We start from the raw sequence: 54,165 nt of genomic DNA, 5'->3' as shown, positions 1-54,165 counted from the left end.
CTTCGAGCCCGCGAACGGCGGCGCGGCGTAATCGACGCTGAAACCGCCGAGGTCGAACTTCTGCAGGCCGGCCAGCGCGCTGCGCAATTTGGCGCGCGTCACGTCGCGGCCGGCACGTTCCAGGCCCTCTGCCATCACCTGGGTGTTGATGTAGCTCTCCAGGCTGCCAAGCGAAAACTCCTGCTGGCCGATGGCGCGCATCGCGGCCTGGTAGTCGCGCACCACTTGCAGCTTGGCGCGGTAAGGGTCGGGGAACACCATGGTCAGCGCCAGGCCGGAGCCGGCGGCGCCCAGTGCCTTGATGCCGTCGCCCGCCAGCGTGACACTCAGGCCGGCGATGGGCAGCATGGGCGAGGCTTTCTTGAGCGCGGTGATCAGGCCGACGGATGCCGACCCGGCGGTGCCCAGCAGCACGGCGCCGGGTTTGCCCGCGACGATCTTGTCCACCACCTCATTGAGGTTCTTGCCGTCAACGGCCAGCGCCGCCTGCGCCGCCGCTTTCGCGCCCTGCGACTGCAGCGCGCGGTTGACGTCGGCCAGCACTTCCTTGCCGTAGTCGTTGTCCAGGTAGACGACGGCCAGGTCCTTGATGCCCATGCTCACGATGCGTTGCACCAAACGCTGGGTTTCGTCGGTGAAACTGGCGCGCACGTGGAACACGTTGCGCATGCCGGGCTTGCGCAGAGAGGATGCGCCCGAGCGCGGCCCGACGTAAGGCAGGTTGGACTCTTCAATCAGCGGCACGATGGCGGTGTTGTTGGGCGTGCCCACGCATGACATCAGCGCAAAAATGCTGCCGTCGCCGATCATCTTTTTAACGTTGTCGGCGCTGCGCTGCGGCACATAGGCATCGTCCAGCATCTGGAACTGCAGCATGCGGCCGTTCACGCCGCCTTTGGCGTTGATCTGGCCCATGGCCGCATCCACGCCCAGCTTGAGCTCGGCACCCACGCCGGCCAGCGGGCCGCTGGTCGCGCCCGTGCTGCCGATGGTGATGGCCTTGGCGGTCAAGCCGTCCTGGGCATAGGCATTGCGGATGAAAGCGGGAGCGGCCGCAAGGGCAGCCAATTGAGGGGCGAACGAAAGGAAGCGGCGGCGAAACATCGCGAATCTCCAAAACAAAAGGGGGACGGCCGTGAAGCCGAAGAGGACAAGGCCGTGCGGCCTTGCGGGCTAAAAACGGCCCGCCAGTCGGCGCGGCGACGCGCAAAGTAGCAGGTAAATCGTTTAACTCTCAAGGATTCTAGGTAGAAACCCTGACAAATGGATGACACAGCGATGACTGCGCTGTGACGGCGTGAAGCCGGGGCAGGGCCCGGCGTGTTGCGCGCTTACCGTGCCGGAGACTGGCCGGTAGCCTTGGCCAGGGCGGCCTTGGTGGCCCTGAGTTCGCGCTCCAGGTCGGCGCGCTCATCGATCTGCTGCTCCAGCACCTCGTTGACCTGGGCCAGGTCTTCGGCGGATTCCTGGATACGGGTTTCCAGCGCGTCGGTTTTTTTCAGTGCCTGGGCCACGTCGCCGGTCTGCACATGCGGCGGGACTTCCTGTTTGAGCACCGTGTTGATCACCAGCAGTTCGGCGGCCGACTGTTCCACGGTTTCTTTCACGGACTCGTTCTGGTCAAGCGCTCGTTCCAGTGGCGTGGGCACGACGTGTAGCTGCTGTGGCATGTCAAGGGCCTTGATGGAGGGTGCGGGATCGTTGCCGCTGGTGAGCCCGTGCAAAAAGCGAGGGCTTACCAATGGCGCTCGGGATTCAGGGGCGATTTTACGCGTTTGCCGCCTGSGCGGGCTTGCAAAGGCATTGGGGCGGGACAGGGTATCCACCCCTCCCAGGTGCTCAACGGGCCTTGGCGGGAGGCTTGGCAGCGCGGGCCGGCGGTGGCGCGGACGCGGGCAGCGCCGGCCCAGGGCTGAAGATCTTGCCCAGCGTGGCGCCTACACGCGCGCCTATGGCGGTGCCCACGCCCGGCAATACGGCCGTGCCGACCACGGCGCCCGCGATGGCGCCCTTGGGCACGGAGAATGCGACGTTGTCCAGCGGGCCGCTGACGCTGAGCGGGACGCCGACAATGCCGTCCACCAGATCGACGGCGAACTCGGCCTCGATCCGGCGGTTGGCGACCTTGGCCTGGCCCGACGCCGTCAGCGAGCCCGATGTCGCCTTGAGGTCCGTGTACGTGACCACCATGCCCTGCGGCGTGTTCTGCGTATCGAGCCGGCCGGTGACCGAATCGAGCGGCGTCTGCCCGGCGTGCTCCTTGCCGGCGGTGCGCACGGCCTTGTCCAGGTCAAAGCGCAGCAAGGTGGACTTGCCGATGGTGAAAGGCGTCTGCGTGTGCAGCGAGCGCGCCAGCTCTCCCACCGTATCGCCGTTGGCCGACAGCGTGGTTTCGCCCGAGGCCTTGCCGGCGATGACGGAGCGGCGGTTGAAGGCGGCCAGCATGCTCTCGACCTCGACGTCCTTCGGCTGCAGCTCACCTTCCAGGTGCATGCGGCCGCCGGCGCGGAAGTCAAGCCTGACCTCACCATCCGCCGTGCCCCCGCCGACATGGATGCGCGCGGCCCAGCGGTCTTCCTGGCCCTGGCGGGTCAGCGCCAGATCCGTGGCCGGCCTGAAGCCCGGCCGGCGCAACTCGGCCTTGCGCGGACGCCAGCCCGGGTCGAAATCGACCTCTCCGTCGTACACCACCGCAATGCCGCGCCGCGAGATCCATGTCACGTCGCGGAACACAAAGCGCGCCAGCGGCAGTTCTTCGGCCGCCGCCTCGTCTTTCTCGCGCCCGCTGCCCAGGCCCCGCAGGGAGAGCTGGGGGACTACCGCGCCCTCCAGGTCGGCCCGGTCTATCTTGATGCGGCGCTGCAACAGCGCGAACACATCGGGATAGGCCGTGAGTTTTTTGATCAGGATGGGCTGTGGCTGCTCGGTGGCGGCGTCTTCCATCACCACCGCAGGCGAGGGAAACAGACGCCAGTGCAGCGCGCCCACCCGCACCTTGGTGCCAAGCTGCCTCTCCAGTTCCACCGAGGCGCGGCGGGCCAGTTCCTCGTCGGACGGCAGCCAGCGCAGCAGGGCGACCCACGCCGCGCCCACCACGAGCACCGCGACGCCCAGTCCCAGCAACCACTTGTTCGCGCGTGTCATCGAAGCATGTCTCTCATGCCTGTCAGCTTAGGCCCCGGCGCGGTGCTTGCCGAGGCGACAAGCTGCCCACCTCTTGTAGGCCGCAACCGTATAGTGGGGAGACCGACATCCCGTGGAACCCCAACATCATGCGCATCTGGAAACAGCCCATCTCCGTCGAACTACTCACCGCCGCCAACGCCGATACCGCGGTGACGCACCTGGGCATCGAGTTCCTCGAGGTCGGGGACGACTTCATACGCGCGCGGGTGCCGGTGGATCGCCGCACGGTGCAGCCCTATGGTTTGCTGCACGGCGGCGTATCGGTGGCGCTGGCCGAAACCCTGGGCTCCTGCGGCGCGGCCTTTGCGGCGCCCGCGGGCCACCGCGCCGTGGGGCTGGACATCAACGCCAACCACCTCAGGGGTACGACCAGCGGCTGGGTCACCGGCATCACGCGGCCTGTGCACATAGGCCGCAGCACCCAGGTCTGGCAGATAGAGCTGCACAACGACGCGGGCGAATTGACCTGCGTCTCGCGCATCACGATGGCGATGCTGCGGCCGGAATAACGCGGTCAAGGGCCGTACGACGGGTGACGGCACACCGGCCTTGATGCCCGCGCACGATATACGTTACAAATAGCAACGAATTGCGAGTTCCGTGCGACACCTCGGTTGTGGCATCTGAATGGGTCCGCATAGCGGTACTCGCCAAGCACCCCTGTCTGGGTTGCCCAGAAGTTTTCCCTTTTAAAAACAACACAGTAGCTTGCGCCGGCCACGCGATTGAGGCTTGCACCTCGGGGCCACTCCATATTTTTTTTATCTTGAAAGTCCTTCCATCTCGTATTTGATCTTATGAGTGCTCCTTCGTATCGTTCGGCTCAATTAGGCTGAAAGGTAACAAATGGACACGAAAAACGCAAAACGATGGGTCGCGGCGCTATTAGCCGTCTTGTGTGGCGCGGGGCAGGCGCAGATCCTGATCGGCCAGACAGCCGGTTTCACCGGCCCCGTCGCCGCAGGCGTCAAGGAGAACACCGAGGGTGCGCGCCTGTGGCTGGATGCGGTGAACGCCAAGGGCGGGATCGCAGGCCGGCAGCTGGAACTGGTGTCGCTGGACGACAAATTCGATCCCAAGCTGGCCAGCGAGAACGCGCAGCAGCTGGCCGAGCGTGGCGCGATCGCCCTGTTCCTGACGCGCGGCACGCCCCCCACCGAAGCCGTGCTGCCGGTGCTGCTGGCCAACCACATGCCGCTGGTGGGCCCTTCCACCGGGGCGATGGTGCTGCACCAGCCGGTGAACCGTTATGTCTTCAATGTGCGCGCGACCTACCAGCGCGAAGCCGAGAAAGCCATCGAGCACCTGCACACGCTGGGCATACAGCGCATCGCGCTGGTCCATGCGGACGACTCCTTCGGCCGTGACGGCCTGGAAGGCGCCAACAAGGGCTTCACGCAGGCAAAGCTGAAACCCACGGTGGTCCTCAAAGCGGACCGCAGCAAGCCGGACTACAGCCAGCTCGTCCCGCCCATCCTGGCAAGCGATGCGCAGGCCGTGCTGTGGATAGGGTCGGCCAACGCCGTAGCCGAAGGGGTAAAGGCCCTGCGCGCCGCCAAGACGTCCGTGCGCGTGGTGACCTTGTCCAACAACGCATCGGCGGGCTTCGTCAAGGCGCTGGGGGAGCACGCGCGCGGCGTCATCGTCACGCAGGTCTATCCGTCCGAGCGTTCCTATGCCTACACGATGGTGCAGGAAGCCACGGAACTGGCCAAGGCCAAAAAGATCGCACTGTCGCCCGCCATCCTGGAAGGCTATGCCGCCGCCAAGGTGCTGGTGGAAGGCCTGCGGCGCGCCGGCAAGAACCCCACGCGCGAGACGCTGCTGGCGGCCCTGGAAGGCATGAAGCGTTTCGACCTGGGCGGGCTGGAGGTGAGCTTCGGCCCCGAAGACCATACCGGCCTGGAGTTCGCGGACCTCTCCATCGTGGACCGTGAAGGCCGCTTCGCGCGCTGAACGCCGGCCTTTTGAATCTTCCGCCGCATCAGCGCCCATCCACAAGTGAAAACCGCCATGGCATGGAAAAAGTCGCTGCACAGCTGGCTGCATGAGAGCGCCGAGGAAGCACCCAGGCAGCAGCTGGAGTCCTTGCGGTTTCTGGTCCAGGATGCGCTGTACCGATGCGAAGGGCCTATGTGCGAGCGCATGCGCTGGCGCATCGAAGAGGCGTACACCGCGCAGCAGCTGTGGCTGTTGCGCGGGGAGATATTCCAGCTGGTCGCGCGCCAGTTCTGCCAGGACGAGGCCGTGCGGCGCATCAACGCACTGCTGCCCGCTTTCTCCGGCTGGCTGCCGAAGCGCATGCTGACGCGGGTCTAAGGCTGGTCCGCATCCCCTCGAGCACGAGTCTTAGGATGTTTTAGTGATTTAAAACGAACTAATCAGTCGTTCCCCAAATAAGAACGGCTGCCCACAATCCGGTGTTTTGACTTCTCCAACACCGCGCGCCGCGCGCCTTCGCCACCATGAATTTCCAGCAGCTGCGTTCGATGCGCGAGGCCGTGCGATGCAATTTCAACCTGACCGACGTCGCCAATGCCCTGCACACCTCGCAGCCCGGGGTCAGCCGGCAGATACGTGAACTCGAGGAAGAGCTCGGCATTGAACTCTTTGTGCGCGCCGGCAAGCGCCTGACGGGCCTGACCGAGCCGGGCGCCCATGTGCTGCCCATCATCGAACGCCTGCTGCTGGAGAGCAGCAACCTCAAAAAAGCCGGCCAGGAATTCATGGCCCAGCAAAGCGGCCTGCTGTCCGTCGCCGCCACACACTCGCAGGCGCGTTATGCGCTGCCGCCCGCGGTGCAGGAGTTCCGCAGCCAGTTCCCCAATGTGAAACTGCACCTGCACCAGGGCTCGCCCAAGCAGGTGGCCGACATGCTGATGTCGGGTGAGGTCGACGTGGGCATCGCCACCGAGGCGCTCAACGACTACCCCGAACTCGTCGCCCTGCCCTGCTACCGCTGGACGCATTCAGTCATCGTGCCGCCCGGCCACGCGCTGCTGGACGGCCCGCTCACGCTGGAGAGCCTGGCGCGCTTCGCGCTGATCACCTACGACACCGGCTTCACCGGCCGCTCGCACATCGACGGCGCTTTCACGCAGCGCGGCCTGTCGCCCAACATCGTGCTGACAGCCATGGACGCCGACGTGATCAAGACTTATGTGCAACTGGGCATGGGTGTCGGCATCGTGGCCTCCATTGCGTATGAGGCCGAGCGCGATACGGCCCTGCGCGCGCTCGACGCGGGCGCGCTGTTCGGCATCAACCTCACCAAGCTGGCGGTGCGCCGCGGCGGTTATCTGCGCGGCTATGTCTATGCGTTTATCGAATCCTTCGCGCCCACGCTGAATCGTGCCGTCGTGGAGAAGACCTTGAGCGACGAGCCCGGCGCCGCCAGCTACGATATTTAAACTGGGTAGACCTTGACCGGCCGCGTCGCCACCGGGAAGCCGGCCGCGCCCAGGGTGTCGGCAATCGCCATATTGGTGTCGAAGTAGACCTGCCAGTAGTGGTCGGTGTGGCAATAAGGGCGCACCGCGAGCTTGGGCCCGAACTCGTTGAACTCCAGGATCTCCACGTCCACCGCGGGCGTCTTCGTCGTGTTGGCGACCTTGGCGACGGACTCCTTGAGCAAGGCGATGGCCTTATGAATGTCGGCCGTGCCGGCCAGCTGCGCGACGAGTTCGACCCGGCGGTAGGGATTGGCCGTGTAGTTTTTGATGTCGCCGCCCATGATCTTGGCGTTGCCCACCACGGTCTTGACGTTGTCGGGCGTGTTGATGCCGGTGCCGAACAGGCCGATCTCCAGCACCGTGCCTTCGACCCCGCCGGCGCTCACATATTCACCCACTTTATAAGGCCGCAGCACCAGCAGGAAAATGCCGGCGGCGAAGTTGCTGAGCAGGCCGCTCCAGGCCGCGCCTATGGCCACGCCCGCGCCGGCCACCAGTGCCGCGAAGCTCGTGGTCTCCACGCCGAAGTAGCCGAGGATGGCGACCACCAGCACGATGTTGAGCGCGACGGTGATGAAGCTCACCAGGTAGCGCTGCACCGTGGGATCGATTTCCTGGCGCGTCATGGCCGCACCGACCAGCCGCGTCACCAGGTGGATGAGCCAGCGCCCGATGATGAAGACGGCGATCGCGCCTATGACCTTGAGGCCGAAGGCGACCAGGATAGGCTGCGCCTGTTCCATCCAGGTGCCGAGTTTTGCGGTGTCCATGAATTCCCCCTGTTCAATTGTTGGTCAGGGCATCTTAGGGATGCGGCATCAGCGTGTAAACAAGGCCATACGCCTGCGTAGTGGCAGGCCCACAGCGCCGAATCAATAGACGCTCACAAAGCCCAGCGAAGCGGTCCTGGCTAGGCGCGTCGCCGCAGACAGTACACCAGTACGGCAAGGCGGCGCAACAACGCCAGGAGGGGTTTTTGAGTGTCTATTCAGTAGCGCGTGCCATGCGCTCGCTCTTCCAATACACATCGTCGCCGCCATTCATGCGATTGAGCACGCGCGACAGCACAAACAACAAATCGCTCAGGCGATTGAGGTACTGGCGCGGTGCTTCCTTCAGGGGCTCGGCGGCGCCCAGCGCCACCACGGCGCGTTCGGCGCGGCGCGCCACGGTGCGGCATACATGGGCCAGCGACGCGGCGCGCGATCCGGCCGGCAGGATGAACTCGGCCAGGCGCGGCAGCGTGGCGTTGTGTTCGGCCAGCGCCTCGTCGAGCAGCGCCACGGCCTCGGGTTTGAGCAGCTCAAAACCGGGGATGGAGAGCTCGCCGCCCAGGTTGAAGAGCTGGTGTTGCACCTCCACCAGCAGCTCGCGCACGCCGGCCGGCAGTTCTTCGCAGAGCAGCACACCGATGTGCGAGTTCAATTCATCAACGTCGCCCATGGCGTGAACGCGCAGGCTGTCCTTGGACACGCGTGTGTTGTCGCCCAGGCCGGTGGTGCCGTTGTCGCCGGTGCGGGTTGCGATCTGTGAAAGTCTGTTGGCCATGGTGCGAAGGCGCGTTGAAGGCGCTGTGAAGAAAGTCAATGGAGCAAAGGGACTAAAACGAGACTAAGGCAGCGTTACGCCAGGCAAGAAAATGTGTCGTCGTAGCCCATCATGTGAGTGAGGCAACACCCTGAAAAACTGCTGGCCTGCTTGCGCCGCCTGCGTTGCAATGGCCGATTGTTCACTCTTTGAAGGATTCACCGCATGATCATGCACACGACAGCAACATCAACATCCGCTGCAAAACATTCAAAACATTCTATTCCCGGCTTTGAGTTGCGCAGCGTGTTGCTGGTGGCCGCATTGGCCGCGGGTGCCGCAGGCGCCGCGCGGGCCCAGACCGCCCCGACTTCGCCGGCCAGCCCCAACAGCCCGCCCTCCCAGACGGCGCCCTCCGCCACCCCGGGCACAGTCCCGCAAAACCGCACCACGCCCCAGGACGTCGAGGCGGCTTTCGGCCGCGCCGATGCCAACAAGGACGGCAAGCTGGACCGCCAGGAGGCCGAGCACCTGCCGGCCGTGGCGCTGCGTTTCGACCAGATCGACGCCAACCACGATTCCTTTATCTCGCTGGCCGAGCTCACCAAGGCCGCCCTGGGTTCCTGATGATTCTTGCGGGGTGACCATCGCCCCGCTTTTTTCGCCTTCCACAACACCAGCACGCAGCTCCCCCCGCGGCCTTGGCTGCGGGCTCCGGCGCCTTCAGTGGCAGAAACTACGTACACGTCGTAAACTGTGCCACCGACCCGGAGACAACAATGAACGCCCCCCTTCCCCAGCACCTGCTCCCTGAAATCCAGCAACGTGAAACGCCCCAGGCATTGATCGACGCCCTGAAGGCCCGCTTTGCAGAGCGCTGCTCGACGGCCCTCGTGGTGCGCGAGCAGCACGGCCGCGACGAGTCTTCTTTCGCCGCGCCGCCGCCCTCGGCCGTGGTGTTTGCCGAAAGCACGCAGGACGTGGCCGATGCGGTGAAGCTGGCCGGCCAGTACAACGTGCCCGTGATCCCCTTCGGCGTGGGCACCTCGCTCGAAGGCCACCTGCTGGCCGTGCAGGGCGGCATCAGCATCGACGTGAGCCGCATGAACAAGGTCTTGTCCATCAACGCCGAAGACCTGACCGTCACCGTGCAGCCGGGCGTGACGCGCAAGCAGCTTAATGAAGAAGTCAAAAGCACCGGCCTGTTCTTCCCGATCGACCCCGGTGCCGACGCGACCCTGGGCGGCATGAGCGCCACCCGCGCCAGCGGCACGAATGCCGTGCGCTACGGCACCATGCGCGAGAACGTGCTGGCGCTGGAAGTCGTCACGGCCGATGGCAGCGTCATACGCACCGGCACGCGCGCCAAAAAATCATCGGCCGGCTACGACCTGACGCGCCTCATGGTAGGCAGCGAAGGCACGCTGGGCGTGATCACCGAAGTCACCGTCAAGCTCTACCCGCTGCCCGAGGCGATCTCGGCCGCAGTGTGCTCTTTCCCGAGCATCGAAGCCGCTGTGCGCACCACGATAGAGGTGATACAGATGGGCGTGCCGATCGCGCGCGTCGAGCTGATCGACCACAACACCGTGCGCATGGTGAACGCGCACTCCAAACTCACGCTGCGCGAAGAGCCCATGCTGCTGATGGAGTTTCACGGCTCCCCCAGCAGCGTGAAAGAGCAGGCCGAGCTGGTGCAGGAACTTGCCAGCGGCCACGGCGGCAATGCCTTTGAATGGGCCAGCACGCCGGAGGAACGCACCCGCCTCTGGACGGCGCGGCACAACGCTTACTTTGCGGCCATCCAGTCGCGGCCCGGCTGCCGCGCGATTTCCACCGACACCTGCGTGCCGATCTCGCGCCTGGCCGACTGCCTGCTCGAGTCGGTGGCTGAAGTCGACGCCAGCGGCATCCCCTACTTCCTGGTCGGCCACGTCGGCGACGGCAACTTCCATTTCGGCTACCTGATAGACCCGACGATTCCCAAGGAACGCGAAGTCGCCGAGGCGCTGAACCACAAGCTGGTGAGCCGCGCGCTGGCGCTGGAAGGCACCTGCACGGGCGAGCACGGCGTGGGCCTGCACAAGATGGACTTCCTGGTAACTGAAACCGGCGACGGCGCGGTCGACATGATGCGCACCATCAAACGCGCGCTGGACCCGAAAAACATCATGAACCCGGGCAAGATTTTCTCGCTGTGAGCCGTCGATAAGGGTTCACCGGCGGTTCAATGACGCGGCCAGCGCCGCAAAAGCCTGGCGGTCAAGGGTATGGGTGAAGGCGGTGTTCGGCACGGGGTGGGAAGACAACTTGACCACCACCAGTTGCGCCGCCGGGTTGATGTGGATGTGTTGCCCATTCAGCCCTTTGGCTTCAAACGTGCCATCCGCGTCGTGGGGAATCCACCACTGGTTGTGGTACGAATAACCTGCGCGCATGGGCATCCCTGCGGCCTTGAATTTCTCCGGGTCCGCCCCCTTGCGTATTTCGGCAACCGTCGCGGCGGAAAGGACCTGGCGGCCGTTGAAACGGCCCTCCATGCGCAGCATTTCACCCAATCGCCCCAGATCGCGCATCGTCGCACTTACGCCGACACTGCTCAGCTGCGTGCCGATGGCGTCCACCCAGACATAGCCGTCTTCCTGCGCCCCAAGAGGCGCCCACACTCGCTGCGACAGCAGTTCCGCGTAAGGGGTTTTGGTCACGCGCTGCAGTAGCCAGCCGATCACTTCGGTGTCAACGCTCTTGTACTGGAAAGCGGCGCCGTGCTGCCCTTCTTTTTTGACGGTCTTCAAAAAGTCGGTGACTGTTTTGGGGCCTGCATAGTTCGGGGGCGCAGGGAACAAGCCACCGGCAATCAGGTACTGGAAGATGCCCGAGGCGGGATCGGCAAAGTTCTCCTGGTACTGCACACCCGTGGTCATGTCCAGGATCTGCTGCACGGTGGCATCACCCCAGGCGCTGTCTTTCAGCTCCGGCAAATAGGTGGAGACCAACGCACCCGCGTCAATCACGCCTTCGCGTATCAACTCGGTCGCCAGCAAACCCGTCAAGGACTTGCTCATGGACAAAAGCGCGTGCGGCTGGTGGGCTCGCATGCCCACGTCGCTTCGCTCATAGACCACCTTTCCCTTGTGAAGCACCAGCAAGCCATCGGTATAGGTGTCGCGCTGCCAATCCGCAAGCGTCAGCCGGTTTCCCTTGCCGTCGTCAAAGGGCAGGTCATCCAGTTCTCGTGGCGCGGCCAACAGCGGCGAGGCCGCATCCGCGCCGCGCCACACGGCCGCTGTGGGGCCTAATTCGCGCAAGTGCTGATAGGCCCAGCGTGCATTGGGATATTTCAATATCGTGCCCAGCCGCACGACCTTCTCAGGTGGCGGGGGAAATCCCTTCATCAATTCAAGCGTGGCCGGATGGGTGGATTCCGGCGGCGGCAGCGCGGGGCTCTGTGCTTGCGCGCTTGAGGCGGCCAACATCATGGCGGCGAGCGACACGAACGAGAGGGTCAGGCGAAAAAATGGCATGGCAGTTCTTTCCATGGCCTGCAAAAAGCAGCAGGCCGGGTGGCGTGGCAGATCGTGTTGAAGAAGCACCTATTGAATCGCCGGCGCGTATCCGGCGTGTGTCGCTGGAGACCGGATTCGTATGTCTGCATGTACAGCGCGCTGCCGGACATGTTGAGATACATGACAGCGGGCAATGCCGTAAGCGCCGGTCTTCAGTCCTTGCGGGATTCGCCGGCTGCCTCAGCCGTAGTTTCGGTCTTGCGCGCGCCGAGCATGTTCATGGCAGCCAGGCAGAACTGCAGTGCGATCAGGGCATAGGCCTGCGCGCGCAGGCCCCAGGCCACCCACAGCAGGTTGCTGAGCAAATACAGCCAGAAGCCCCAGTGGCGTTTGCGCTTGTGGCTGGAGGCCACCAGCCAAGCGGCCGTGACCGTGACCACCATCGCGGGCCACTGCAAAAAACTCAGGACATCCATGGCAGGCATGCTTGCAACATACCTTCATGGTGGATGCCCGGATGCCCTGCAGGCGCGCGGCGCTTGCTGAAGCTGCCGTAGGACGGTTTCGCCGCGCAGCCCGCCTTCGGTGACGGCTTACTTGCCGCCGCGCAGCCGCTCGATCAGTCCGTTGAGTTCGTCCATCGAAGCGAACTGGATGGCCACCTCGCCCATGTCTTCGCGGCGGCCGTTGCGCTTGACCTGTTTTTTGACGCGCACTTCCACGTCGGCCATCAGCAGGTCGGCCAGTTCTTCTTCGACACGGCGCGTGTCGCGGGATTTTTCCTTGGTGGCTTTTTGCGGCTTGAGAGAGAACTCGGCGCTGAGTTTTTTGACCAGGCTTTCGGCCTCGCGCACCGACATCTTTTTGGCGGAAATCTGGTTGGCCGCGGTGATCTGCGCGGCGCGGTCCAGGACCAGCAGGGCGCGTGCATGGCCCATGTCCAGGTCGCCGGCCATCAGCATGGTCTGCACCGGGTCGGCCAGGTTCAGCAGACGCAGCAGGTTGGAGGCGGCGCTGCGCGAGCGGCCCACGGCCTGCGCGGCGAGCTCATGCGTGAGGCCGAACTCCTTGACCAGGCGCTGCAGGCCATGCGCCTCTTCGAGCGGGTTCAGGTCTTCGCGCTGGATGTTTTCGATCAGCGACATGGCGGCGGCCGACTCGTCGGGCACGTCGCGCACCAGCACCGGCACGCTGTCCAGGCCCGCGAGTTTTGCCGCGCGGAAGCGCCGTTCGCCGGCGATGATTTCATACTTGCCGTCGTTGCTACCGGAGGTCAGGCGCCGCACCAGGATGGGCTGCATGATGCCCTGGACCTTGATGGATTCGGCGAGCTCGTAGAGCGCGCCTTCGTCCATGCGCGTGCGCGGCTGGTACTGCCCGGCGACCATGTCTTCCAGCCGCAGTGAGGCCGGCAGGCCGGGGCTGTTCGCCGTGCTGCTGGCGTTCTCCGCGTCGGTGGCGGTCTCGCTGACCTTGGGGCCCAGCAGTGCTTCAAGTCCGCGGCCCAGGCCTTTGGGTTTTTTCGTGACCATGTTTCTTTTCCTTCAATCCGTCAGTGTTTATGTTTATGTAGGGCGCAGTGTTCAGGGAGGCGTGAGGCTACCGCCCAGGGATTGCAGCACGCCGCGCCACAGGGCGTCGCGCTCTTCGTAAGGTTGTGCGTCCTGCTTGCCGCTGGCCTGTTCCCACACCGAAGTCATCACAAGCACGATGCCGGTGGAGGGCTGCACATAGACCGTCTGGCCGTGGATGCCCTGCATGGCAAAAGTGCGCGACCGCATCGGCATGAGCCAGAACTGGTAGCCGTAGCCAAAGTAGGGCGTGGCCGTGCGCGGCTTGAATGCCGGCGGCTGGCGCGTTGCGTCGGTGGCATCCAGCAAATAGTCCAGCGGCAGGACCTGCAGCGCGCCGGGTTTGCCGGTGGTTTTGTCAATCGCTCGGCCGTCATTGGCCAGCAACTGGCCCAGGCGCGCCCAATCGCGCAGGCTGGCATTGAAGGCTCCGTAGGATTGCTCCTGTCCGTCGACGGAGACGCGCCAGAAGGCGTCATGCTCGGCGCCCATGGGTTTCCAGATCCACTCGGTGGTGAGCTCGGACATGTTCTTGTCGGTGGCGGCCACCACCACGCGGCCCAGCACGTCGGTCTCTGAGCCGGCGTAGACAAATTTTTCGCCGGGTGGTGAATGGCGGTCGGTGATGGACTTCAGCACATCGATCGGCATGCCCGCGCCAGGCACCCCGAAGGAGGCGCGCGACAGGCGCGCGATGTCGTCCTTGCCGTCGTAGCGCTCTGTGAAGGTGAGGCCCGAACTCATGCGCAGCAGCTGGCGCAGGGTGGTGGCGCCATAGGGGCTGCCGGCAAGTTCTTTGACGTATTTCTCGGCCGGGTCGTCGAGCGAGGCGATCAACCCCAGCGAGAGCGCTTTGCCGACCAGCAGCGAGGTGACGCTCTTGGCCATCGAGAAAGACAAAAAGCGCGCGTCGTCCTTGCGGCCGTAGCGGTAGTGCTCGGCGATGATCTCGCCGTTTTTCAGGACCAGCAGGCCGGTGGTGCGCTGGCGGTCCAGGTAGTCGGCCAGTGTGTAGTTGGTGTTCTTGTAGCGGTAGCTGATGGACGCCAGGCTGGCCGCGCGCGGCAGCGGGCTGGCTTCGGCCGGGCGAGCAACCACGCGGACCCGCACACCGGGCACCTTGTCCATGGCCGACCAGGAGCCGACACGATGAGGATTGCTGTACCAGGTGCTGGTGTTGCCCAGGGGGTAGCCCTGCGCCTTGCCGAGCAGCTCTTCATCGGGCTCGGCATGCAGGGAGGCACTCGCCCATGCCGCCAGCACCATCAGGGCGATTTGCAGGCAGCGCGGGCGTTGGAAAAAAAATGAGGTCATGGCCGGGGCGTGATGTTGGGTGAGGGCTCAATGGCAGGGGAAGTCAGCTCCTTGAGCTGGAGCAGCCGCAGGTAGGCTTCTGGCCAGTCGGCCAGGCCGCTGTCGGCGTTGAGGTGGCCGCGCGGGCCGGCGTCCACAAAGCCCGAGCCCCAGGACGCCGCGAATTGCCGTGCCCGCCCTGCCCCGCAGAAAGGGTCGTCGCTGCTGGCGAACACCACGCTGTCAAACGGCAGTTTTTGCAGCGGCACCGGTGCCCAGCTGGGCAGCATCTCGCGCACGTCGTCACGTTCCACGTCGGGCGGCGCGACCAGCAGCGCGCCCTTCACGCGGTGAACATTCCGCGAATGGCTGGCCCAGGCCGCGACCAGCATGCAGCCCAGGCTGTGCGCCACCAGCACCGCGGGCTCGTCGCAGGACAGCAGCACGTCTTCGAGGCGCGCCGTCCAGTCGCCGCGCAGCGGATGCATCCAGCTGTGCTGCTCCACGCGGGTGTAGCCGTCGGCCTCTTCCCACAGGGTTTGCCAATGGCCGGGGCCGCTGTTTTTCCAGCCGGGGAGTATGAGGACATTGCGGGGATTCATGCTCGGGAAGATCGACGCCACTGATTTGCTATTGAATTGATAGCTGAAAATCACCTGTTTACAAGGGATTTCAGCCAATCAGCCTTACATCACCTTGATGCGGTCSACCATCTCTTSSGCGAAGGTGACRAAGGCCTGCGCGCCCYTGGAGGCSGGGTCGAACACCACGCCGGGCAGGCCGTAGCTGGGCGCTTCGGCCAGTCGTACGTTGCGCGGGATCACGGTGTTGAAGACCTTGTCGGCGAAGTGTTCCTTGAGCTGGTCGCTGACCTGCTGTTGCAGGGTGATGCGCGGGTCGAACATCACGCGCAGCAGGCCGATGATCTGCAGATCCTTGTTGAGGTTGGCGTGCACCTGCTTGATGGTGTTGACCAGGTCGGTCAGGCCTTCGAGCGCGAAGTACTCGCATTGCATGGGCACGATCACGCCGTGGGCGCAGCACAGGCCGTTAAGGGTCAGCATGCTGAGTGACGGCGGGCAGTCGATCAGCACGAAGTCATATTGGCTGTCGACTTCGGCCAGCGCGAGCTTGAGGCGTTTTTCGCGGCGCTCGACGTCGACCAGCTCAACCTCGGCGCCGGCCAGTTCGCGGTTCGCGCCCAGCACGTCGTAGCCGCATTTCTCGCTGTGCACACGCGCCTCGGCCACCGAAGCGGACTCAAGCAGCACGTCGTAGACCGTCATCTCCAGCTTGCGCTTGTCCACGCCGGATCCCATGGTCGCATTGCCCTGCGGGTCCAGGTCGATCATCAGGACCCGCTGGCCGACTTTGGCCAGGCCCGCGGCCAGGTTCACCGTCGTTGTCGTCTTCCCTACCCCACCCTTTTGATTGGCTACGCAGAATATTTTGGCCATGTGTGCTTTTAGTTTTTGTTCGAAAGAGGACGCGAAATGCGATGGCGGCTTACTTGGAGACCGCGAGCTTGAGGCCGAAGCCGATCAGGAAAACGCCGGCCAGCTTGTTCAACACCACCGTGATTTTCGGGTTGGCGCGTATGCGTTCGGCCAGGTGGTAGGTGATCATGACCGAGCACAGGCCGTACAGGAAAGTCAGCCCGGCAATCGTGGCCGCCATCACGGCAAAAGTCTTCAGGCCCTGGTGCTGGGCCGGATCGACAAACAGCGGGAAGAAGGCCATGTAAAAAACAATCGCCTTGGGGTTTCGCAAGGTGATCATCATGGCCTGCTGAAAGTAATGGCGGGGCTTGATGTTCAGCAGCGGCGCATCGCCGGGTTTGGCCATCAGCATCTTGATGCCCAGCCATGCCAGGTAAATGGCACCGGCCCACTGGACGATATGGAAAGCCGTGGGGTAAGCCGCCATGATGGCCGACACACCAGCCACCGCCGCCCATAGCAAAACCTGGTCGCCGGCGATCACGCCGAAAGTCGCACCCAGGCCACCCGCGATCCCGCCCTTGCTGGTCGAGGTGATCAGCGCCAGGTTGCCCGGGCCGGGGATCAGCAGAAACACAATGATCGCAACGACAAAAGCGCCGTAGTCGGCAATGCCGACGAATGAGCCCAACATGGAGGTTCTCCAGAAAGTAGAGAGGAGGAAGCGCGAGTGCTCGAGTTTACGACAGGGGTGTGCCGCCGGAATGCCAAAGGAGGCCGATCGAGCCCGATTCCGCGTCCGCGAAGGTTTCTTTTTGTGCCCGAACAACGGGCCGGGCGGGATCAAGCTCCCGACTCACCCGGTTCAGGCGCCGGTTTTTACCCGCATCCAGACAATGCAGCGCTCGGCATTCAGCCCCGGCACCTGCAACTGTTCCACGTGAAACACTTCAACCCCGGCTGGCAAGGCGGCGATTTCCTCGGCTGGGTGTTTGCCCTTCATCGCCATCCAGGCACCCTGCGGCGCCAAGGCGCCGACGGACCAGTTGGTGAAATCAGCCAGTGAAGCGAAGGCCCGGGAGCAGATCAGCTCAAACGGCGTGGCGATGGTTTCGACCCGGGCATGCAGTCCCGAGAGGTTGGGCAGCTTGAGCGCCAGCGCCGCCTGCTTGATAAAGGCGGCTTTTTTGGCGACCGTGTCCACGCAGGTGACCGCCACTTCCGGGCAGCAGATCGCGATGACCACGCCCGGAAGGCCGGCGCCCGAACCCACGTCCAGCAAGCGGGCGCCCTGCCCCAGCCCGGCTTTTTGCATATGGCGGCGCAGCGGCAGCACCGCAGCCAGGCTGTCCAGCAGGTGGTGGGTCATCATTTCCGCCGGGTCGCGCACGGCTGTCAGGTTGTAGACCTTGGTCCATTTGCCGATCAGGTCCTGGTAATCCAGCAACTGGCCGACCTGGGCATCGCCCAGGTCCAGCTGCAGCGCCTTCAGGCCGGCGCGCAAATCCTGTTCACCGGCCCGCATCAGGCTTGGGCTTTTTCGGAAGAAACGTCAGCCGCCTGGAGCGGAACCGTGTTCTTCCACAGGTTCTTTTTTAGGTGCACCAACAGCAGGGAGACCGTGGCCGGCGTGATGCCCGAGATGCGCGAAGCCATTCCCAGGGTTTCGGGCCTGTGCTTGGCCAGGGTCTGGCGTGCCTCAAAACTCAGGGCCGTGACCTGCAGGTAATCGAGGTCGGCCGGCAGTTTGAGGTTTTCGTAGTGGGCGGCGCGCTCGACCTCGGTCTTTTGCAGGTCGATGTAGCCCGCGTACTTGGCCGTGATTTCGATCTGCTCGATCACGCTTTTGGCGATGTCGTCGCTGGCCGCCGCTTCGGCTGCCAGTTCAGGGTTGGCGTATTTGCCCTCCTCCAGCGACATCAGCCCGGCATAGTTCACGTCCGGGCGGCGCAGCAGGTCCAGCAGGTTGTACTCACGCTCAATCGATTTGCCCAAAACCCGCTCGGCTTCAGCCACCGGCAGGTTGTTGGGGTTGACCCAGATCGCCCGCAACCGGGCTGTTTCACGTGAAACAGTGTCGCGCTTGCGGTTGAAGGCGTCCCAGCGGGCGTCGTCGACCAGGCCCAGTTCCCGGCCTTTTTCGGTCAGGCGCATGTCGGCGTTGTCCTCGCGCAGCATCAGGCGGAACTCGGCCCGGCTGGTGAACATGCGGTAAGGCTCGGTCACGCCCTTGGTGATCAGGTCATCGACCAGCACGCCCAAGTAGGCTTCGTTGCGTGCCGGCAGCCAGGCATCTTTGCCCTGGCATTGCAGCGCGGCATTGACGCCGGCGAACAAGCCCTGGGCCGCCGCCTCCTCATACCCGGTCGTGCCGTTGATCTGGCCGGCGAAGAACAAGCCGCCAATCGCCCGGGTTTCAAAGCTGGATTTCAGCGCCCGGGGGTCGAAGTAGTCGTACTCGATGGCGTAGCCGGGCCGCAGGATATGGGCGTTTTCCATGCCCGCCATGGAGCGCACCAGCTCGTACTGGATGTCAAAAGGCAGGCTGGTCGAGATGCCGTTGGGGTAGATCTCGTGGGTCGTCAGGCCTTCGGGCTCCAGGAAAATCTGGTGGCTGTCCTTGTCGGCGAAGCGGTTGATCTTGTCTTCCACACTGGGGCAATAGCGCGGCCCGACGCCGTCGATCTTGCCGGTGAACATGGGGCTGCGGTCAAAACCCGAGCGAATGATGTCGTGGGTACGCTCATTGGTGTGGGTGATCCAGCAGGGCATTTGCCGCGGGTGGGCAATGCCGCCGCCCATAAAACTGAAGACCGGCACCGGGCCCGCTATGCCGCCGGGCATGCCGTCGCCGGGTTGTTCGGTGCACTTGCTGAAGTCGATCGTGCGGCCGTCGATGCGCGGCGGCGTGCCGGTCTTGAGCCGGCCTTGCGGCAGCTTGAGCTCCTTGAGCCGGCTCGACAGCGAAACCGCCGGCGGGTCGCCCGCCCGGCCGGCCGAGTAGTTGTTGAGCCCGACGTGGATCTTGCCGTCCAGGAAAGTCCCGGCCGTGAGCACCACGGTGCGCGACCGGAACTTGATGCCGACCTGCGTGACGGCGCCGACCACCCGGTCGCCCTCCACCATCAGGTCGTCGACCGCCTGCTGGAACAGCCAGAGATTCGGCTGGTTCTCGAGCTTGCGGCGAATGGCTGCCTTATAAAGAATCCGGTCGGCCTGCGCCCGGGTCGCACGCACGGCCGGGCCCTTGGAGCTGTTCAGGATCCGGAACTGGATGCCGCCTTCGTCGGTGGCCAGCGCCATCGCGCCGCCCAGGGCGTCCACTTCCTTGACCAGGTGGCCCTTGCCGATGCCGCCGATGGACGGGTTGCAGCTCATCTGGCCCAGCGTCTCGATGTTGTGCGACAGCAGCAAAGTCTTGCAGCCCATGCGGGCCGAAGCCAGGGCGGCCTCGGTGCCGGCATGGCCGCCACCAACCACGATCACGTCAAATTCTTGGGGGTAAAACATATCCAACCTTTGGGTCTTGCGACCAGCTACTCACTCTATTAACTTCTCAGCTCTCGATCAATTCGGTGGCCAGGCCCATGCCGCGCGCCACCTGTGCCTGGCGCCGGTCCGCCGTGACGAACAGGTCCACCCGGCTGGCCAGCGCGCTGCCCACATGCAGGGCGTCCATGCCGCGCAGAGGGCCCTGCTCCATCGCGGCAAAAGCGAAGCGCTCAACATGCGCGTCCAGCGGCACCAGGGTCATGTCGGCCACGTCCCGTTGCGCCGCCGCCCAGGCGCGGTCAAATTCCGGTGCCGGCAAGCTGCCGTCGCGTCGGCGCCTGAGCAGGGCGGAGGCCACCTCGGTCTTGCAGTGCGCCGCCACCAGCAGTTCGCTGGCCGCCTCGAACAGCATCAGCACCCGGTCGCGTCCGGCTTCGCTGGCATAGCGTTTGGTCAGGGCCGAGGCATCAAACATCAGCCGCGCTTCGCCGTCGCGTGCCGCCACCCGGGTGGCCGTGCCGGCGGCCTGCACCACATAAGCGGCTTGCGCCTTCTTCACCATGGCGATTCATTCCGCTCGTCGAGCACCGCCTGCGACAGCGACACGCCGGGCGGCAAGACCACGGGTTCGAACGGGGTTTTCCAGCTCGGTACTTTGGCGGCGTCTTCTTCGGGCTTCAGCGGCACCAGTTCAGCCACCGGCTTGCCGTGCCGGAGTATGCGGACGGTTTCCCCTTGCTCCACCAGGTCAAGCATGGCAGACGCGTGGGCGCGAAATTCACTGAGGGCAATGGTATGCATTTTGTACAAATTTCAATGTTTTGTACATTTTAGCTGGTTCGTGCTTGCAAGGCACTCCGCACGCAGTTTTTCACCCTGCGGCCTGTGGTGAAATCGGACGATGACCGCCCCCCAAAAACTCCTGATCTTCGCTGGCAGCATCCGCCAGAACTCCTACAACCGCAAACTGGCCCATGTCGCGGCTGCCCTGGCGCGCGCCAGCGGCGCCGAAGTCACCCATATTGAACTGGCGGACTTCGACATCCCCATGTACAACGCCGACCTTGAAGCCAAGGGCACACCGCCCGACGTCATGAAACTCAAGCAGCTCATGTTCGAGCACCCAGCCTGGATCATCTGCTCACCCGAATACAACGGCAGCTACACCGCACTGCTGAAAAACACCATCGACTGGGTCTCCAGCCCGGTCAAGAGCGACCCCGCCTGGCACGAAGGCTTCAAGTCTTTTACCGGCAAGGTCGTGGGCGTGCTCAGCGCCTCGCCCGGCGCGCTGGGCGGCCTGCGTTCGCAAAGCCACCTGGTGCCGCTATTGCTCAACGCGCAGTGCTGGGTGGCGCCCAAGGCTTTTGCCCTGGGCCGCGCCGCCGATGCGTTTGATGTCGACGGAAAAATGGGCAACGAAGCGCACGTGAAGAACGTGCAGGCCGTGATCGACCAGGTGTTGTTCGCCAGCGCCCGGTTGGCGGCCTGATTAGTTAAAGAATAGAGGCCAGGGCACGCGCGCGTTCCATCGCACCAGCCTTGGTCGCCGCCAGCTCCTCCGGCGCCACCAATGTCGGCGCGGCACTGATTTCCGCGTCGACCGCGATATCCAGAAAACGCAGCCAGCGCCGCATATACGGCTTCTGGAAATCCGACTCGTCCTCCTCGGACTGCAGGGGGTACGCACCGGCGCTCGAATACACCAGCGTCGCGCGCTTGCCCGGCAGCAGGGCCTGGTAGCCGGCCTGCCGCGACCAGGACCAGTTCTGCCCCGGCAAGGTCACCACGTCGATGAAATGCTTGAGCCGGTAAGGGATGCCGAAATTCCACATCGGCAGGCTGAAGAGGTAACGGTCGGCCGCATTGAAGCGCTGCGACAGCGCCGCCGCGCGCGCCCACAGCGCCTGCTGCGGGGCGGTCGCATTCTGCGCGCGCAGCACGGCAAACTTGGCGGCAATCATGTCGGCGTCAAAAGGCGGCAGATCAATATCCCAGACATTGATCGTGTCCACTGTGTCCTCAGGATGCGCCTCGCGATACGCCTCCAGCCAGGCAGCGGCCACGGTACTCGAGGTTGACGCGGCCTTCATCGGCGAGGCTTCTATAAAGAGCAGATGGGTCATGGCTTTCTCCGTGCGGGGGCTATCACGCCGTGCCGTCCAGCAGGCGCAGGCCCACCATGCCGGCCACCACCAGCGCCACGCACAGCAAGCGCAGCGCCGAGGCGCTCTCGCCCATCCAGAGGATGCCGATCACGGTCACGCCGACCGAGCCTATGCCGGTCCAGATCGCGTAGGCCGTGCCCACCGGCAAGGTCTTGACGGCATGCGTCAGAAAGAAAATGCTGGCGCCCGCCGCCGCGACGCCCAGCACGCTGGGCAGGAGCCGGGTCCAGCCCTGTGAGGATTTAAGGAGCAAGGCCATCGCGATTTCGACAATGCTTGCGGCGAGTAGATAAAACCAGGCCATGGAGGTCGTTCTTTCGGTAACAGGGTTAAGAGGGAAAAAATCAAGGAGCCGCCAGCTTAGGTTTACGATTACCCATAGACAAGTACGCACCTTCTGGTAACCATGACAATTCCCTACGACCTCCCCGCCGATTCCTCAACTGTGTTTAGCCAGGCCTGCCCCTCGCGCCAGGCGCTGGAGCTGGTCGCCAGCAAATGGGCGCTGCTGGTGATCCCGGCGCTGGCCGAGGGCCCGGTGCGCAACAACGAACTGATGCGCAAGATCGGAGGCATCTCGCAAAAGATGCTGACGCAGACGCTCAAGGAACTGGTGCGCAACGGCCTGGTCCTGCGCTTTGACCGCCAGACCGTGCCGCCCCATGTGGAATACCAGCTCAGCGCGCTGGGCCAGTCCCTCAGCGAAACCCTGATTCCGCTCGACAACTGGGCCGAGCGCAACCACCAGAGCCTGAAGGCCGCGCGCGAACGCTTCGACGCATCCTTCATGTAGCGCATGGGGTAAGCCTCATTAGCGGAATCACGTAGCGGTACACCACGCCTACGGTCCTATATTGGGTCCACGACAACGATCCGGAGACACCAGATGAAACACACGAACACGCGCCGTGGCGCATTGCAATTCGGCCTCAAGGCCGGCGGCGCACTGGCCGCTGTCTCTGCCTTTCCGGGGCTGCTGCAAGCGCAGGCCGGCTGGCCCAGCAAACCGATACGCCTGCTGGTGCCCTTCGCGCCCGGCGGCAGCTCGGAAATCGTCGCGCGCTCGGCCGCCAATGAACTGACCAAGAGCCTGGGCCAGACCGTGTTTGTCGAAAACAAGCCAGGCGCCAGCGGCAACATCGCAATGCAGGAATGCGCGGCCTCCACCGACGGCCACACCATCATCCTGGGCCACATCGGCACCATGGCGGTCAACCCCTTCATCTTCGACAAGCTGCCCTTCGACACCAACAAGGACTTCAAGCCCATCTCGCTGCTGGCCAAGGTGCCCAGCCTTTATGTGATCAATGCGAGCGTGCCGGCCAACAACCTGAAAGAATTCATCGCACTCGCCAAAGCCAAGCCCGGCCAGCTCAACTACGGCTCGGCCGGCAACGGCAGCGCCGGCCACCTGGCCTTTGAATACCTGAAGATGGCCACCGGCATTTTTGTGCTGCACGTGCCCTATCGCGGCACCGGCCCGCAGCTCACCGATTTGCTGGCCGGCCGGCTCGAAGCCGCCAGCGTGGGCGCGCCCGCCATCCTGGCGCACATCAAGTCGGGCAAGCTGCGCTGTATCGCCACCGGCACCAAGGAACGCCTGCCCCAGCTGCCAGACGTGCCCACGGTCGCCGAAAGCGGCTACCCGGGTTTTGAAATGACCCAGTGGTACGGCCTCAACGCCCCATCCAACATGCCGCAGGCCAACATAGACCGCATCGCCGAAGCCTGCAACAAGGCCATGCGCAACCCGCAGGCCACCGAGCGCCTGCGCGGCGACACGGCCCTGCCCGTGGGCGACACGCCGGCGCAGTATGGCGCCTTCATCAAGACCGAACAGGCGCGCTGGAAGCTGGTCGCCGAACGCGCGAAAATCAAACCTGACTAAACCCGGCTTCCCTAGATCTCACACGAGCGATCCCCCATGAACTGCCGCCCCGGCTGTGGCGCCTGCTGCATCGCGCCGTCCATCAGCTCCGCCATCCCCGGCATGCCGCAAGGCAAGCCGGCCGGCGTGCGCTGTGTGCAACTGGGTGATGCCAACCAGTGCCTGATCTTCGGCCGGCCCGAGCGGCCCGCCGTCTGCGGCCAGCTCATGCCCTCGGCCGAGATGTGCGGCGCCGACGCGGGTGCGGCCATGGCCTGGCTGGGCCGGCTTGAACACGACACCCGGCCCGCCGCGGGTTAGCGCGACACATTGCCCAGCGCCTCCAGCCGCGCCGCCGACACGATTTCAATACGCCGGTAGCGCAGCGCGATCGCGCCCTGCGCCACCATGGCCTTGAGCTCCACCGACAGCGTCTGCCGGCTGACGCCCAGCATCATGGCCAGCGCTTCCTGCGACACCGGCACCACCGGCCGCGCCTTCAGCGCCAGCGTGGCGTCGCCGCGCGCCAGCAGCAGCAGGCGGCGCGCCACGCGCGCGCGAGTCGAACGCAGCGCCGCGTCTTCCACCATGCCGTAAAGCGAGCGCACGCGTGCCGCCAGCAGCCCCGCAATCGCCCGCGCAAAAGGCGCGCCCTCCATGAGCGCGACAAAGGCCGCCTGCGGCACCACGAGCACCTCGGCCGCCGACATCGCCGTGGCATCGTGGGTGCGCGGTTCGCCGTCCATCAAGGAGATTTCGCCTATCCAGTTGCCGGCCTCCAGCACCACCAGGATGGCCTCGCGCCCGTCTTCGCGCAGCGAAGAGATCTTCAGCATTCCGCCCAGCAGACCGTAAAAGCCGCCCGGCGCATCGCCCTGGCGGAACAACATCTCGCCGGGCCGCAGGCGCAGCACCTCGGCCGAGCCCAGCAGCGCCTCCCGGTCCGCCAGCGGCAGCGCGCCAAACCAGGGATTGGCCGACATGCGCGCCATGGGCGAGAGCGGGGGAAGTGTCGCGGGAACGATAGGCATGCGGCCAATTGTCAAATTTTTGACAGTTCCACGTCAAGCACAGACGTATCGTGCACCTGAGCTCATTAAAACCATTACTCCCGGAGACAAACCCCATGCACATCCCTTCCCTCAAAGAAGTCGTCAGCGCCGAAGAGTGGCAACTGCGTTGCGACCTCGCCGCCTGCTACCGCCTGGCCGCGCTCTACGGCTGGAGCGACCTGGTCTTCACCCACATCAGCGCCAAGCTGCCCGAATCGGTTTCGGGCGCCGGCAACCACCATTTCCTGATCAACCCCTACGGCCTGATGTTCGACGAGATCACCGCGTCCAGCCTGGTCAAGGTCGACGGCCAGTGCAACAAGGTGATTGACTCCCCGTTTCCCGTCAACCCGGCCGGCTTCGTGATCCACAGCGCGGTGCACGAGGCACGCGCCGATGCCGGCTGCGTGCTGCACACCCACACGCGCGCCGGCGTGGCTGTCAGCGCCCAGCAGTGCGGCGTGATGCCCATCAGCCAGCAGTCCACCTTTGTGCTGGCCTCGCTGGCCTATCACGCCTACGAAGGCGTGGCTTTCCGCGACGACGAAAAGCCGCGCCTGCAGGCCGACCTGGGCAATGCCAACTTTTTGATGCTGCGCAACCACGGCCTGCTGGTCGTGGGCAAGACGATTGCCGACGCTTTTCTGAGCATGTACACCTTCGAGAACACCTGCCGCATCCAGCTCGACGCCCAGGCCGGCGGCCCGCTGACCGAGGTCAACCCGCTGATCGTCAAGGGCGTGGCCGAGGCCATGCGTGTGCAGACAGGCGGCATGGGCGGGGCGTTCGTCTGGCCCTCGCTGATCCGCAAGCTCGACAAACTCGACGAAAGCTACAAGTCATGAGCGGCTCACCCGTCGTCGCGCAGCTGCTGGTCGCGGCGCTCGCGCTGGTCATGCTGGGCCTGGGCCTGACGCTCAAGGTCGAAGACTTCACGCGCCTGCTCAAATACCCCAAGGCCGTGATCGTGGCGCTGGTGCTGCAGGTCATCGTGCTGCCTGTGGCCTGTTACGCCATCATCGTGCTGCTGAATGTGCCGCCGCTGTTTGCCGTGGGCCTGATGCTGCTGGCGGCCTCGCCGGGCGGCATTTCGGCCAACCTGTTCAGCCACCTGTTCGGCGGCAACGTCGCGATGAACATCTCGCTGACCGCCATCAACACCCTGCTGTCCATCGTCACCATGCCGGTGATCGCCAACTGGGCCATCAACACCTTCGCCAAGACCGGACAGGTGGTGCCGCTGCAGTTCGGCAAGGTGGTGGAGGTCATCGTCATCGTGCTGGTGCCGGTGGCCGTCGGCATGTGGCTGCGCACCGTCAAGCCGGGCTGGGCCGCGCGCAGCGAGAACCCGACCAAAATCTTCAGCATCATCGTGCTGGTGGTGGTGGCCGTGGGCGCTGTCGTCAAGGAATGGCAGGCGCTCAGCGGCGGCTTCGCGGCCATAGGCCCGGCCGTGCTGGCCTTCAACCTCGTGAGCCTGCTGGCCGGTTATTACGTGGCTCGGGCGACCGGGCTGGACAAGCCGATTTCCACCGCCATCAGCTATGAAATCGGCATCCACAACGCGACGCTGGCGATCTTCATCGCGCTGGCCGTGCTGAACAACTTCCAGCTGGCCCTGCCCGCGGCAATTTACTCCTTCAGCATGTACGTCACGGCCACGCTGTTCGGCTTGCTGGTGCTCAAGCGGCAGGGTGCGCCGGTCGCCGCGGCCCAGGCCCAGCCGTAAAAGTCAGGCGCTCACCACAGTCAGCACAGGGTGCGGCTGCGTGGCGCCGGGCGGGTGCGGCGGCTCGTCGCCTTCGTCCACCGTCAGTTCCTTGCGGATCATCTGCACGTCGCCGAAGATGGTGGCAAAGGCCACGTCCTTGGCGTCGCGCCCGGTGCCGACGCGCACGAGGCGGTCTATGGGCGCCATGCGCGTCGGGTCGAAGATCACCCAGCGCCCTTCCAGCCAGGCCTCGAAGACCGCGTGGAAATCCTGCGGAGGCTCCTCGAAATGCACATAGCCCACCACCAGCCGCGCCGGGATGTTGAGGGCGCGGCACATCGTGATGCCCAGGTGCGCGAAGTCTCGGCACACGCCCGCGCGCTGCACGAACACCTCTTGCGCCGTGGTCGTGGAATTGCTGAAGCCCGGCAGGTAGCCGATCGATTCGTGGATCCAGCCCTCGATCGCGCGCACCCGGCCTATGCCGGGCGGCAGCTGGCCGAACAGCTGCTGCGCCGCGCGGCTCATGACGTCGGACTCGCAATAGCGGCTGGGCATCAGGTAGCGCAGCACATCGTCCGGCACGCCGGTCACCGGCGTTTCGTCCAGGTGCAGCGGGACGGGCGCCGGGTGCAGCTCCACCCTCGCGCAGTAATTGATGGATAGCCGGCCCCTGGGTGCATCGAGGCGTATGAAGCGGTTGCCGCTGCGTTCGTCGCAGAAGTTGCGCACTTTCATGCTGGGCGTGATGGTCAGGCGCTCCTCCACCACATGATGGCCTTCATGAAAAGCCGTCTCGATGTTGAACAGGAAGTGCGCTGGGCTACCGACTTCGTATTCCAGCAGGGATTCAATCCGGGCGGTGTGCATGGGGTGGGGTGTGGGAGCCGTCAAAGGCGGGTGCGGTGGTCGGGGCTGCCGCGTCCCGGCTTGGTGAACCAGTTCTGGCAGGTCACAAAAACAATGCGCGCGGCGCGCTCCAGCACGTCGGCGGAAGGCGCGGCGCGGCGGCGTGCGCGCAGGCGGTTCACCAGCAGGAATTCGGCGATGCTGGCCTGAAACGTGATCTTGCGTTTGGCGACCGCTTCAGGCGGCTGCGCCACCGCCGGTGCGCGCAGCCCCGACCACGGCTGGAACAGCCGTTGCCGGAACCGCGACACCATCGATGGCGGCGCGGGGGCACGATCCGCCTTTTGCAACGTCATCTACTTCAGCACCTTGTTCGCCGCACCCACGCCCAGCGCCGCCAGGAGCAGGAAGATGACGGCCAGGATCAGGAACAGCCCGAACAGGATCTTGGCAATGCCGGCGGCGCCCGCCGCCACGCCGCCGAAGCCCAGGGCACCGGCAATCAGTGAAATCAGCGCAAAAATAATCGCGTACTTGAGCATTTCGGCCTCCTGTGGAAGGTGTCGGGGTCCGGCCCATGCGCAAACGGCACGCGGCCCGGGGACCCGGGTTGTGCGCCGCGACGAAAGCGTCGCAGTGAGTCCCCATGCTAAAAGTGCATGGCCGGCCGGCCCATCAGCAGCGCCCGCTTGCCGCTGTAGGACAAGGACGCGGCTCCCCGAGTCGCTATTCTTTTGCTAGCGCGGCGACCCGACTGCGCGAGGCCGTGCGAGGATCACTTGCCGAACAGGCTGCGGAAGCCGTCGCCCACGCGGTCGCCCAGGTTGGCGCCGGCGCCGGTACCCACGCCGGGCAGCAGGGCCGTGCCTATGGCCGCGCCCAGCAGGGCCGAGCGCGACAGCGTGACCTCGGGGTTGTCCAGCGTGCCGCCCACCGTCAGGGGCACGCCCACCGCGCCGCCTATGGCGTTGCCCAACTTGCTGTCGCCCGCCACGTTCACGCTGACACGGCCGCTCAGCGCCTTGGCCGGCGAGATGGCGACATTGCCGGTCGCGCTCAGCGCACCCGAACTCGCCACCAGGTTGGTCAGCTGCGCCGACTTGCCCTGCGTGCTCACCTGGCCGGCCAGGGTGTCCAGCTGCGTCTGGCCGCCGCGGCTCAGGCCTATGGTCCTGACCGCCTTGGCCAGGTCCAAGCCATTGAGCACGGCGTTGCGCACGGTGAAGGTCGTCTGGGTCTGCAGCGCATCGACCAGCGCGCCCGTGGTCGCGGCACGTGAACTGAGCGTGGTGTCGGCCTCGAGCTTGCCGGTCAGCGACTTGCTGGGCGCGGTCAACGCCGCCACCTCGACATCGCGGGTCTGCAACTTGCCGTGCAGCATCAGCTCTTCACCGGGGCGCGCGGCGGAACCCGATGGCACCTTCTTCAAGCCCAGCTTGCCTTCCACCTTGCCCCCGCCCACGTCGATGCGCAGGCCCCATTCGTCGCCGGCGGCGGCGCCCGGCGCTGCGGGCTTTGCCTCCTCCCGCTTGAGGCTGGCTTCCAGGCCCTGCAGGTTGCCCTTGAGCAGCTTGAGCGCCACGCTGTCGGGCAGGCCGTCGTCGCCAAAGCGGGCGTCGGCCTGCACCGTGGTGGGCGCGCCCGCGGCGCTGATCCAGGTCACCTCGTCCAATACCGTGCGGCGCGGCAGCCAGTCAAGCTGCGCGGTCTGCGGCTGCCCGGCCGGGGTCTGCGCGGGCGCGGCGGCCGCCGCGGGTTTCTTCTTTTGCAACAGCAGCAGCACAGCGTCAATGCCCTGCTGCGGCAGCACCGCCCGGCGCACCAGCAAGGTTGACACCACCAGCCGCCCTTGCAGCAGCGGTTGCCACTGCGGCCGCACCTCCACGCGTTCGATGGTGATGGCCGGCTTGCTCTGCACCGAAATGCCGCTGAGCGCCACCGCCGGCAGCGGCCAGACGTCCACGGCGACGCGGTCCAGCGCCACCGGCACGCCCAGCGCGGCGGTGGCCTCGCGCTCCATTCGCTGTCTGAAGCCGTCGGTGCTCACCCAGCGGTGCAGCGTGAACGCCACCACCGCCAGCACCACCATCAAGCCCAGCGCCAGGAACACCACCCATTTGAAAACTTTTGCCATGCGGCTATTGTGGCCTGCGCGCGGCACGCTCCCGCAGCAAAAACCCGCCGATCCGGCTAGCATCGGGGGCTGTGCGACATTCCCGCCACAGTCCGCCACCCACCACAAAGGATGAGACACCATGAAGCTTTATTACTCCCCCGGCGCCTGCTCCCTCGCCCCGCACATCACGCTGCATGAGTCCGGCCTGAAATTCGAACACGTGCTGGCGCCCACCAAGACCCACCAGCTGGAAGACGGCACCGATTACTACACCATCAACCCGCTCGGTTACGTGCCCCTGCTCGAGCTCGACGACGGCACGCGCATCGCCGAAGGCCCGGCCATCGTCCAGTACATCGCCGACCAGGTGCCGGAGAAAAAACTCGCGCCGGCCAACGGCACGCTGGAGCGCTACAAGCTGCAGTCCTGGCTGACCTTCATCGGAATGGAGCTACACCGCGGTTTCACCCCGCTGTTCAATGCCGCCACGCCGGCCGACTACAAGACCATCGTTGTCGACAAGGTGCTGTCGCGCCTCAAGTGGGTGGAGGGGCAGCTTGGTGGCAAGCAGTACCTGATGGGTGATGTCTTTAGTGTTGCCGATCCTTATCTGTTTGCTGTTACCGGGTGGGCGCCTCGGGTTGGGGTGGATATTTCGGGGTTTTCGAATATTGCTGCTTTTCGGGAGCGCGTTGCTGCGCGGCCTGCTGTGCAGGCGGCTATGAAACACGAAGGGCTGCTTAAATAATTTTTAGCGTCTCGGACGCTGATGGTGGTTTGCGTTCCGGGGCCGGGGGTTGCCCGGCGGCAACTCACTTTTCTTTTGCTTCGCCAAAAGCAAAGTAAGCAAAAGAAAAGGCGACCCGCAGTCTGGCTCCCCTGCGCTTCGCTACGGGGCAACCTGCGGTGCTCGAGCCAAGCGGGGTCTGGCTAAACTCGCCTTCGGCTCAAACAACGCCAGCCCTGATCCGCTTGTCTCTGCGCTCCTCGGCCCAGCCAGGACGGGGCAATCGGGAGCGGGGACAGGGCACTGGTCGGTAGCATGAAATGAGCAACCTGTGTTGGGCAGGCCAATCAAAACAGGGCCAAACTGGCCCTGTTTTTCATTCAGCCCCCATTCAGGACCTTTCCATGCCCACCTTATTCGACTCCAACAAAGCCGGTGACCTTGTCCTTGCCAACCGCATTGTCATGGCGCCGCTCACGCGCAACCGTTCACCTAACGCCGTGCCGCCGGCTATCGCCCGGACTTATTACGCCCAGCGCGCCAGCGCCGGCCTGCTGATCACCGAGGCCACCGCCGTCAGCCACCAGGGCCAGGGCTATGCCGACGTGCCCGGCCTATACGGCAGCGAGCAGCTGGACGGCTGGAAAAAAGTCACCCATGCCGTGCATGAAAGAGGCGGCAAGATCGTTGTGCAGCTGTGGCATGTGGGCCGTGTTTCGCATACCAAGCTGCAACCCAATGGCGGCAAGCCGGTCGCGCCTTCGGCCATCACCGCCAAGACCAAGACGGTGCTGATCGAAAACGGCGTCCCGACCTTTGTGGAAACCTCCGAGCCGCGCGCGCTTGATCTCGGCGAAATCCCCGGCATCGTGCACACTTTCGCGGCAGCGGCGCGCAACGCCGTCGAGACCGCCGGCTTTGACGGCGTGGAAATTCACGGCGCCAACGGCTACCTGCTCGACCAGTTCCTCAAGGATGGCAGCAACCAGCGCCGCGACGACTACGGCGGCAGTATCGAAAACCGCGCACGCCTGCTGCTGGAAGTCACTCGCGCCGTGACCGACGCGGTGGGCGGCGGCCGCACCGGCATACGCCTGTCGCCCGTCACCCCGGCCAACGACGTGCACGACAGCAAGCCGCAAGCCCTGTTTGAATACGTGATCAAGCAACTCGCCGGCCTGAACCTGGCTTACGTCCACGTCATCGAAGGCGCGACCGGCGGCCCGCGTGAACTCGATGACCGGCCCTTCGACTACCCAGCGCTCAAAGCCGCCTACCGCAAGGCCGGCGGCAAGGGCGCCTGGATGGTCAACAACGGCTATGACCAGGAACTCGCGGAAAAAGCCGTAGCCGACGGCGCCGACCTCATCGCCTTCGGCAAGCCCTACATCGCCAACCCCGACCTGGTGGAGCGCTTGCGCGCCAACGCGCCGCTCAACACGCCCGACAAGAACACCTTCTACGGCGGCGGCGAAAAAGGCTATACCGACTATCCAGCGCTGTCGGCCTGATCGCCGCGGGCGTTCACTGCAAAAGGGCTGCCGGATTTCCCCGCAGCCCTTTTCTTTTTAGCGTTTGGCCAGCCGCAAGCCGTGCAGCGCGGCCTCCTGCGGGTCCGGCGCCAGCGTCACCGCGCTGACCACCGCCACGCCGTCCACGCCGCAGGCCATCACGCCAGGCACCAGCGCCAGCGAGATCCCGCCTATCGCCACCACCGGGTAAGGTGCCGCATCCTGCGCCCAGGCTTTCAGGCGCTCCAGCCCCACCGGTTCATAAGGCATGACCTTGAGCGTCGTCGGGTAGATGGGGCCTATCGCGAGATAGGACGGCTTCACCGCCTTGGCCCGCGCCAGTTCGGCCGGCGTGTGCGTGCTCAGTCCCAGACGTATGCCCGCTTCACGCAGGGCCGTGATATCGGCCGTGTCCAGGTCTTCCTGGCCCAGGTGCACGCCGTAGGCACCGGCTTCCAGTGCCAGTTGCCAGTGGTCGTTGATAAACACCTGCGCGCCCGGCACGTCGCGCCCGGCCGCCACGGCGGTGCGAACTTCCCAGGCGATCTCTTCCGCGTCGTGGTCCGCCGCCTTGATGCGCAACTGGATTGTGCGCACGCCCCAGCCCAGCAGGCGCAGCACCCAGGCGGCGTCGGGCACGACGGGGTAAAAGCCTATGGGGTCGGTGAGGGGGGCAAAAGGGGCTGGATTCATGAGGCTTGCTCCGGTTTTAACTCCTTCCCCCTCTGGGGGAAGGTTGGGATGGGGGCTCTGCGAAGGAGAAGCGGGCAGTTGAAGTGATCACGCGCCGCCGGCCCCTACCCCTGCCCTCCCCCAAAGGGGGAGGGGGCAAGAATGTGAGGGCCTCGCAAGGATCAGGGTGCATGCCAAAAAGGAACACCGACTGTCGGTGTCGAGGCCTGCGCCGCCGCACGCTCGGGCATGGGCGTGGACTCATACGCCGCACGGCCGGCTGCCACACCGTCGGCAAAGGCGCGCGCCATGCGCACCGGGTCGCCGGCTTGTGCCACCGCGGTGTTCAGCAGCACGGCGTCAAAGCCCAGCTCCATTACGGCTGCCGCGTGCGAGGGCCGGCCCAGGCCGGCGTCGACCACCAGCACCGCATCGGGCAAACGCCGGCGCATGGTTTCAAGCGCATAAGGGTTCAGCGGCCCACGGCCCGTGCCGATGGGCGCGGCCCAGGGCATCACGGCCGCGCAGCCTGCCGCATGCAGGCGCTGCGCCATCACCAGGTCGTCGGTGGTGTAGGCGAACACGGCAAAGCCTTCTTTCACCAGCGTGGTCGCCGCTTCCAGCGTCGCCACGGTGTCGGGTTGCAGCGTGTAGTCGTCGCCTATGACTTCGAGCTTGATCCAGGGCGTGCCGAAAATCTCGCGCGCCATCTGCGCCAGCGTGACAGCCTCTTCGGCGCTATGGCAGCCCGCCGTGTTGGGCAGGATGCGGCAGTTCATGGCCTGCACGCGCTGCCAGAAACTGTTGCCGCCGCCGCTTTCGGGCTGCAGGCGGCGCAGGCCCACCGTCAGCACCTCGGTGCCGCTGGCGCGCACCGCGTCGCCCAGCACCTGCGGCGAAGGGTAGTGCGAGGTGCCCAGGAAGAAACGGCTGGACAAGGTGACGCCGGCGACGGTCCAGGGGCTGCCGTGGGCGATGGGGGATGCGATGGTGGTGTCCATGGCCTAACCTCCGGTGATGGGGGTGACGATGTCTATGCGGTCACCGTCATTCAAGGTGCGATCAGGCCATTGCGGCCGCGGCACAAAGCCGTTGTTGATCGCGCAGGCAAACGCGCCCTGCAGCGGGTAGCCGCGCGCCAGCAGCAAGGCCTGCAAGGTAGGCGCGTCGGTTTGAATGGTTTCGCCGTTCAGCGAGATGTTGATCGTCGTTGTCATGTCACTCATGGTTCTGTCCCAACAGTTGATGGACCAGGTCCTCGACCAGCGCCGGCGCGCACAGGTAGCCGTGGCGGTACAGGCCATTGATGTGCCACACGCCGTGCCGCTGCGCAATCGTGGGCCTGTGGTCGTCCAGCGCCGGGCGCAAGGCCGCCGCCAGGCGTAACACACGCGCCTCGCCAAAAGCCGGGTGCAGGCTGTGCAGCGCGCTGCCCAGCTCCAGCGTGGAGCGCAAGGTCACCGGCCCGGTGTCTTCCGATTCAAGTTCCGTCGCGCCGACCACGAACTGGTGATGGGGGCGCGGCGCCACGTAGAGCTGGTAGCGCGGGTGCATGAGGCGTATCGGGCGCTGCAGGCTCACGCCCGCGCATTCAACGGTCAGCACCTCGCCGCGCACGCCGCGCAGTTGCGGCCAGCTTTCCCTGGCACCCACACCGCGCGCATCGACCGCGACATCCACGCCGTAGGTCCGCCCCGCGCACTCGATGTGATCGTCTTCCACGGCGTCGACCGCCACGCCTTCAAGCCACGTGCCGCCCAGCCGGTCTATCTCCACCGCGAGCGCGGCCATCCACTGGTCGTTGGCCAGCTGGCCCTCGCCGTCCAGCAGCAGGCCGTTGCCAAAGCGCCCGGCCAGCGCCGGCTCGGCACGGGCCAGCGCGGCCGCGTCCAGCGTGTGCACCTGCGCGCGCACGGCCTCGGGCAGCTTGTGCTGCAACAAACCAGCGAAATGCGACAGTGAACTCTGGTCGGGCGCATGCGCCACGACCAGCGTCCCCTCATGGCGGAAATACACCGGCAGGCCCGCATCGGCCAGCTCGCCTATCCACAGCGGCCACAGCTGCATGGAGCGCTGGCCCAGCGCGAACACGGCGTCGTCGGACACGGCGAGTTCGGCCAGCGGCGACAGCATGGCCGCCGCCGTCATCGACGCCGTGGCGACGTCGCCGCGCGCCCGCGCATCGAACAGGCTCACGCGGCAGCCGGCGCGCAGCAGGCGCCAGGCCAGCGTGCGGCCGGCCAGGCCCGCGCCTGCGATGCCGATGTGGAGTGCGCTCATGGTTTTACTCCCTCCCCCGCTGGGGGAGGGTTGGGGTGGGGGCCAGCGGCATGTCAACCATAAAAATCCATCAAACTCGGGGAGCTCTCACCCTAACCCGCTCCCAGAGGGAGAGGGAATAAGAGGGGCCATTTCATCAAGAATAAATCTCGCTGCCGCCTTCGCGGAACTCCTTGGCTTTTTCCTCGAAGCCGGTCGCGATCTGCTTGATTGGAATCGTCCCGGCCGCAGGCGCCAGCGTGGTGGTGGCCGGGTTGAGGCGCGCGAACTCGCGCACCTCCTGCGAGATTTTCATCGAGCAGAACTTCGGCCCGCACATGGAGCAGAAATGCGCGACCTTGGCGTTCTCTTTCGGCAGCGTTTCGTCATGGTAGGCCATGGCCGTGTCGGGGTCTATCGCCAGGCGGAACTGGTCTTCCCAGCGGAACTCGAAGCGCGCCTTGGAGACCGCGTTGTCCCACATCTGCGCGCCCGGGTAGCCCTTGGCCAGGTCGCCCGCGTGCGCGGCGATCTTGTAGGCGATCAGGCCCTGCTTCACGTCGTCGCGGTTCGGCAAGCCCAGGTGTTCCTTGGGCGTCACGTAGCACAGCATGGCCGTGCCGTACCAGCCGATGTTGGCCGCGCCCATGGCCGAGGAGATGTGGTCGTAGCCCGGCGAAATGTCGGTGATCAGCGGGCCCAGCGTGTAGAAAGGCGCTTCGAAACAGGCCTCGAGCTGCTTGTCGACGTTTTCCTTCACCAGCTGCAGCGGCACGTGGCCGGGGCCCTCGATCATCACCTGCACGTCGTGCTTCCAGGCGATCTGCGTGAGCTCGCCCAGCGTGTGCAGCTCGGCGAACTGCGCCTCGTCATTCGCGTCGGCGATAGAGCCGGGGCGCAGGCCGTCGCCCAGCGAGAAGCACACGTCATACGCCTTCATGATCTCGCAGATCTCGTCAAAGCGCTCGTACAAAAAGCTCTCCTTGTGGTGCGACAGGCACCACTTGGCCATGATGGAGCCGCCGCGCGAGACGATGCCGGTCAGGCGGTTTGCCGTGAGCGGCACATAGGCCAGGCGCACGCCGGCATGGATGGTGAAGTAGTCCACGCCCTGCTCGGCCTGCTCGATCAGTGTGTCACGGAAGATTTCCCAGGTCAGGTCCTCGGCCTTGCCGTTGACTTTCTCGAGTGCCTGGTAGATCGGCACCGTGCCGATGGGCACCGGCGAGTTGCGCAGAATCCATTCGCGGGTTTCATGGATGTTCTCGCCGGTCGAGAGGTCCATCACGGTGTCGGCGCCCCAGCGGATCGACCAGACCAGCTTGTCGACTTCTTCCTCAATGCTCGACGTGACCGCCGAGTTTCCGATGTTGGCATTGACCTTGATCAGGAAGTTGCGGCCGATGATCATCGGCTCGCTCTCGGGGTGGTTGATGTTGTTCGGGATGACGGCGCGGCCGCGGGCCACCTCGTCGCGCACGAATTCGGCGGTGATCTGCTCCGGAATCGCGGCATTGAAGGAATGCCCTTTTTTCGGCATGCGCTCGGTCGCCAGGCGTTCGGCCAGCTGCGCGCGCACCAGGTTTTCGCGCACCGCGATGTATTCCATCTCGGGGGTGATGATGCCTTTGCGCGCGTAATGCATTTGCGACACGTTGGCGCCCGCCTTGGCGCGGCGCGGCACGGGCGCATGCGCCATGCGCAGCGCGGCCAGCGCCGGGTCGTTCAGGCGTTCGCGGCCGTAGGCGCTGCTGATGCCGGGCAGGGCCTCGGTGTCCTGGCGCTCGTTGATCCAGGCGCCGCGCAGCGGCGGCAGGCCGCGCGTGATGTCGATCGGAGAAGCCGGGTCGGTGTAGACGCCCGATGCGTCGTACAGGCGCAGGGGAGGGTTGGCCTCGCGGCGCGGCTCACCGGCGCCTTCGTGCACCAGGGTGTCGGTCAGCGTGACCTCGCGAAAGGGGACGCGGATGTCGGGGCGCGAGCCTTCGATGTAGATCTTCTTCGAGCCGGGAAACGGCGCGCGCGTGATGCGGCTCGTGAGGTCTTGGGTGTCAACGGTGAGTCGGGTTTTGGCCATGTGGTTCTCCAGGAGGTGGGGTGCCTGCTGGGGAGCCGGGAGGTCCATGGGCGGCGTCTGGGAGTGCCGCTACGGAGTGCCGGAGCCAATTGCGTTGTTCCCTACGCGGGGATGACCCCGATCAGGTTCAGCGGGTCTCGCATACTGCGATCTCAGCCTCGATACTCCTTACGGAAATCTTGGCACCCCGACAAGCTAGGGCCATTGTATGCATCCACGCCTTTCGTGGCAACGGCAGCCATCAAGAGCCGGCTCTAGGGCAGGTTTTCCCTGAAGATGACTTGGCTTCGTACGGCGTCGACACCGCTCATCACATCGCGCCCATCACGCAGGTTGGTGAACATGCGCACGCAGCTCATCATGGCCGACTGCGGGCTTTGGGTGATCACCGCGTCCATGCTGCCGTCTATCAGCATGGCGCGCGTGTCGGGCGTAAGGCCGTGGCCTATGAAGACCACCTTGTGCTCGCGCCCCATTTCCTTGAGCGCGCGCGCCACGCCGTCCGAGGCGCCGCCGATGTTGTAAATGCCCGCGAGGTCCGGGTATTGCTCCAGCAGCGTGCGCGTCTGCTGGTAATTTTTCTGCGCGTCGTCCTGCCCTTCGCGCAGGCCCACCACCTGCAGCGTCGGGAACATCTCCTCGATCACGTGCAGGAAGCCGGCCTCGCGCTCCTCATGCGCGCGATAGCTGAGCGAGCCGGCGATCAGCGCCACCTTGCCGCCCCGCGCCCCGGGCGCGATGAAGCGGCCCACCAGGTAGCCGGCCGTGCGCCCGGCCGCGCGGTTGTCCAGGCCCACATAGCCTGCGCGCTGCGAACCCGAGAGGTCCGAGATCAGCGTGATGGCCGGCACGCCTTTTTCGGCGAGTTCGCTGACGGCCTCGCGCACCGCCGGGTGCTCCAGCGCCATGAAGGCGATGCCGTCGCTGCGCTTGCCCTGCTGCTGCAGGCTGGCAGCCAGTTGCTGCGGGTTGAAGCTTTCAAACAGCTCGGTGCGGCATTTCACGTTGAAGGGCGTCAGGTGTTCCTGCGAGTAGCCCACCGTGTCGCCCAGCATGCGGATAAAACGGTTGCTGCCGTCGGGCAACAGAAACGTCAGCCGCATGGGCGGCGCCGCCAGCGCGGCATACAGCCCCGTCTCGGGCAGGTAGTCCATCTCGGCCGCGGCCTTGAGCACCTTCTGCGCGGTGGCCCCGCGCACGCCGGGACGCTGGTTCAGCACCCGGTCTACAGTGGCGGTGGAAACGCCGGCGGCGCGCGCGATGTCCACCACGCGCGCCCGCTGCTGCGGCCCCTTCGATCCATCAGGGATAACCCTCATACATCAAAATCCATCATTTTTCTCGTTTGACGATTGAATGCCCTGCACCTATCGTTGCGCTGCATTCACCCAATGATGCATCAAATTGCATCAAAACAAAACTGGAGACAACCATGACCGAAGTCACCCGCCGCAGCGTGCTGCGCACCCTGTCCGCAGCCTCCGCCGCCGGCATCGCCGCCGCCCTGCCCTCCGTGGCCCGCGCCGCCGAGTTCTCCTACAAGTACGGCAACAACCTGCCCGTCACCCATCCGCTCAACATCCGCGCCCAGCAGGCCGCCGACCGCATCCTGAAAGAAAGCAACGGCCGCGTCGAGATCAAGATCTTCCCGAACAACCAGCTGGGCGGTGACACCGACATGCTGGCCCAGGTGCGCTCCGGCGGCATCGAGTTCTTCACACCGTCCGCGCTGGTCATCGCCACGCTGGTGCCGGTGGCCGCCATCAACGCCGTGGGGTTTGCCTTCAGCGACTACAACCAGGTCTGGGGCGCCATGGACGGCAAGCTGGGCGCGCACGTGCGCGAAGCCATCAGCAAGAGCCGTCTCTATGCGTTTGAAAAGATGTGGGACAACGGATTCCGCCAGACCACCAGCAGCAAGGCGCCGGTCACCACGGCGAAAGACATGGACGGCCTGAAGATACGCGTGCCCGTGAGCCCGCTGTCGATCTCCATGTTCAAGGGCCTGGGTGCCGCGCCGGCCAGCCTGCAGTTCAGCGAGGTGTATTCCTCGCTGCAGACCAAGATCGTCGACGCGCAGGAAAACCCGCTGCCCATCATCCAGGTCGCCAAGTTGTATGAAGTGCAGAAGTTCTGCTCGCTGACCAACCACATCTGGGACGGCTACTGGTTCATCGCCAACGGCCGCGCCTGGGACAAGCTGCCCGCCGACCTCAAGACCATCGTGGCCCGCGCCATCAACGAAGCCGGCCTGCAACAGCGCGACGACATCAAAAAGCTCAACGAAACCGTGGTGGCCGATTTGCAGTCCAAGGGCCTCACCATCAACCGCCCGACGGCCGACAGTTTCCGCGCCAAGCTACGCGAAGCGGGGTTCTATGGCGAGTGGAAAGAGCGTTTTGGGGGTGAGGCCTGGGGGCTGCTGGAGCAATCAGTCGGCAAGCTCGCGTAAGCAGTTCTCCCCTCTCTTACTCCCTCCCCCGCTGGGGGAGGGCGGGGGTGGGGGCCAGCGGCGCTTGAGCAAGCGCTTCTTCCAAGGCCGCAAGCCCCCATCCCCACCTTCCCCCAGCGGGGGAAGGTGTAAAACCAGCAGCCCCAGTCCCCTCGCCTTCTCCCGGAGTTTGACCGCATGTCCCACATCCCTACCGAGCCATCTCCAGGCGCCCCACCCGCCAACGCACTGAGTAGCCTCGCGCACAAGGCAGATCGCGGCCTGGGCTTTGTGGTGGAATCCATCGCCGCCACCCTGGTGCTGGCCGAGATCTTTGTGCTGTTCGCCGGCGTGGTCTCGCGCTACGTTTTTCATGCGCCGCTGGTCTGGTCGGACGAACTGGCCTCCATCATGTTTTTGTGGCTGTCCATGCTGGGTGCCGTCGTCGCGCTGCGCCGCGGCGAGCACATGCGCATGACGGCGCTGGTCAACAACGTCAAGCCGCATACTCGCGCGCTGCTAGACACCCTGGCGATCACCGCATCGATCGCCTTCCTGGTGCTGGTGATCTACCCGGCCTCGGAATACGCTTATGAAGAGAGCTTCATCGTCACCGCGGCCATGGAAGTCAACAACGCCTGGCGCGCCTCGGCCATCCCCATCGGCATGGCGCTGATGGTCATCGTGGCGGTGCTGCGCCTCTTGCGCATCAGCACCTTCAAGCAGACCGGCATCGCGCTGGCCGGCACAGCCGCCGTGGTCTTGCTGTTCTGGTTCGCGCAGCCGCTGCTGCAGCCGCTGGGCAAACTCAACCTGATCCTCTTTTTTGTGGCCGTCGTCGCCGGCACCGTGCTGTCCGGCGTGCCGATTGCCTTCTCTTTCGCGCTGGCCACCTTCGGCTACCTCGCGCTCACGACGTCCACCCCGCTGCTGGTCATGGTCGGCCGCATGGACGAAGGCATGTCGCACATGATTTTGCTGGCGGTGCCGCTGTTCATCTTCCTGGGCGCGCTGATCGAGATGACCGGCATGGCCAAGGCCATGATCCAGTTCCTGGCCAGCCTGCTGGGCCATGTGCGCGGCGGCCTCAGCTATGTGCTGATAGGCGCGATGTATCTGGTCTCCGGCATCTCGGGCTCCAAGATCGCCGACATGGCGGCCATCGCACCCGTGCTGTTTCCCGAGATGAAAAAGCGCGGCGCCAAGCCCGGCGACCTGGTGGCCCTGCTGTCGGCCACCGGCGCGCAAACCGAAACGATTCCGCCCTCCATCGTGCTGATCACCATAGGCTCGGTCACCGGCGTGTCGATTGCCGCGCTGTTCACCGGTGGCCTGCTGCCGGCCGTGGTGCTGGGCGCGGCGCTGTGCACCGTCGTCTGGTGGCGCTACCGCCATGAAGACCTGAGCGGCGTCGCGCGCCACAGCAAGCGCGAAATCGGCAAGCTGCTGCTGATCGCCCTGCCCGCCATCATCCTGCCTTTTGTGATCCGCGCCGCGGTGGTCGAGGGCGTGGCCACCGCCACCGAGGTGTCCACCATCGGCATCTTCTATTCGGTGCTGGCCGGCCTCTTCCTGTACCGCCAGTTCCCGTGGCGCCGGCTCATGCCCATGCTGATCGAAACCGCATCGCTGACCGGCGCCATCATGTTCATCATCGGCTGCGCCACCGCCACCGCCATGGCCTGGGGCCTCACGCAGTCGGGCTTCTCGCAGGACCTGGCGCGCGTCATGGGCAGCCTGCCCGGCGGCGCCTACGGTTTCCTCGCGGTGTCCATCGTCGCCTTCGTCATCCTGGGCAGCGTGCTCGAGGGCATTCCCGCCATCGTGCTGTTCGGCCCCCTGCTGTTTCCCATCGCCCGCATGGTCGGCGTGCACGACGTGCACTACGCCATGGTGGTGATCTTCGCCATGGGCATAGGCCTGTTCGCGCCGCCCTTCGGTGTCGGCTATTACGGCGCCTGCGCGGTCAGCAAGGTCGACCCTGACGAAGGCATCCCTTACATCTGGGCTTACATGGGCGCGCTGCTCATAGGCCTGGCGCTGGTGGCCGCCGTGCCCTGGTTCTCCACCGGCTTCCTTAAAAACTAAACCCCCTTTCACTGGAGCAAACCATGAGCAAATTTTTTGGCGAGATCCGCCAGCTCGGCTACGTCGTGCCCGACATCGAGGCCGCGATGGACTACTGGAGCAAAACCCTGGGCGTGGGCCCCTGGTTTTACAACCCCAAGGTGCCCATCAAGAACTACAGCTACAGGGGTGAAGCGCACGAGCCGCACAACTCGGTGGCACTGGCCAACTCGGGTTTTGTGCAGGTCGAGCTGATCCAGACACGCAACGACGTGCCTTCCATGTACCGCGACTTCCAGCAAGCCGGCCGCACCGGCCTGCAGCACGTCGCCTACTGGACCAGCGACTATGACGCCGACCTGGCGCGCCTGCTGAAGCAAGGCTTCAAGCCCGTGATGAGCGGCGAAGTCGGCGAAAAAGGCCGCTTCATCTACTTCGACACCGAATACCACCCCGGCACCGTGATCGAGCTCTCCGAAGTCGCCGGCCCCAAGGGCAAGATGTTCGACTTGATACGCGCCTCCTCCGAGAACTGGGACGGTAGCGAGCCGGTGCGGCCCTTCCCCGACCTCAGCAAACTCTGATTCCCCTAAAAAAAGACGCACGCCATGCAAGCCGACCGCTTTGAAGCCACCTACCTGATCGAAACCCCGCTGGCGCCCGAGAAGGTCGCCGAAGTCATGGCGGGCGAACAGTCCTGCGGCACCTTCACGCGCGTCGAAGGCGAGACCGACGAGCTGCGCCTGCGCGCGCGCGCCACGGTCGAGCAGATCGACGAACTCGAATCCGTCAACGCGCCCAGCCTGCCCAACGCCCTGCTCGAACGCAAAGGCCATACCGGCCCCTGGCGGCGCGCGCGCGTGCGCATCTCCTTCCCGGTCGCCAATGTAGGCGCCAACCTGCCGACGCTGGCGGCCACCGTCTCGGGCAATCTTTATGACCTTGGCGAAGCCAGCGGCCTGCGCCTGGAAAGCCTCAAGCTGTCCGCCGGCTACCGCGCCTTCTTCGACATGCCGCATGTCGGCATCGCCGGCACACGCAATGCCACCGGCGTGGCAAGCGGCGCGCTGGTCGGCACCATCATCAAGCCCAACGTCGGTTTCAGCGCCGCGCAGACCGCCGAGCTCGTCGCCCGCCTGTGCGCCGCGGGTGTGGACTTCATCAAGGACGACGAGGTCTGCGCCAACCCGGCCCATGCGCCGCTGAGTGAACGCGTGCCGGCCGTGATGGCCGTGGTGCGGGATCACCAGCAGCGCACCGGCAAGCACGTCATGGTGGCCTTCAACATCACCGACGAAACCGACGCGATGAAACGCCACGCCGACCTGGTCGAACGCGAAGGCGGCAGCTGCGTGATGGCCAGCCTCAACTGGTGCGGTTACTCGGGCATGCAGACGCTGCGCCGCCACACCGGCCTGGCCCTCCACGGCCACCGCAACGGCTATGGCGCGCTATCGCGGCACCCGCTGCTGGGCATGTCCTTCCAGGCCTACCAGACGCTGTGGCGCCTGGCCGGCGTGGACCACATGCACGTGCACGGCCTGCAGGGCAAGTTCTCGCAAGCCGATGAGGAAGTGATAGCCTCCGCGCGCGACTGCTACACACCGTTGACCGCCGGTTTTGACGACCGCGTCATGCCGGCCTTCTCGTCGGGCCAGTGGGCCGGCACCGTGCCCGCGACCTGGGCCGCCATCCAGAGCGACGACCTGCTCTTCATGTCCGGCGGCGGCATACTCGCGCACCCGGGCGGACCCGCGGCCGGCGTGGCCAGCATACGCCAGGCCTGGGAAGCCGCGCGCGCCGGCGTGGCGCTGGCCGAGCATGCGCGCAACGCGCCCGAACTTGCGGCAGCCCTGGCTTTTTTCGGCAAATAAGCGATGGCCTTAAGCGACGGCACTCTCAAAATCGCCTACTACGGCGACGACTTCACGGGCGCCACCGACACCCTGGCCACGGCCGCGCGCGCCGGCCTGCGCAGCCTGCTCTTCCTCGGCCTGCCGACCGATGCGCAGCTGGAACGCGCCGGCACGCTGGACTGCCTGGGCATCGCCGGGGCGGCCCGCGCCATGAACCCTGAAGAAATGCGCGCCGAGCTCGAACCCGTGGGCCGGCTGTTCGCGCGCCTGGGCGCGCCCGTCATGCACTACAAGACCTGCTCGACCTTTGACAGCGCTCCCGAGGTCGGCAGCATAGGCGCTGCCATCCGCATCCTGCGGCCGCATGCCGGCAACGCCTTTGTGCCCATCGTCGGCGGCCAGCCCAACCTGCGGCGCTACTGCGTGTTCGGCAACCTGTTCGCCGGCGCCGGCCCCGCCGTGCACCGCCTGGACCGGCACCCCACCATGAGCCGGCACCCGATCACGCCCATGCACGAGGCCGACCTGCGGCGCCACTTGGCCGCGCAGGGCCTGGCGCAAGTCGCCGGCATCGCCTACCCCGACTACGGCCAGGACGCCGAAGCGCTGGACCGCCAGCTGGCCGGCCTGCTGGCGCGCAAGCCCGACGCGGTGCTGCTGGACGTCGCCGACGACAGCCACCTGGCCACCGTCGGCCGGCTGATCTGGCAACACGCGCAAAAGCAAGGCCTGCTGGCCGCCGGGCCCAGCAGCGTGGTGCAGGCCCTGGCCGCGCACTGGCAATCCGGTGCCGAAGCGGCGCCGCCCCGCATCGCCGCCGCGACCGGCCCGGTGCTGGTGCTCGCCGGCAGCCTGTCGCCCGTGACGGCGCAGCAGGTCCAGGCCGCCAGCTCCTACCGGCAGGTCGCGCTGGACGCCGCCCGCCTCACCGCCGACGCGACCTATGCCGGGCAGATGTCGGACCAGATCGCGGCGCTGCTGGGCCAGGGCCGCCACGTACTGGCCTGCACCGCCGCCGACGGCCAGGCCTGCGACTGGCCGGTGGATGGCCGCGCGCTCGCGCAGGCCAGCGGCGCCCTGCTCAGGCGCGTGCTGCGGGCCGTGCCCCTGCGCCGCCTCGGCATCGCCGGCGGCGACACCTCCAGCCTGGCCGTGCAGGCGCTCAAGGCCTGGGGCCTGTCCTATGCCGCGCAACTCGCGCCCGGCGTCGCCCTGTGCCGGCTGCACAGCGACGAAGCCGCCCTCGACGGACTGGAGATCATGCTCAAGGGCGGGCAGATGGGCGGCGAGGATTTGTTCGAAACCCTGCTGTACGGCACGGCCTGAGCAAGAGGCACGCTGTTCACCAGCGGGGGCCGCGGTCCGGCTTTGCCGGCCGCAAGGCGCCCGTCCCCTGCAAGGGGAGAGGGGGCTACACATAGTGAGCCTCAACAGGGGTGAGCGTTCAAGAAACTTTACAAACCCTCATCGCCTTGGCAACGGCGGGGATACAGAGCACCACCACACTTGCTTTCAACCTGAAGCCAAAAGCCGTATGTCACGGCAGCGGATTTTTCAGGCATCTTCTCCCCTGAAAGGAAGTTCCCATGAAATTCGCATTCAAGCCCTCCGCTTCCCTCAACAGCCTCGTCCTGGCCGGCCTGCTGGCAACGGTGGGCGCCGGCGCCATGGCGCAAACGCCTCCCGCAGCGCCCGTGGGCTCACCGCCCGCAGCCGGCAAACCCGCCGGCCCCCACGGCGAACGCATGGGCCGCCACGACCCCGCCAAGATGCAGGCCATGATCGCCAAGCACCAGGCCGAACTCAAGGCCAAGCTCAAGATCACGCCGGCCCAGGAAGGCGCATGGACCAGCTACACGGCCGCCATGCAGCCGCCCGCCCACGGCGCGCGTCCCACGCCCGAGCAGCGCGCCGAGTTCGACAAGCTGACCACGCCCCAGCGCATCGACAAGATGAAGGAAATGCGCACCCAGCGCATGGCTGAAATGAACGCCGCCATGGACAAGCGCGGCGAGGCCACCAAAACCTTCTACGCCGTGCTGAGCCCCGAGCAGCAAAAAACCTTTGATGCCGAGCACAAGAAGCACGGCCCGCGCGGCGGCCACCGTGAACACGGCGGCATGGCCCTGCAAAAGGGCTAAGCCAACAGCGCGCTGAAGCGCTCTCCCCAAGCCCGCACCGCTAGCCGGTGCGGGCTTTTTTTGTGCCTCATCCCCTTTCGCCGGACGCCGCCCAAAGCCCGCGTAGGACGCTGTCGAATGCCTCTATTTGCGCCCCGCGGCCTGACTAAACTGGGCCCATGAGCGAAGTCCGAAAAGGCCAGGCACCGGCCGTCCTGTCGCGCGAAGCGTTCCACGAACGCTTCATGCAGTCTTTTGTGGACCCGGCCTTTCGCGCGGAAGATGAAGCCCTCGCGCGGCTCGAATCGCTGGCCTGGGATGCGTACAAGGAAGGCCGCAAAGCGCCCCACACGCGCAAGGCCGGCGAGGGTTTCGCCGACCCTGATTACGACCTGTCGACCGAATGGCTGGAAACCCGCGCGCGCCTGCAGAAGACGCAGGCTGTATGGGAAAACCCCGCCACGCTGTCCCGCGTGCTGCTGATCTGCGGTTCGGCCCGCAACGACGGCACCTGCCCCGGTGAGATCTCCAAGACCTGGCGCCTGCTCAACACCGCCAAAACCGCGCTGGAAGGCGCGGGCATGCACGCCGACGTGCTAGATCTGAGCCTGCTCAGTTCCGATTACCAGCTGCGCATCCATCCCTGCAAGGGTTGCGTCTCCACCGCCATGCCTTTATGCCACTGGCCCTGCAGCTGCTACCCCAACCACGCACTGGGGCAGACCGGCGACTGGATGGCCGAGATCTACGAACGCTGGACGGCCGCGCACGGCGTCCTGATCCTCACGCCGGTGTACTGGTACCAGGCGCCCAGCCCGCTCAAGCTCATGATGGACCGCCTGGTCTGCGCCGACGGCGGCAATCCCGACCCCACCAGCACCCATGGCAAAAAACCCGAAGAAGCCAAGGCGCTCGAGATGAAGGGCTGGGACTACCCCAAACACCTGGCCGGCCGCGCCTACGGCCTGGTGGTGCACGGCGACGTCGCCGGCATCGAGGGCACGCGGCGCGGCCTCAGCGACTGGCTGGACTGGATGGGTTTGATAGACGCCGGCAGCCAGGCCCGGCTGGACCGCTACATCGGCTACTACGAACCCTATGCCACCAGCCACGACACGCTGGACGCCGACAAGGCCGTGCTGGCCGAAGTGCGCAACGCGGCCAGCGCGGTGGCCGGCGCTGTCAAGGCGCTGCGCGCCGGCACGCTGTTGCAGCCCGACAAGGATTTTCCGCAGCCGCGGCCCAAATAAAAGGAGCAGCAAAAAGCCGGGCCGCGGGACATGCCCGCGCCCGGCTGTGAGGCTTTGAAGATCTGGGCCGAACCGCCCGCGAACGGGCGGCCGGCCTCAAGCCAAGTCTTTAGTGGGCGCCGCCACTGACGCCCGCGCCACCCTGGACACTGCCCTGCACGCCGCCCTGGAGGCTGCCTGCCGCACTGCCCACACCGTTACTCACGCCGTTGTAGGTGCGCCGGGCGCCGCTCTTCACGGCGTTGCCTGTGCGGGCTGCCGCGCGTCCTGTCGCACGTGCGGTGTCGTCCACCGCACCGGAGACATTGGCACCCGCGCCTGCGCCTACTCCTGCGCCCACACGGCCGCCGGCCGTACCGGAGCCGCTGTCGCCGCCGCCGGTTGCGTTCGCGCGAGTCGAGGCGTCAATATTGGCGTTCTGGCCGGCATTGACGCCCAGGTTCACACCCAGGCCGGCATTGGCGTTGCCGGCGGTCCTGTTGCCACTCACACCGGCACCGGCGCCGGCGCCTACACCCACACCGACCCCCAGGCTTTGCGCGAAGGCGCCAGGAGCGGCCAGCGCAGCCGCCAGGGTCAGCGCCACGGCGCCGGGAATCGAGCGAATCAAGAATTTGGACATTTCAATCTCCTTCAAAAAACGATGGCGTTGCCCCAAGGCAAACCACCCGGCAGGGCCGCAACGAAGACCGTTGTGGCCCGCCCATGCCGCTTCGCGTGGATTACTCCCCCGAAGCAGGTGTCTTGTCTTACTTGGTACCGCCCACAGTGGGGCCTTGCGCACCGCCGGTCGAGGTCGCGGCCGCGTCACGCGCGGCGGAGTTCTGGGCCCGTTTGGCCGCACGTTTCTCGCGCTTGGCGGCCTTGGCTGCCGCACGATCGGCCTTGGCGGCTGTACGTGCTTCAGGCGTCTTGGCCGCACCGCCTGCGGGGGCCGCCGTGTTCTGGTCCTTGGACTTGGTCGTGCCCGGCGGCGTCGCRGTATCGGTCTGCGCCTGGACCTGCCCGCCCATCAACAGGGCGGTTGCGATGGCAGCGGCTACGGGAATGGATTTCATTGAGAACTTCGTCATGGTCATTTCCTCTTCAGTTGGCCCCATAAATAAGGCGTGTTTCATAAACATGCCCTGATGTGATCACGGGGCTGATTTCAATTTAGGCGCCAAGCCACGGCGGACTTGCCGGAGAGGCACGCCGCGCCATGTAGGACACTGCGCCCGCGGCGTGTGGTTGCGCAGGCGGCTCCCCCCGAGGGACCAAGAGGCGCGCCAACCGGGCGTACAAATAAGTTTTGTCCTACACCTTGGGAGAAAGCCGCGAAGCCACAATGACCGTCAGGGTGATCGGCGGGCGCGTATGCTGCCTCTTTGCCGGTATCGATATGTCCGCGCCTCCTGTTTCCATCACCCGCTTTTGCCTCCCTTCTTATGCAGCCTTCTGTTCCCGACCCTTCTGTTTCAAATTCTTCCGGTGCCTCGCGCCGCGGTGCGCCCGACGCGCTGTCCGTCGCCGTACCCGTCACGCTGCCCAAGGCGGGCACGCAGGTTGACATGGCCGCCGTGGAGGCCGACACGCAAACCGCTCTGGCGGCCGTGAGCCCGCAGTCCTCGTTCTCCTTCAAGGTGCTCACGGTCAACATCCACAAGGGCTTTACCTTCTTCAACCGCAAGTTCATCCTGCCTGAACTGCGCGAGGCCGTTCGCAGTGTGGGCGCCGACGTGGTGTTCCTGCAGGAGGTCACGGGCACCCACGCCAAGCACGCCGACAAGTTCGACAACTACCCCGAAACGCCGCACTACGAATTCCTGGCCGACACCATCTGGCCGCAGTTCGCCTACGGCCGCAACGCCGTCTACACCAACGGCCACCACGGCAACGCCGTGCTGTCCAAATTCCCCATCGTGCGTTTTGAAAACCGCGACGTGTCCATCAGCGGGCCCGAACGCCGCGGCCTGCTGCACTGCGAACTGCAGATTCCCGGCCGCAGCGTCAACGTCCACGCCATCTGCGTGCACCTGGGCCTGATGGAAACCCACCGCGAGCAGCAGATGGACATGCTCTGCGACCTGGTGCGCAAGGACATCCCGGCGCACGCCCCGGTGGTGGTCGCCGGCGACTTCAACGACTGGCGGCACCGCGCCCACGCGCGGCTCGAAAAAGGCGCCGAACTGCACGAGGTCTTCGTGCAGGCCAACGGCCATGCGGCGCGCACCTTCCCCGCGCGCCTGCCGCTGCTGCGCCTGGATCGCATCTATGTGCGCAACGCCATAGGCCACGCGCCCGTGGTGCTGCCGCTGCGCCCTTGGTCGCACCTGTCTGATCACGCGCCACTCGCGGCAGAAATCGAGCTCTAGATATGAGCAGGTGGGTGAGCGGCAACCAGTTCCGCCTGCTGGAGAACGGCGAGGAATTTTTCCCGCGCGTGTTCGAATGCATCGCCGCCGCCAAACGTGAGGTCGTGCTGGAAACCTTCATCCTGTTTGAAGACAAGGTCGGCGAAGAACTGCATGCGGCCCTGCACCAGGCGGCGCGGCGCGGCGTGCAGGTCGACGTGACCATAGACGGCTACGGCTCACCCGACCTGTCGCCCGAGTTCATCTCGACGCTTACGCGGGCCGGCGTGCGCCTGCATGTGTTCGACCCCGGCCCCAGGCTCTGGGGCTGGCGCACCAACCTGTTTCGCCGCATGCACCGCAAGATCGTGGTGGTCGACGGTGAGCGCGCCTTCGTGGGCGGCATCAATTATTCGGCCGACCACCTGGCCGACTTCGGGCCCCAGGCCAAGCAGGACTACGCCGTCGAAATCGAAGGCCCCATCGTCGCCGACATCCACAGCTTTGTGCGCCGCGCCCTGGCCGCCGGCCGGCGCAACGCCGGCGCCGAGCCGCCCGAGGGCCTGCGCGAGCGCTTTTCCAAYCGCGCGCGCTCGTTCGCAGGAACCTGGCGCGGCGACAGCGTCCCCGCAGCGGCGGGCGAGGCCTCCGCGCTGTTCGTCACCCGCGACAACCGCAAGCACACCAACGACATCGAGCGCCACTACCGCGCGGCCATACGCACGGCGCGCCGTCGCGTCGTCATCGCCAACGCCTATTTCTTCCCCGGCTACCGGCTGCTCAGGGAAATGCGCCACGCGGCGCGGCGCGGCGTGGACGTGCGCCTCATCCTGCAGGGAGAGCCCGACATGGCCATCGTCAAGACCGCCGCCAGCATGCTCTACCACCACCTGCTGGACGCCGGCGTGCGCATTTACGAATACTGCGAACGGCCGCTGCACGGCAAGGTCGCCGTCATCGACGACGAATGGGCCACTGTCGGCTCCAGCAACCTCGACCCGCTGAGCCTCTCGCTGAACCTGGAAGCCAACGTCGTCATCCGCGACCGCGCCTTCAACCAGGAGCTGGGCGCGCGACTGGACGCCATCATGCAAAACAGCTGCAAGCAGGTGACCCGTGAAAACCTGGTGGAGCCCACTTGGTGGCGCACCGTGCGCAGCTATTTCGTTTTCCACCTGCTGCGGCGCTATCCGGCCTGGGCCGGCTGGTTGCCGGCGCACACGCCGCGCATCACGCCCGCCGGCCAGGACCTCCCCGCCCCCACCGGCCGCGATGCCGAAGCGGTAAGCCAGCAGGCCAAAACCGTGTGAGCGCCTGATGGCCAGCCGCAGCCCACCCCCCGCCCGCGGCCCCTGGCGCAGCCGGCCCTGGTGGCCCTGGCTCAGGCGCGGCGCCACCACCGCGTTCTTCCTGCTGGTCGCCGGCCTGCTGGTGTCGCAAGCGCGCAGCATCGAGTGGGGCGAGGTGCTCAACTCCCTCGAGAACTATCCGCTCACCGCCGCCTGGGGCGCCGTGGCCCTGGCCGTGGCCAGCTTCACGCTTTACAGCTGCTTTGACCTGCTGGGCCGGCACTACACGCGCCACAAGCTCAGCGCCCCCACCGTGATGCTGGTGACCTTCACCAGCTATGCCTTCAACCTCAACCTCGGCTCGCTGGTGGGCGGCGTGGCCTTCCGCTTCAGGCTGTATTCGCGCCTGGGCCTGAAGCCCGGCGCCATCACGCGCATCATGTCCATCAGCATGCTGGCCAACTGGATGGGTTATGTGCTGTTGGCCGGCGGGGTGTTCAGCCTGCACCCGCCCACCCTGCCGCTGGACTGGCCGGTCACCACCCTCCACCTGCGCCTGGCCGGCCTCGCGCTGCTCGCGGCGGCCGCGGCCTACCTGGGCATCTGCACCTTCACGCGCCAGCGCCACTACGAGCTGCGCGGCCACACGCTCGAACTGCCGTCGCCGCGGCTGGCCGTCCTGCAGCTGCTGATGGGCGCCGGCAACTGGCTCATCATGTCCGGCATCCTGTACATCCTGCTGCAGCACCGCATCGAGTTTTCCGCCGTCGTCAGCGTGCTGCTGCTGGCCGCCGTGGCCGGCGTCATCACCCATATCCCGGCCGGCCTGGGCGTGCTGGAGGCGGTGTTCGTCGCCCTGCTGTCGCACCTGATGCCGCAGGCTGAACTGCTGGCGGCCCTGGTGGCCTACCGCGTCATCTACTACCTGGCGCCGCTGGGCATCGCCACGGCGGTCTACGCGGTGATGGAAGCCCACGCCAGGAAACTGGCTCGCGCCGCCCGGGCGGCCCAGCCCCCGCGAAACGCCCGTCCGGCCACACGCTGACAAGCCGGGGCCCCGCGCCCGGCCACTTTCAAGCTGGTTTAGGCGCCAAAGCCACAGGCCGCCAGGGTTTTCGCCTTCACTTCTGTGTCTATAGCCCCAAAACACTGTATATTGATACAGTGTTTTGATGTTCCCTCGTGTTCTCTTTCCTGGCGATGCGACGCCCGCACCCAGGAAGTCGGCTTCTTTGCCTACAGCCGCGGTTGAACCCGCCGCCGCACCATGAAGTCTGACGTGAAGCAGAAAGGATCTTTGCATGGGCGTGATGAATGACCTGCTGACGACCGACCTCTTTCCGCAAGCCCCGCTGCCCGTCGTGCTGCAGGGCCAGGCCGACTTCGAGGGCTTCCGCCGTGCCGCGCGCGGCCTGCTGGCGCAGCAAATGCTGCCCGAGCAAATCAGCTGGCACAGCACCGACACCGCCGTCCAGGATCTTTTTGCCGCCGCCCGCGCCCCGGGTGGCGCCTTCCACGACAAGGCCGCGTTCAACGGCGCACCCGCCGTCAGCGTGCCGCCCGAATTCATGGCGCTGTGCCAGGTCGTCATCCTGCACAGCGACCCGGGCCGCTTCGGCCTGCTGTACCGCATCCTCTGGCGCCTGGTCCACGAGCCCGGCCTGCGGCAGGACCCGCTCGACGCCGACATGGTGAAAGCCGGCAGCATGGCCGAGGCCGTGCGGCGCGACATGCATGAGATGAAAGCCTTTACGCGCTTTCGCACCGTGCTGGACGACACCTTCCGCTCCGACCCCGAAGTCGGCCCGCTGCATGTGGCCTGGTCCGACCCCGAACACCACATCGTTGAAGCCGTCGCGCCCTTTTTTGCACGCCGCTACAAGCAGATGCGCTGGGCCATCCTGACGCCCGAGCGCAGCCTCGAATGGGACGGCGGGCAACTGCGCTTCGGCCCCGGCGCCCAGGCGGCAGAGGCCCCGCCACCCGACGCGGGCGAACAGCTGTGGCTGGCCTTTTACCAGCGCACTTTTTCTCCGGCGCGGCTGAAACCGCAAGCCATGCACAAGCAGATGCCGGCCGGGTCTGAGCAATTGAATGCGGAGTGCGCCGCATCGCCGGCCAAGCGGGCTAAAGAACCTACAGAACCCGCAGAGCCCGCGCAGGGCACACACATCATCGAGCTGGTGCGCTCGCGCACGGCCCTGCAGCGTGCCACCAACCGCTGCCGCGAGTGCCCCATCGGCGAACACGCCACGCAGGCCGTGTGCGGCGAAGGCCCGCGCCAGGCCAGGGTCATGCTGGTCGGCGAACAGCCGGGCAGCCAGGAAGACCTGGCCGGCAAGCCCTTTGTGGGCCCCGCCGGCCACCTGCTGGACCGCGCGCTGGCAGAGCTCGGCATAGGCCGCGACAAGGTGTTCGTGACCAATGCGGTCAAGCACTTCAAGTTCGAACTGCGCGGCAAACGGCGCATCCACAAGACCCCGGCGCAACGCGAAATCGCCGCCTGCCTGCACTGGCTGGAAGACGAGATCGCCATGGTGCAGCCCGAGCTGCTGGTCGCCCTGGGTGCAACCGCCGCCCGCTCCCTGCTCGGCAAGGCGGTGCCGGTCATGGCCAACCGCGGCCAGATCCTGGAACGTGAAGACGGGCGCAAAGTGCTCATCACCCTGCACCCCTCCGCCCTGCTGCGCGTGCCCCCGCCCGAGCGCGAAAGCGCCTACCGCGAATGGCTGCACGACCTTTCACGCATCAACCCCCACTGAGCAATTCGGGCTAAGTGCTCGGCCATCCTTAGCGCTTGCTGTCGCGCGGATCAGGCGTGCCCGGCTCGGTCGCCGGCCGCGTGGTCGAATCCCGGGGGTCGACAGGCATGGGCTGCGCGGGTTCGCTGGCGACGGCGCGGCGTGCCGGGTTGCGGTTCAGGGGGTTGCTCAGCGGCCTGCCCGAACTCGTACCCGTTGCGCCGGGCGTACGGGGCACCCCGGTGGCGGTATTGCCGCCGTTGATAGTGGTGCCGCCCGTGCCGGTGCCCGTATTGGTATTGGTGCTCGTGGTGCCGGTGTTGTTGCCGTTGATGGTGGTGCCTCCGGTGCCGGTCCCCGTGTTGGTGTTCGTGCCCGTGGTGCCGGTAATGCCTGTATTACCTGTCGTACCCGCGGCGCCACCCGTGGTCTGCGCACCCACGGGCGAAAATCCCAGGACAGCCGCGAGCACGGCGGACAAACATACGCCGCCAGAACGAAGACTCAAGTGCGACAGACTGCTGTTCAACGCTTTCATGACAACTCTCCTGTTTTCCGGCTTGAACACACCGGATTTTCACCACGCATGCAGTGGGATCCATTCAATCTACGTCCGCTGTGACGCCCCCGTCACTGCCCGCGGGCTCATACAGCTGTGCGAAGAGGCCTACATCAAATGCGACGCCGTGTTCACGCTGAAGGCCCTGCCGGCCTCGCCACCAGCTCCTTGAAGCCGGTCCGCGCATCATGCTCGCGCGTGAACACCCAGCCCGGCAGGGGCACCAGCACGATCTCCGCCGTGGTCCGCACAATGCAGCCCGGCATCACATGGCCGCCCCGCATCTCTCCGCGTGCTGTTGCCACACAGGCATGCAGGTGGACACCGTCGGGGCTTAGCGTGCCCGACAGCGTGATCAGCTCCAGCGGTTCTTGCAGCACCGTTCCGTCGGGCTGGTCGGCGTAGCGGAGTACTGCTTGGGACAGGCTGCCCACTGCGGAGATGATGCAAGCCGCCGTCGTGTTCTGGCCGGCTTGCAGCTCGGCGAAGGCTTTGGTCAGGCTTGTGCGGAGATCTTCTCCGGGGTGGAGGCGGAGGGCTTGGGGTTGGGGCATGGGGTTAGGGTAATGGTCTGGCTGCTTGAGTTCAAGGGGGTGTTCTCCTCTAAGTCCTGCTGGCCGGGGTCGCCCGGCGGCGACTCACTTTTCTTTGCTTCGCCAAAGAAAAGTAAGCAAAAGAAAGGCGACCCGCAGTCTGGGTCCCCTACGCTGCGCTTCGGGGCAACCTGCGGTGCTCGAGCCAAGCGGGGTCTGGCTAAACTCGCCTTCGGCTCAAACAACGCCAGCCCTGATCCGCTTGTCTCTGCGCTCCTCGGCCCAGCCAGGACGGGGCARTCGGGAKCGGRRRCGGGAACAGAAGAMAAAYACCAAAGAACAAACCAARACAAACAAGGACTCGCCAAGGCGAGTCCTTGTGGTTTTCAGTATTTGAATTTGGTATTCCTCGTCCCCACCCCTTGTGGATGCGCCGAGGAGCGCAGGKYCAGRCGGATCAGGGATCGCGTTGTTTGAGCCGAAGGCGAGTTTAGCGAGACCCCGYCTGGAC

The 54,165-nt window shown here is 65.6% G+C and carries 58 protein-coding genes and 1 riboswitch (1 of these 59 only partly in view); of the genes, 25 read left to right on the top strand and 33 right to left on the bottom strand.

Going from position 1 to position 54,165, the window contains the following annotated elements:
* The 3 genes from AC1D1Y_RS10755 to AC1D1Y_RS10745 form a co-directional block, all read right to left on the bottom strand.
* Positions 1-1,104, bottom strand: partial view of an ABC transporter substrate-binding protein gene (locus AC1D1Y_RS10755; RefSeq protein ID WP_477682332.1) — the 5' portion only. Its footprint begins 48 nt before the window's first position; 1,104 of the gene's 1,152 nt are visible here — the first part of the coding sequence; its start codon is at positions 1,102-1,104; the stop codon falls past the left edge of the window.
* 227 nt (positions 1,105-1,331) lie between these two features.
* Positions 1,332-1,670 carry a hypothetical protein gene (locus tag AC1D1Y_RS10750; RefSeq protein WP_477682331.1) on the bottom strand — a complete coding sequence of 113 codons (339 nt, stop codon included), beginning with the start codon at positions 1,668-1,670 and terminating at the stop codon, positions 1,332-1,334.
* A gap of 169 nt (positions 1,671-1,839) precedes the next feature.
* Positions 1,840-3,144, bottom strand: coding sequence for a hypothetical protein (locus AC1D1Y_RS10745; RefSeq protein ID WP_477682330.1), 1,305 nt, complete (start codon positions 3,142-3,144; stop codon positions 1,840-1,842).
* Between the two features lie 128 nt (positions 3,145-3,272).
* Here AC1D1Y_RS10745 and AC1D1Y_RS10740 point away from each other — a divergent pair, with 128 nt between their 5' ends.
* The 4 genes from AC1D1Y_RS10740 to AC1D1Y_RS10725 all read left to right on the top strand — a co-directional run bounded on the left by AC1D1Y_RS10740 (position 3,273) and on the right by AC1D1Y_RS10725 (position 6,596).
* On the top strand, positions 3,273-3,695 hold the full coding sequence (locus AC1D1Y_RS10740) for a hotdog fold thioesterase (RefSeq protein ID WP_477682329.1): 423 nt from the start codon (positions 3,273-3,275) through the stop codon (positions 3,693-3,695).
* 337 nt (positions 3,696-4,032) lie between these two features.
* Complete coding sequence (locus AC1D1Y_RS10735; RefSeq protein ID WP_477682328.1) at positions 4,033-5,142, top strand: ABC transporter substrate-binding protein; 1,110 nt, start codon at positions 4,033-4,035, stop codon at positions 5,140-5,142.
* Positions 5,143-5,199: 57 nt separating this feature from the next.
* Positions 5,200-5,505 carry a hypothetical protein gene (locus tag AC1D1Y_RS10730; RefSeq protein ID WP_477654481.1) on the top strand — a complete coding sequence of 102 codons (306 nt, stop codon included), beginning with the start codon at positions 5,200-5,202 and terminating at the stop codon, positions 5,503-5,505.
* Between the two features lie 146 nt (positions 5,506-5,651).
* Positions 5,652-6,596, top strand: a complete 945-nt coding sequence (locus AC1D1Y_RS10725; RefSeq protein ID WP_477682327.1) for a CysB family HTH-type transcriptional regulator — start codon at positions 5,652-5,654, stop codon at positions 6,594-6,596.
* On the opposite strand, the gene AC1D1Y_RS10720 is transcribed toward AC1D1Y_RS10725, so the two are convergent.
* Both AC1D1Y_RS10720 and AC1D1Y_RS10715 read right to left on the bottom strand, forming a co-directional pair.
* Complete coding sequence (locus AC1D1Y_RS10720) at positions 6,593-7,408, bottom strand: mechanosensitive ion channel family protein (protein ID WP_477682326.1); 816 nt, start codon at positions 7,406-7,408, stop codon at positions 6,593-6,595. The two genes, AC1D1Y_RS10725 and AC1D1Y_RS10720, sit on opposite strands and share 4 nt — an antisense overlap.
* Positions 7,409-7,622: 214 nt before the next feature.
* Positions 7,623-8,186: a cob(I)yrinic acid a,c-diamide adenosyltransferase gene (locus AC1D1Y_RS10715; protein WP_477675619.1), complete on the bottom strand. Its 564-nt coding sequence runs from the start codon at positions 8,184-8,186 to the stop codon at positions 7,623-7,625.
* 285 nt (positions 8,187-8,471) lie between these two features.
* On the opposite strand from AC1D1Y_RS10715, the gene AC1D1Y_RS10710 reads away from it, so the two are divergent.
* Both AC1D1Y_RS10710 and AC1D1Y_RS10705 read left to right on the top strand, forming a co-directional pair.
* Entirely contained in the window at positions 8,472-8,792 is a 321-nt protein-coding gene (locus AC1D1Y_RS10710; RefSeq protein ID WP_477682325.1) for an EF-hand domain-containing protein, read from the top strand.
* A 152-nt stretch (positions 8,793-8,944) separates the two neighbouring features.
* A complete protein-coding gene (locus AC1D1Y_RS10705) occupies positions 8,945-10,366 on the top strand; it encodes an FAD-binding oxidoreductase (protein ID WP_477682324.1) in 1,422 nt (473 codons plus the stop codon).
* 15 nt (positions 10,367-10,381) lie between these two features.
* On the opposite strand, the gene AC1D1Y_RS10700 is transcribed toward AC1D1Y_RS10705, so the two are convergent.
* From AC1D1Y_RS10700 to AC1D1Y_RS10650, 11 genes are all read right to left on the bottom strand, one after another.
* Positions 10,382-11,689: a serine hydrolase domain-containing protein gene (locus AC1D1Y_RS10700; RefSeq protein WP_477682323.1), complete on the bottom strand. Its 1,308-nt coding sequence runs from the start codon at positions 11,687-11,689 to the stop codon at positions 10,382-10,384.
* A 194-nt stretch (positions 11,690-11,883) separates the two neighbouring features.
* Entirely contained in the window at positions 11,884-12,156 is a 273-nt protein-coding gene (locus AC1D1Y_RS10695; protein WP_477682322.1) for a hypothetical protein, read from the bottom strand.
* Between the two features lie 108 nt (positions 12,157-12,264).
* A complete protein-coding gene (locus tag AC1D1Y_RS10690; protein ID WP_477675622.1) occupies positions 12,265-13,203 on the bottom strand; it encodes a ParB/RepB/Spo0J family partition protein in 939 nt (312 codons plus the stop codon).
* 51 nt (positions 13,204-13,254) lie between these two features.
* Entirely contained in the window at positions 13,255-14,556 is a 1,302-nt protein-coding gene (locus AC1D1Y_RS10685) for a serine hydrolase domain-containing protein (protein ID WP_477682321.1), read from the bottom strand.
* Positions 14,553-15,137, bottom strand: a complete 585-nt coding sequence (locus tag AC1D1Y_RS10680; RefSeq protein ID WP_477682320.1) for an RBBP9/YdeN family alpha/beta hydrolase — start codon at positions 15,135-15,137, stop codon at positions 14,553-14,555. The genes AC1D1Y_RS10685 and AC1D1Y_RS10680 overlap by 4 nt, the downstream gene beginning before the upstream one ends.
* 84 nt (positions 15,138-15,221) lie before the next feature.
* Positions 15,222-15,992 carry a ParA family protein gene (locus AC1D1Y_RS10675; RefSeq protein ID WP_477682319.1) on the bottom strand — a complete coding sequence of 257 codons (771 nt, stop codon included), beginning with the start codon at positions 15,990-15,992 and terminating at the stop codon, positions 15,222-15,224.
* Positions 15,993-16,041: 49 nt separating this feature from the next.
* A complete protein-coding gene (locus tag AC1D1Y_RS10670) occupies positions 16,042-16,668 on the bottom strand; it encodes a LysE family translocator (RefSeq protein WP_477682318.1) in 627 nt (208 codons plus the stop codon).
* Positions 16,669-16,839: 171 nt separating this feature from the next.
* A complete protein-coding gene (rsmG, locus tag AC1D1Y_RS10665) occupies positions 16,840-17,499 on the bottom strand; it encodes a 16S rRNA (guanine(527)-N(7))-methyltransferase RsmG (RefSeq protein WP_477682317.1) in 660 nt (219 codons plus the stop codon).
* A complete protein-coding gene (gene mnmG / locus AC1D1Y_RS10660; RefSeq protein WP_477682316.1) occupies positions 17,499-19,484 on the bottom strand; it encodes a tRNA uridine-5-carboxymethylaminomethyl(34) synthesis enzyme MnmG in 1,986 nt (661 codons plus the stop codon). Before mnmG ends, rsmG begins: the two co-directional genes overlap by 1 nt.
* 46 nt (positions 19,485-19,530) lie before the next feature.
* The gene (locus AC1D1Y_RS10655; protein WP_477682315.1) at positions 19,531-20,028 is read right to left on the bottom strand and encodes a type II toxin-antitoxin system VapC family toxin; all 498 of its coding nucleotides are present in this window, start codon (positions 20,026-20,028) and stop codon (positions 19,531-19,533) included.
* Positions 20,022-20,267 (bottom strand): type II toxin-antitoxin system Phd/YefM family antitoxin, encoded by a 246-nt coding sequence (locus tag AC1D1Y_RS10650; protein ID WP_477682314.1) that lies wholly within the window; start codon positions 20,265-20,267, stop codon positions 20,022-20,024. Before AC1D1Y_RS10650 ends, AC1D1Y_RS10655 begins: the two co-directional genes overlap by 7 nt.
* A gap of 100 nt (positions 20,268-20,367) precedes the next feature.
* Here AC1D1Y_RS10650 and AC1D1Y_RS10645 point away from each other — a divergent pair, with 100 nt between their 5' ends.
* On the top strand, positions 20,368-20,958 hold the full coding sequence (locus AC1D1Y_RS10645) for an NADPH-dependent FMN reductase (RefSeq protein ID WP_477682313.1): 591 nt from the start codon (positions 20,368-20,370) through the stop codon (positions 20,956-20,958).
* 4 nt (positions 20,959-20,962) lie between these two features.
* On the opposite strand, the gene AC1D1Y_RS10640 is transcribed toward AC1D1Y_RS10645, so the two are convergent.
* Positions 20,963-21,592 carry an FMN-dependent NADH-azoreductase gene (locus tag AC1D1Y_RS10640; protein WP_477682312.1) on the bottom strand — a complete coding sequence of 210 codons (630 nt, stop codon included), beginning with the start codon at positions 21,590-21,592 and terminating at the stop codon, positions 20,963-20,965.
* Between the two features lie 22 nt (positions 21,593-21,614).
* Positions 21,615-21,938, bottom strand: coding sequence for a DMT family transporter (locus AC1D1Y_RS10635; RefSeq protein ID WP_436155579.1), 324 nt, complete (start codon positions 21,936-21,938; stop codon positions 21,615-21,617).
* Positions 21,939-22,040: 102 nt separating this feature from the next.
* Between AC1D1Y_RS10635 and AC1D1Y_RS10630 the strand changes: the two genes are divergently transcribed.
* From AC1D1Y_RS10630 to AC1D1Y_RS10620, 3 genes are all read left to right on the top strand, one after another.
* A complete protein-coding gene (locus tag AC1D1Y_RS10630; RefSeq protein ID WP_477682311.1) occupies positions 22,041-22,427 on the top strand; it encodes a winged helix-turn-helix transcriptional regulator in 387 nt (128 codons plus the stop codon).
* A 93-nt stretch (positions 22,428-22,520) separates the two neighbouring features.
* Positions 22,521-23,522 carry a Bug family tripartite tricarboxylate transporter substrate binding protein gene (locus AC1D1Y_RS10625; protein ID WP_477682310.1) on the top strand — a complete coding sequence of 334 codons (1,002 nt, stop codon included), beginning with the start codon at positions 22,521-22,523 and terminating at the stop codon, positions 23,520-23,522.
* A 36-nt stretch (positions 23,523-23,558) separates the two neighbouring features.
* Positions 23,559-23,822 (top strand): YkgJ family cysteine cluster protein, encoded by a 264-nt coding sequence (locus tag AC1D1Y_RS10620; protein ID WP_477675635.1) that lies wholly within the window; start codon positions 23,559-23,561, stop codon positions 23,820-23,822.
* Here AC1D1Y_RS10620 and AC1D1Y_RS10615 read toward each other — a convergent pair.
* On the bottom strand, positions 23,819-24,532 hold the full coding sequence (locus tag AC1D1Y_RS10615) for a Crp/Fnr family transcriptional regulator (protein WP_477682309.1): 714 nt from the start codon (positions 24,530-24,532) through the stop codon (positions 23,819-23,821). The genes AC1D1Y_RS10620 and AC1D1Y_RS10615 overlap by 4 nt on opposite strands.
* Before the next feature lie 95 nt (positions 24,533-24,627).
* Between AC1D1Y_RS10615 and AC1D1Y_RS10610 the strand changes: the two genes are divergently transcribed.
* Both AC1D1Y_RS10610 and AC1D1Y_RS10605 read left to right on the top strand, forming a co-directional pair.
* Positions 24,628-25,398 (top strand): class II aldolase/adducin family protein, encoded by a 771-nt coding sequence (locus AC1D1Y_RS10610; protein ID WP_477682308.1) that lies wholly within the window; start codon positions 24,628-24,630, stop codon positions 25,396-25,398.
* Positions 25,395-26,282, top strand: coding sequence for a bile acid:sodium symporter family protein (locus AC1D1Y_RS10605; protein ID WP_477682307.1), 888 nt, complete (start codon positions 25,395-25,397; stop codon positions 26,280-26,282). The genes AC1D1Y_RS10610 and AC1D1Y_RS10605 overlap by 4 nt, the downstream gene beginning before the upstream one ends.
* Positions 26,283-26,285: 3 nt before the next feature.
* On the opposite strand, the gene AC1D1Y_RS10600 is transcribed toward AC1D1Y_RS10605, so the two are convergent.
* The 4 genes from AC1D1Y_RS10600 to AC1D1Y_RS10585 all read right to left on the bottom strand — a co-directional run bounded on the left by AC1D1Y_RS10600 (position 26,286) and on the right by AC1D1Y_RS10585 (position 29,247).
* A complete protein-coding gene (locus AC1D1Y_RS10600) occupies positions 26,286-27,134 on the bottom strand; it encodes a transglutaminase-like domain-containing protein (RefSeq protein WP_477682306.1) in 849 nt (282 codons plus the stop codon).
* Positions 27,135-27,154: 20 nt separating this feature from the next.
* Complete coding sequence (locus AC1D1Y_RS10595; RefSeq protein WP_477682305.1) at positions 27,155-27,469, bottom strand: hypothetical protein; 315 nt, start codon at positions 27,467-27,469, stop codon at positions 27,155-27,157.
* Positions 27,470-27,655 carry a DUF1328 family protein gene (locus tag AC1D1Y_RS10590; protein ID WP_413330032.1) on the bottom strand — a complete coding sequence of 62 codons (186 nt, stop codon included), beginning with the start codon at positions 27,653-27,655 and terminating at the stop codon, positions 27,470-27,472. It lies immediately after the preceding gene.
* Between the two features lie 233 nt (positions 27,656-27,888).
* A complete protein-coding gene (locus tag AC1D1Y_RS10585) occupies positions 27,889-29,247 on the bottom strand; it encodes an AsmA family protein (RefSeq protein WP_477682304.1) in 1,359 nt (452 codons plus the stop codon).
* A gap of 121 nt (positions 29,248-29,368) precedes the next feature.
* Here AC1D1Y_RS10585 and gstA point away from each other — a divergent pair, with 121 nt between their 5' ends.
* Both gstA and AC1D1Y_RS10575 read left to right on the top strand, forming a co-directional pair.
* Positions 29,369-29,977: a glutathione transferase GstA gene (gene gstA, locus AC1D1Y_RS10580; RefSeq protein WP_477682303.1), complete on the top strand. Its 609-nt coding sequence runs from the start codon at positions 29,369-29,371 to the stop codon at positions 29,975-29,977.
* A gap of 383 nt (positions 29,978-30,360) precedes the next feature.
* Positions 30,361-31,467, top strand: coding sequence for an alkene reductase (locus AC1D1Y_RS10575; protein WP_477682302.1), 1,107 nt, complete (start codon positions 30,361-30,363; stop codon positions 31,465-31,467).
* A gap of 57 nt (positions 31,468-31,524) precedes the next feature.
* On the opposite strand, the gene thiE is transcribed toward AC1D1Y_RS10575, so the two are convergent.
* From thiE to AC1D1Y_RS10545, 6 genes are all read right to left on the bottom strand, one after another.
* Complete coding sequence (thiE, locus tag AC1D1Y_RS10570) at positions 31,525-32,160, bottom strand: thiamine phosphate synthase (RefSeq protein WP_477682301.1); 636 nt, start codon at positions 32,158-32,160, stop codon at positions 31,525-31,527.
* Between the two features lie 161 nt (positions 32,161-32,321).
* Complete coding sequence (locus AC1D1Y_RS10565) at positions 32,322-33,140, bottom strand: thiazole synthase (RefSeq protein WP_477682300.1); 819 nt, start codon at positions 33,138-33,140, stop codon at positions 32,322-32,324.
* A gap of 3 nt (positions 33,141-33,143) precedes the next feature.
* Positions 33,144-33,365 (bottom strand): sulfur carrier protein ThiS, encoded by a 222-nt coding sequence (gene thiS, locus AC1D1Y_RS10560; RefSeq protein WP_477682299.1) that lies wholly within the window; start codon positions 33,363-33,365, stop codon positions 33,144-33,146.
* Positions 33,358-34,419, bottom strand: coding sequence for a glycine oxidase ThiO (gene thiO, locus AC1D1Y_RS10555; protein ID WP_477682298.1), 1,062 nt, complete (start codon positions 34,417-34,419; stop codon positions 33,358-33,360). Before thiO ends, thiS begins: the two co-directional genes overlap by 8 nt.
* Before the next feature lie 136 nt (positions 34,420-34,555).
* Complete coding sequence (gene thiC / locus AC1D1Y_RS10550; RefSeq protein WP_477682297.1) at positions 34,556-36,475, bottom strand: phosphomethylpyrimidine synthase ThiC; 1,920 nt, start codon at positions 36,473-36,475, stop codon at positions 34,556-34,558.
* Between the two features lie 81 nt (positions 36,476-36,556).
* Positions 36,557-36,675, bottom strand: a riboswitch (TPP riboswitch).
* A gap of 54 nt (positions 36,676-36,729) precedes the next feature.
* Complete coding sequence (locus AC1D1Y_RS10545) at positions 36,730-37,794, bottom strand: LacI family DNA-binding transcriptional regulator (protein WP_477682296.1); 1,065 nt, start codon at positions 37,792-37,794, stop codon at positions 36,730-36,732.
* Between the two features lie 113 nt (positions 37,795-37,907).
* On the opposite strand from AC1D1Y_RS10545, the gene AC1D1Y_RS10540 reads away from it, so the two are divergent.
* The 7 genes from AC1D1Y_RS10540 to AC1D1Y_RS10510 all read left to right on the top strand — a co-directional run bounded on the left by AC1D1Y_RS10540 (position 37,908) and on the right by AC1D1Y_RS10510 (position 46,199).
* Positions 37,908-38,927, top strand: coding sequence for a TRAP transporter substrate-binding protein (locus tag AC1D1Y_RS10540; RefSeq protein WP_477682295.1), 1,020 nt, complete (start codon positions 37,908-37,910; stop codon positions 38,925-38,927).
* Between the two features lie 177 nt (positions 38,928-39,104).
* Positions 39,105-40,994: a TRAP transporter large permease gene (locus AC1D1Y_RS10535; RefSeq protein WP_477682294.1), complete on the top strand. Its 1,890-nt coding sequence runs from the start codon at positions 39,105-39,107 to the stop codon at positions 40,992-40,994.
* A gap of 23 nt (positions 40,995-41,017) precedes the next feature.
* The gene (locus AC1D1Y_RS10530; RefSeq protein WP_477682293.1) at positions 41,018-41,557 is read left to right on the top strand and encodes a VOC family protein; all 540 of its coding nucleotides are present in this window, start codon (positions 41,018-41,020) and stop codon (positions 41,555-41,557) included.
* A 24-nt stretch (positions 41,558-41,581) separates the two neighbouring features.
* Positions 41,582-42,847 carry a ribulose-bisphosphate carboxylase large subunit family protein gene (locus tag AC1D1Y_RS10525; RefSeq protein WP_477682292.1) on the top strand — a complete coding sequence of 422 codons (1,266 nt, stop codon included), beginning with the start codon at positions 41,582-41,584 and terminating at the stop codon, positions 42,845-42,847.
* A gap of 3 nt (positions 42,848-42,850) precedes the next feature.
* Positions 42,851-44,155 carry a four-carbon acid sugar kinase family protein gene (locus AC1D1Y_RS10520; protein ID WP_477682291.1) on the top strand — a complete coding sequence of 435 codons (1,305 nt, stop codon included), beginning with the start codon at positions 42,851-42,853 and terminating at the stop codon, positions 44,153-44,155.
* A 260-nt stretch (positions 44,156-44,415) separates the two neighbouring features.
* Entirely contained in the window at positions 44,416-44,970 is a 555-nt protein-coding gene (locus tag AC1D1Y_RS10515; protein ID WP_477682290.1) for a Spy/CpxP family protein refolding chaperone, read from the top strand.
* A 158-nt stretch (positions 44,971-45,128) separates the two neighbouring features.
* Positions 45,129-46,199 (top strand): flavodoxin family protein, encoded by a 1,071-nt coding sequence (locus tag AC1D1Y_RS10510; protein ID WP_477682289.1) that lies wholly within the window; start codon positions 45,129-45,131, stop codon positions 46,197-46,199.
* Positions 46,200-46,308: 109 nt separating this feature from the next.
* On the opposite strand, the gene AC1D1Y_RS10505 is transcribed toward AC1D1Y_RS10510, so the two are convergent.
* Complete coding sequence (locus tag AC1D1Y_RS10505; protein ID WP_477682288.1) at positions 46,309-46,821, bottom strand: hypothetical protein; 513 nt, start codon at positions 46,819-46,821, stop codon at positions 46,309-46,311.
* A 127-nt stretch (positions 46,822-46,948) separates the two neighbouring features.
* Positions 46,949-47,272 (bottom strand): hypothetical protein, encoded by a 324-nt coding sequence (locus tag AC1D1Y_RS10500; protein ID WP_477682287.1) that lies wholly within the window; start codon positions 47,270-47,272, stop codon positions 46,949-46,951.
* 477 nt (positions 47,273-47,749) lie between these two features.
* Between AC1D1Y_RS10500 and AC1D1Y_RS10495 the strand changes: the two genes are divergently transcribed.
* The 4 genes from AC1D1Y_RS10495 to AC1D1Y_RS10480 all read left to right on the top strand — a co-directional run bounded on the left by AC1D1Y_RS10495 (position 47,750) and on the right by AC1D1Y_RS10480 (position 52,583).
* Positions 47,750-48,553, top strand: coding sequence for an endonuclease/exonuclease/phosphatase family protein (locus AC1D1Y_RS10495; RefSeq protein WP_477682360.1), 804 nt, complete (start codon positions 47,750-47,752; stop codon positions 48,551-48,553).
* Positions 48,554-48,555: 2 nt separating this feature from the next.
* A complete protein-coding gene (gene clsB / locus AC1D1Y_RS10490) occupies positions 48,556-49,842 on the top strand; it encodes a cardiolipin synthase ClsB (protein ID WP_477682286.1) in 1,287 nt (428 codons plus the stop codon).
* Positions 49,843-49,849: 7 nt separating this feature from the next.
* A complete protein-coding gene (locus AC1D1Y_RS10485; protein WP_477682285.1) occupies positions 49,850-50,866 on the top strand; it encodes a lysylphosphatidylglycerol synthase domain-containing protein in 1,017 nt (338 codons plus the stop codon).
* Between the two features lie 256 nt (positions 50,867-51,122).
* Positions 51,123-52,583: a UdgX family uracil-DNA binding protein gene (locus AC1D1Y_RS10480; protein ID WP_477682284.1), complete on the top strand. Its 1,461-nt coding sequence runs from the start codon at positions 51,123-51,125 to the stop codon at positions 52,581-52,583.
* A gap of 28 nt (positions 52,584-52,611) precedes the next feature.
* Here AC1D1Y_RS10480 and AC1D1Y_RS10475 read toward each other — a convergent pair whose 3' ends face one another.
* Complete coding sequence (locus AC1D1Y_RS10475; RefSeq protein ID WP_477682283.1) at positions 52,612-53,100, bottom strand: hypothetical protein; 489 nt, start codon at positions 53,098-53,100, stop codon at positions 52,612-52,614.
* Between the two features lie 152 nt (positions 53,101-53,252).
* Positions 53,253-53,675 (bottom strand): PPC domain-containing DNA-binding protein, encoded by a 423-nt coding sequence (locus AC1D1Y_RS10470; protein ID WP_477682282.1) that lies wholly within the window; start codon positions 53,673-53,675, stop codon positions 53,253-53,255.
* Positions 53,676-54,165: the final 490 nt, after the last annotated feature.

This window comes from Polaromonas sp. P1_G1 (assembly GCF_056405595.1).
This window is presented reverse-complemented; position numbering and strand designations above follow the sequence as displayed.

Coding starts and splice junctions, on each gene's coding strand:
- AC1D1Y_RS10750 (WP_477682331.1), bottom strand. CDS start 1,670: ATGCCACAGCAGCTACACGTCGTGCCCACGCCACTGGAACGAGCGCTT.
- AC1D1Y_RS10745 (WP_477682330.1), bottom strand. CDS start 3,144: ATGACACGCGCGAACAAGTGGTTGCTGGGACTGGGCGTCGCGGTGCTC.
- AC1D1Y_RS10740 (WP_477682329.1), top strand. CDS start 3,273: ATGCGCATCTGGAAACAGCCCATCTCCGTCGAACTACTCACCGCCGCC.
- AC1D1Y_RS10735 (WP_477682328.1), top strand. CDS start 4,033: ATGGACACGAAAAACGCAAAACGATGGGTCGCGGCGCTATTAGCCGTC.
- AC1D1Y_RS10730 (WP_477654481.1), top strand. CDS start 5,200: ATGGCATGGAAAAAGTCGCTGCACAGCTGGCTGCATGAGAGCGCCGAG.
- AC1D1Y_RS10725 (WP_477682327.1), top strand. CDS start 5,652: ATGAATTTCCAGCAGCTGCGTTCGATGCGCGAGGCCGTGCGATGCAAT.
- AC1D1Y_RS10720 (WP_477682326.1), bottom strand. CDS start 7,408: ATGGACACCGCAAAACTCGGCACCTGGATGGAACAGGCGCAGCCTATC.
- AC1D1Y_RS10715 (WP_477675619.1), bottom strand. CDS start 8,186: ATGGCCAACAGACTTTCACAGATCGCAACCCGCACCGGCGACAACGGC.
- AC1D1Y_RS10705 (WP_477682324.1), top strand. CDS start 8,945: ATGAACGCCCCCCTTCCCCAGCACCTGCTCCCTGAAATCCAGCAACGT.
- AC1D1Y_RS10700 (WP_477682323.1), bottom strand. CDS start 11,689: ATGCCATTTTTTCGCCTGACCCTCTCGTTCGTGTCGCTCGCCGCCATG.
- AC1D1Y_RS10695 (WP_477682322.1), bottom strand. CDS start 12,156: ATGCCTGCCATGGATGTCCTGAGTTTTTTGCAGTGGCCCGCGATGGTG.
- AC1D1Y_RS10690 (WP_477675622.1), bottom strand. CDS start 13,203: ATGGTCACGAAAAAACCCAAAGGCCTGGGCCGCGGACTTGAAGCACTG.
- AC1D1Y_RS10685 (WP_477682321.1), bottom strand. CDS start 14,556: ATGACCTCATTTTTTTTCCAACGCCCGCGCTGCCTGCAAATCGCCCTG.
- AC1D1Y_RS10680 (WP_477682320.1), bottom strand. CDS start 15,137: ATGAATCCCCGCAATGTCCTCATACTCCCCGGCTGGAAAAACAGCGGC.
- AC1D1Y_RS10670 (WP_477682318.1), bottom strand. CDS start 16,668: ATGTTGGGCTCATTCGTCGGCATTGCCGACTACGGCGCTTTTGTCGTT.
- rsmG (WP_477682317.1), bottom strand. CDS start 17,499: ATGCGGGCCGGTGAACAGGATTTGCGCGCCGGCCTGAAGGCGCTGCAG.
- mnmG (WP_477682316.1), bottom strand. CDS start 19,484: ATGTTTTACCCCCAAGAATTTGACGTGATCGTGGTTGGTGGCGGCCAT.
- AC1D1Y_RS10655 (WP_477682315.1), bottom strand. CDS start 20,028: ATGGTGAAGAAGGCGCAAGCCGCTTATGTGGTGCAGGCCGCCGGCACG.
- AC1D1Y_RS10650 (WP_477682314.1), bottom strand. CDS start 20,267: ATGCATACCATTGCCCTCAGTGAATTTCGCGCCCACGCGTCTGCCATG.
- AC1D1Y_RS10645 (WP_477682313.1), top strand. CDS start 20,368: ATGACCGCCCCCCAAAAACTCCTGATCTTCGCTGGCAGCATCCGCCAG.
- AC1D1Y_RS10640 (WP_477682312.1), bottom strand. CDS start 21,592: ATGACCCATCTGCTCTTTATAGAAGCCTCGCCGATGAAGGCCGCGTCA.
- AC1D1Y_RS10635 (WP_436155579.1), bottom strand. CDS start 21,938: ATGGCCTGGTTTTATCTACTCGCCGCAAGCATTGTCGAAATCGCGATG.
- AC1D1Y_RS10630 (WP_477682311.1), top strand. CDS start 22,041: ATGACAATTCCCTACGACCTCCCCGCCGATTCCTCAACTGTGTTTAGC.
- AC1D1Y_RS10625 (WP_477682310.1), top strand. CDS start 22,521: ATGAAACACACGAACACGCGCCGTGGCGCATTGCAATTCGGCCTCAAG.
- AC1D1Y_RS10620 (WP_477675635.1), top strand. CDS start 23,559: ATGAACTGCCGCCCCGGCTGTGGCGCCTGCTGCATCGCGCCGTCCATC.
- AC1D1Y_RS10615 (WP_477682309.1), bottom strand. CDS start 24,532: ATGCCTATCGTTCCCGCGACACTTCCCCCGCTCTCGCCCATGGCGCGC.
- AC1D1Y_RS10610 (WP_477682308.1), top strand. CDS start 24,628: ATGCACATCCCTTCCCTCAAAGAAGTCGTCAGCGCCGAAGAGTGGCAA.
- AC1D1Y_RS10605 (WP_477682307.1), top strand. CDS start 25,395: ATGAGCGGCTCACCCGTCGTCGCGCAGCTGCTGGTCGCGGCGCTCGCG.
- AC1D1Y_RS10600 (WP_477682306.1), bottom strand. CDS start 27,134: ATGCACACCGCCCGGATTGAATCCCTGCTGGAATACGAAGTCGGTAGC.
- AC1D1Y_RS10595 (WP_477682305.1), bottom strand. CDS start 27,469: ATGACGTTGCAAAAGGCGGATCGTGCCCCCGCGCCGCCATCGATGGTG.
- AC1D1Y_RS10590 (WP_413330032.1), bottom strand. CDS start 27,655: ATGCTCAAGTACGCGATTATTTTTGCGCTGATTTCACTGATTGCCGGT.
- AC1D1Y_RS10585 (WP_477682304.1), bottom strand. CDS start 29,247: ATGGCAAAAGTTTTCAAATGGGTGGTGTTCCTGGCGCTGGGCTTGATG.
- gstA (WP_477682303.1), top strand. CDS start 29,369: ATGAAGCTTTATTACTCCCCCGGCGCCTGCTCCCTCGCCCCGCACATC.
- AC1D1Y_RS10575 (WP_477682302.1), top strand. CDS start 30,361: ATGCCCACCTTATTCGACTCCAACAAAGCCGGTGACCTTGTCCTTGCC.
- thiE (WP_477682301.1), bottom strand. CDS start 32,160: ATGAATCCAGCCCCTTTTGCCCCCCTCACCGACCCCATAGGCTTTTAC.
- AC1D1Y_RS10565 (WP_477682300.1), bottom strand. CDS start 33,140: ATGGACACCACCATCGCATCCCCCATCGCCCACGGCAGCCCCTGGACC.
- thiS (WP_477682299.1), bottom strand. CDS start 33,365: ATGAGTGACATGACAACGACGATCAACATCTCGCTGAACGGCGAAACC.
- thiO (WP_477682298.1), bottom strand. CDS start 34,419: ATGAGCGCACTCCACATCGGCATCGCAGGCGCGGGCCTGGCCGGCCGC.
- thiC (WP_477682297.1), bottom strand. CDS start 36,475: ATGGCCAAAACCCGACTCACCGTTGACACCCAAGACCTCACGAGCCGC.
- AC1D1Y_RS10545 (WP_477682296.1), bottom strand. CDS start 37,794: ATGAGGGTTATCCCTGATGGATCGAAGGGGCCGCAGCAGCGGGCGCGC.
- AC1D1Y_RS10540 (WP_477682295.1), top strand. CDS start 37,908: ATGACCGAAGTCACCCGCCGCAGCGTGCTGCGCACCCTGTCCGCAGCC.
- AC1D1Y_RS10535 (WP_477682294.1), top strand. CDS start 39,105: ATGTCCCACATCCCTACCGAGCCATCTCCAGGCGCCCCACCCGCCAAC.
- AC1D1Y_RS10530 (WP_477682293.1), top strand. CDS start 41,018: ATGAGCAAATTTTTTGGCGAGATCCGCCAGCTCGGCTACGTCGTGCCC.
- AC1D1Y_RS10525 (WP_477682292.1), top strand. CDS start 41,582: ATGCAAGCCGACCGCTTTGAAGCCACCTACCTGATCGAAACCCCGCTG.
- AC1D1Y_RS10520 (WP_477682291.1), top strand. CDS start 42,851: ATGGCCTTAAGCGACGGCACTCTCAAAATCGCCTACTACGGCGACGAC.
- AC1D1Y_RS10515 (WP_477682290.1), top strand. CDS start 44,416: ATGAAATTCGCATTCAAGCCCTCCGCTTCCCTCAACAGCCTCGTCCTG.
- AC1D1Y_RS10510 (WP_477682289.1), top strand. CDS start 45,129: ATGAGCGAAGTCCGAAAAGGCCAGGCACCGGCCGTCCTGTCGCGCGAA.
- AC1D1Y_RS10505 (WP_477682288.1), bottom strand. CDS start 46,821: ATGTCCAAATTCTTGATTCGCTCGATTCCCGGCGCCGTGGCGCTGACC.
- AC1D1Y_RS10495 (WP_477682360.1), top strand. CDS start 47,750: ATGGCCGCCGTGGAGGCCGACACGCAAACCGCTCTGGCGGCCGTGAGC.
- AC1D1Y_RS10485 (WP_477682285.1), top strand. CDS start 49,850: ATGGCCAGCCGCAGCCCACCCCCCGCCCGCGGCCCCTGGCGCAGCCGG.
- AC1D1Y_RS10480 (WP_477682284.1), top strand. CDS start 51,123: ATGGGCGTGATGAATGACCTGCTGACGACCGACCTCTTTCCGCAAGCC.
- AC1D1Y_RS10475 (WP_477682283.1), bottom strand. CDS start 53,100: ATGAAAGCGTTGAACAGCAGTCTGTCGCACTTGAGTCTTCGTTCTGGC.
- AC1D1Y_RS10470 (WP_477682282.1), bottom strand. CDS start 53,675: ATGCCCCAACCCCAAGCCCTCCGCCTCCACCCCGGAGAAGATCTCCGC.